Below are 44,470 nucleotides of genomic sequence, written 5' to 3'. Positions count from 1 at the left end.
GTCCCACCTGACCCCATGCCGAACTCAGAAGTGAAACGCCGTAGCGCCGATGGTAGTGTGGGGTCTCCCCATGTGAGAGTAGGGAACTGCCAGGCATCAAACAAGAAAAACCCCGTACCGTAAGGTACGGGGTTTTTTGCTTTGGGCGCGGAAAACATGCCGGATGGCGGCTTCCCCTTATCCGGCCTACAATTGTTAAAACAATTTTAACAATGGTGCCGCTTTGACTCGTCCCTTTGATTATCAACAAGATTTTGCCAATATTAATTTTCGCGAACATCCCGAACGGTATCAGGTGGGCCGGGGTGAGCAGGGCGTATTGATGGTCGAGCCTTATAAAAGCGAAATCCTTCCACACTGGCGTTATAAAAATGCTGAAGTCGCAGCGCGTTCGGCAGAAGAGATCTACGCCCTCTTTGAAGAGTACCGCAGGAATAACGATTTTGTAGGTATGGATATGGCGCGTAAATTCATACAGATGGGATACACCCGTGCCCGGCGATACGCCAATCATAAAGGCGGAAAAAAGTATGATGAGAAGCGCCAGGTCAAACCCCTCGATCACGATCCAGTAAAAGCAGAGGCCGCTGCGGTATTCAAAACGTGGTGGGATAAAATTCGTGCCGATGAAGATTATTTGCAGCGAAAAAAGGCTCACCAGCAAGCGTGGGGATAATTACTACGTCCGCTAATAATTCGATACCTGATCGAGTTCACAAAAACCAATGAACATATTGGAAACATTTTATTTACCTAACGATTCGTTTTAAATCCGGTTTTACTGTTTGTGGGCAATGGCCCGCAATGTGAGACAGGGGATTTTAAAATGACAGAAACCGTAGCCAGTGCAGATACGGATAACACAAGTTTAGCAGGCAAGGATACTCGCCGTCGGGTTTGGGCAATTGTTGGAGCCTCATCGGGGAACCTTGTAGAGTGGTTTGATTTTTACGTCTATTCATTCTGTTCACTCTACTTTGCGCATATCTTTTTCCCATCAGGGAACACCACAACGCAGCTTCTGCAAACCGCAGGCGTTTTTGCCGCCGGGTTCCTGATGCGTCCCATTGGCGGATGGCTGTTCGGCAGGATCGCGGACAGGAAAGGGCGCAAGACATCCATGCTCATCTCTGTGTGCATGATGTGCGTCGGCTCGCTGGTGATTGCCTGCTTGCCCGGATATGACACAATCGGAACATGGGCACCGGCGTTGCTGTTGCTGGCACGTCTGTTCCAGGGGCTGTCAGTGGGTGGCGAATACGGCACCAGCGCGACATACATGAGCGAAGTGGCTGTTGAAGGGCGCAAAGGTTTCTATGCATCATTCCAGTATGTAACCCTCATTGGCGGACAGCTACTGGCGTTACTGGTTGTGGTGATCCTTCAACAAATCCTTAGCGATGAAGATTTACGCGCCTGGGGCTGGCGCATACCGTTTGCCCTGGGGGCCGCCCTGGCGGTTGTGGCGCTGTGGTTACGCCGTCAGCTTGATGAAACCTCCCAGCAGGAGGTCAGGGCGCTGAAAGAAGCCGGTTCGATGAAAGGGTTGTGGCGTAACCGCAAAGCATTTTTGATGGTATTAGGCTTTACCGCCGCAGGCTCGCTAAGCTTCTATACCTTCACCACCTATATGCAAAAATATCTGGTCAACACGACGGGCATGCATGCTAACGTTGCGAGTGTCGTCATGACGGTGGCGTTACTGGTCTTTATGCTCATTCAGCCGATTGTTGGCGCGCTGTCGGACAAAATAGGTCGCCGCACCTCCATGCTGATCTTTGGTGGCATGCTCACCCTGGGGACTGTTCCGCTTTTGACGGCGCTACAGCATACAACCTCTCCGTATGCCGCTTTCGCTTTGATTATGGTGGCACTTATTATTATTAGTTTTTACACGGCAATCAGTGGCATTTTGAAAGCGGAAATGTTTCCCGCACAGGTGAGGGCGCTGGGCGTAGGCCTCTCTTATGCGGTCGCTAACGCCCTGTTTGGCGGATCAGCAGAATATGTCGCGCTATCCCTAAAGTCATGGGGCAGTGAAACGACCTTCTTCTGGTATGTCACCATCATGGGGGCGCTGGCGTTTATTGTCTCCCTGATGCTGCATCGTAAAGGAAAAGGGATCCGCCTTTAATAATGCGCCATCTGCCAGACGGCGTAGCCGGTTGTTGCCCCGGCTACGTCCCAGGCAAAATCTTTCCAGCTCCAGCCGCTTCCCGAGGGGCGGCTATCCCAAAGTTCTTTTGATGCCCCCAGGCTGATGGAGAACATCAGGCCCATTGTGGCACTTCGATCCCGGCTATACCCCTGGTGCAGCGCATACTCATTACCCGCAGCGGACAACATTGCAGACGCCAGAAAGTGTTGAGCTTTATCCTGACCCGACCAGTTATCATTAGCCATATGGCTGCAACCGGTCAGGAAAAGAGGGATTATCAGGAAAGGCGTACGCATTAACAGACTCCATAAAAAAAGCCCCGTCGATGACAGGGCCCGTGTATTACAGAATGCGGCTGATGAGGCGGTCGATACGGATCCGACGTAGACGGCGAATCAGCTTGCGAACTTTCACCGGATAATCAGCGATGCTTTGCAGATCGCGATAATGACGAACCACGGTGGTATGCGTGCGTATAAGCTCCAGCTCACGATCGCGTTTCGCGGCTAACGCATGCTGAGGATCATGAATAAGGATGGCGTTTTCCAGATCCAGACGCCAGGCGCGTGGGTTCAGGTTATTACCGGTCAGCAGCATCCACTCGTCATCCACCCACATCCCTTTGAGGTGATAGCTGTTGTCTTCATCTTTCCAGAGACGCACAACCAGCTGGTCCGTGTTCACATAGTACTGTAAACGGCTCAGGAAGCGGCGCAGGTTAATCTCATAGAGATAAGGCAGTGCGCCGATGATCTTGAAAGGCTGATCCTCCGGAATGAAAAAGTCATTTGCCGTTTTATCCCCGACAATGATTTCCACCTTTTTACCATCACGCAGCAGCTGAATGATATTACGCACCAGAACGGCGGGAAGGTTAAAGTAAGGGGTGCAGATGGTGAGCTTATGTTCAGCGCACGGCATCAAATGAAAGATGGTCTTGTTCAGCAGGCTGGATTTCCCCAGGCCTACCAGGGGCGTAACGGACAGTTCTTCATTACTGGCATCACCCTGAAAACGATAAACCGCATCGCGCAGTTCCTGGCGGAAGGAGCGAACGTCGTTTTTGATTTCCGGGCTTTTCGGACGATGAGGATCGTCAAGACGGTGCACACCCCGACCATGAACCAGGTTTTTATCAACCCAGTTGAACATGATGTCAGCCATCTGCGGATTGCGGATCAGATGGTAGCGATCGTAGCGGTATTTACCGAGCTGATGGAGATACACATCATTCAGGCTGGCGCCGCTATAAAGGACGCTGTCATCAATGATAAATCCTTTAAAATGAAGAACGCCAAGCGCTTCACGGGTATTCACCGGTACGCCATACACCGGGATATCAATACCCGGATTTTCCTGGGCCGTGCGGCAATACCAGTCAGCATTGGTATTCGAGGCAGCCGCACCAATACGGCCACGCTGAGCACGGTGCCAGTCAACCAGCACGCGAACATCCAGTTCCGGACGCTGACGTTTCGCTTCATAGAGCGCGTTCAGGATCGCACGCCCACCTTCATCTTGTTCAAGATAGAGCGCCACAATGCAAATACGTCGCGTAGCGCTGGCAATCTTTTCAAGAAGCGTCTCCCGGAAATGAGCGGGAGCATAAAAGAACTCTACATCATCAACTGACTGAGAAATCTTCGGTAGTTGAGCAAGGTGTTGTTGATGTTTATTACGCTTAAATTTTGACAACATCACAGTGCGTTTCTTCTCTGTTCATTGAAGGGTTGTCTGTACCAGGCAAACAACATAAGCGGACAATGATACCCCAGTGCCGGTAAAAGTGGGTAACATTTCCAGCAGCTTACTCTTGTTTATCCGTCGAAGTCAGGCTGAGGGACAGAGAGACAATGCCTTCATCCAGCTGGATATCAACGTCAAAACCGAGCTTCCGCGCCAGGGTCACCATACCCCGATTGTTTGGCATAGTAATGCCATTCAGGCGTGACAATCCGTGAGCGCGCGTATAACCAATAAGTTTTTCGAGCAGCCGTCTGCCCAAGCCCAAACCCTTAAGATCGGAACGCACCAGTACGGCAAACTCCGCATCCACGTTATCCGGGTCGGAAATAGCGCGCGTCACGCCGAGGATCTCCTCTCCCGCTCCGGAACGGCGGACCGCCACAATCGCCATTTCTCGATCGTAGTCGATCTGGGTCATATTGGCTAAATCGTCGTGGGTAAATTCATTGATTTCGCTGAAATAGCGATAGTACAAATCTTCCTTCGTCACCTGCGATATGAACGCCCGCAGCAGCGGCTCGTCTTCCGGCAGGATAGGGCGAAACAGCGCCCGCTCCCCATTTTTCATCTCCACCCACTCTTCCAGATGAAGAGGATAAGGACGAATGGCGAGACGGCTTTCCGGGTCACCGATATAGGGCGCAATATCCAGCGTCACGTCCAGGGCGGTAAATTCATTTCCGGAGGCAAGAAGGGGGTGAATATCCAGGCGCTGGATCTCCGCACAGTCAACAATGAGGTTGGAGACCTTCACCAGAAACTGGCTTAACCCGGCGATATCAAGCGGCCGCAGAGCGCTTCTCCCGCGGATTTTTTTGCTTTTGATGGCCTGAATAATTAAATAACGCGCCAGGTTCATGTTCAGAGGGGGAAGCGCGACAACCGCCTGTTCTTCTGGCCGCCACTCAACGCCGCCTTCACCCAGCATAATGAGCGGACCAAAAACCGGATCGTGTTCGACAACCACGCGCAGCTCCTGCGCACCTGCACGGTTGGCCATGCTCTGCACCAGCAGGCCGTGGATCCTGGCCTGTGGCCACGTCATTTTTACGCGATCGATAATGGCATCCGCGGCCTGTTGTACTTCTGTCGCGGTGCGCAGATACAGCATGACGCCCTGCACATCCGATTTGTGCGGAATATCGGGAGAGCGCAGCTTCAGCGCGACCGGATAACCAATCTGCTCAGCAATATGTACCGCCTCAGCGCTGTCGCCGGCAATCCAGGTGGGCAGGGTTTGCATTCCATAACTGCCAAGAATGGGTTGTACCTCATGTGTGTCAAGGGAAGTGGCGCCCTCTTCGATGGCCTGCTGCAATAGCCTGTGCACATCCACCGAATTTGCGGTGAGATTGCCCGGCAGGGCAGGCGTTTCACGCAGCTGCTTCTGGTTGCGGCGGTATTCAACCATATGCATAAACGCGGTAATGGTGCCCTCTGGGGTACGGTAGGTTGGCAACCCGGCTTCACTAAACAGACGCCGTGCCTCCTGCGAGGAGAATTCGCCGCACCAGTTGGTCAGCAGGGTAACGTATTTACCGCGGGGATGGTTTCGGACCGCCTCAATCAGCGCACGCGCACTTTCGCTGCCTGGCGCAACCGCGCTGGGCGAATGGATAATCATCAGCGCATCAAAGTCCTGGCTATCCAGCAAAATCGTGATCGCCTTAATGTAACGATCGCTGCTGGCATCATCGCGCAAATCGAGGGGATTATCGGGAACAACGCTTCCCGGTAACGCATCCCGCAGGCGCTGGAGCGTCTCTTCACCCAGCGTGGCCAGCTTGCCGTTGCGTAGCCAGAGCTCGTCCAGCGCCAGGGCGGCGGGAGCTGCACCGTTGCTGACAATCATCAGCTTTTCACCGCGCAGGGGGCGCATGTGGCTTAACGTTTCGACGGCGGAAAAAAGCTCGTGCGTATCCTGTACCCGCATTAAACCGGCGCGCTGGATCGCTGCATCCCATGCGGGATCCATCCCGGAACGGGAATGTAGCAGGCGCTGAGCCGCGGGGCTGCGCCCGCTTTTGATGACCAGAATCGGTTTATTACGTGATGCGCTACGCGACGCCGACACAAAACGACGGGCGTCGCTCAGGTGTTCAAGGTAGAGCAGGATAGCGCTGGTTTTGCTGTCACGCGCCAGGAAATCCAACAGCTCATCGACGTCAATGTCCAGGCTGTCGCCGAGGGCAATGAAATAGGAAAAGCCCATCTCACGCTGCTGCGCCCAGTCGAGGATGGTATTGGATACCGCAGCCGACTGCGAAATAAAGGCCAGTTTGCCTTTACGGATCGGAACCGGGGAAAAACTGGCATTCAGCCCTTGCCAGGGCGCAAGCAGACCGAGGCTATTTGGACCAAGAATGCGCATCTGGTAGCGGCTGGCGCAGGCCAGCAGTTCGGGCTGCTGTTCAGGAGGCGAGGAAAGAATAATGCAGGTTTTACAGCCTTTCTGACCGAGCGACTCAAGCAATTCGAGGTTTCGTTTCGCATGCGTACAGAGCACGGCGAGGTCGGGAACAAACGGTAAACTTTGCACGTCCGGCCACGCCAGCACCCCCTGTACCGCCTTATAAGCGGGCGTAACGGGCATGACCGGGCCGTTAAATCCGCCAGCCAGCAGATTGCGCATCATCAGATACCCTGCGCGGTCCGGTTTCATCGAGGCGCCAATAACGGCAATGGATTTCGGACGGAGTAGCGCTTCTAACCCTCTCTGGCTCATGCAGGCCTCCTGTGAATGCAAGCGACCTGATGATTTTAAACGCTTTCTGCCTCAGTTGCTGTGACACTACCCTTATGAACGGTTTTTCCCGCAAGATAACGTTCGCGGAAGCAGGAGAAGTGACTGCCCAGCGCGCCGGCCGCCTGGGTATCGCCCGCCAGATCCAGTAGCGCTATGGCGACTTCAGCGGTGCAATATTGACCGTCGGCATGCGCTTCACGCAAGCGATAGGCCGAAACACGCGACAGATCGACGGAAATCACCGGCAGCGCATCAAGATAAGGGCTTTTGCGAAACATCTTTCTTGCTTCGGTCCAGGTGCCGTCGAGCATAATAAACAGCGGCGGCTTACCGGATGGTGGCGCCGTAAGTACCTGACGTTGTTCGCCTGCATATGATGCCGGGAAAACGACCATGGGCTGATAGTCCGGGCTTGCCACCAGGTCGAGCAGAGCCTGAGGTGGCTCAGTGCGCGACCACTGAAACGCTGCGGTGTTGGGTAGAATATCGGCGATCAAACGCCCTGTGTTGCTGGGCTTCATCGGTTCGGTATCGAACATGACCAGACAAAAGCGGCTTTTCGCCTCGCTCGGCGCAAGCGTTTCGCACAGACACACTTTCAGCGGTAAAAGGCAGCGCTGGCAGCGGCGAATACGATTGCCTCGGGCCAGAAAAGGGCGGGTGGCGCGCGCAAGGCGCTCGGCGCGTAATTGAAGTACAGCGTTATCAGTCATGGGCGAAAAGGCAGGAAAAACCCCATTTTCGCAGAGGAGAGAACGGGGCACAAGATATGCCCCGCGAATGTTACAGGGATTTGTTTAACCAGCTGTCGAAAGGCGCTTTTGGTACTGCACCATTGAGCATGTCGATCACTTCACCATTTTTGAAAATCATAATGGTTGGAATGCTGCGAATGCGAAAACGGGCGCTGAGTTCACGTTCCGCTTCGGTATTCACTTTGACAAAACGCATTTTCCCGCTGCGCTCTTCAGCCACGTCTTCGAAGATGGGCGCAAAGTTACGGCAGGGGCCGCACCACGGTGCCCAGAAATCGACCACAACAGGCAGATCGTCCTTGAGGAGTTTGTCCAGCGTAGCACCCGTCGCGTTAATGACATCGCCATCAAATAATTCGTGGCCACAACGCCCGCATTTCGCACCGTCATCCATCCGATCGTCCGGAATGCGGTTTAAAGCCTGACAGTTGGCACATACGGTATTCATAACTAACCTCTGATAGAGCCGTGGAACAACGGCAGAACGCCGATAATGTTTCTGATATGTTACATATTATCAGTGAGCCTGTATGAAACGACAACGCGTTTTATTCAATGGGAACAATAGTCACAGGCTTTTGTACGAAATTATGGCTATGAGCTTGCACATCGGGTAATCTGCGCGCTTCGCGCAGCGCTGGTGGAGAAAAGCATGAACGACGAAATGAAAAACAAAAGCGGCAAGGTCAAAGTGATGTATGTCCGCAGTGATGATGACTCTGATAAACGCACCCAAAATCCGCGTACCGGAAAAGGTGGCGGGCGTCCGGCGTCTTCTCGTGCAGACGGTGGCCGTCGCCCCGCCCGCGATGACAGAAATAACCGCGGCGATGACCGCAAACGTGATGACCGTAAGCGTGACGATCGCAAACGCGATGATTTTGTCCGCGACGGTGGATCGCCATGGCGTACCGTTTCTCGCGCGCCCGGTGAAGAGACGACCGAAAAAGCCGATCACGGCGGTATCAGCGGAAAAAGCTTTATCGATCCGGAAGTGCTGCGTCGTCAGCGTGCGGAAGAGACCCGTGTCTACGGTGAGAACGCCTGTCAGGCCCTGTTCCAGAGCCGCCCGGAGTGTATCGTTCGTGCATGGTTTATCCAGAGCGTGACCCCGCGCTTTAAAGAAGCGCTGCGCTGGATGGCGGCGAACCGCAAAGCCTACCACGTGGTTGACGATGCCGAGCTGACAAAAGCGTCCGGTACAGAACACCACGGCGGCGTCTGCTTCCTGATCAAAAAACGTAACGGCACTACCGTGCAGCAGTGGGTTAGCCAGGCGGATGCCGATGACTGCGTGCTGGCGCTGGAAGATGTGGGTAACCCGCATAACCTGGGCGCTATGATGCGTAGCTGCGCGCATTTTGGCGTGAAAGGCGTTCTGTTGCAGGATGCCGCGCTGCTGGAATCCGGTGCGGCGATTCGTACTGCGGAAGGTGGTGCAGAGCACGTTCAGCCGATCACCGGCGACAGCGTGCTGGAAGCCCTTGAACAATTCCGTAACGCGGGCTACACCATTGTCACCACCTCAAGCCGTGCCGCTACGCCGTTGTTTAAAGCGACGTTGCCGCGCAAAATGGTGCTGGTGTTAGGTCAGGAGCGCGATGGTCTGTCTGATGCGGCACTCTCCAGCGCTGACCTGAGCGTCTCTATCGACGGCACTGGCAACGTTGAAAGCCTGAACGTATCCGTTGCGACCGGCGTGCTGCTGGCGGAATGGTGGCGTCAGAACAAGGCATAAGCCTTTTATGTGCCGGGCCTGACCCGGCACATTCAAACCCTACTCGCTCTCTGCCGGTAACACAGGCATCCAGTCAATCGGCTTTTCGCCACGCTTTTCCAGCCACTCATTCGTCAGAACAAAATGATTACTGCCAAAGAAACCACGATGCGCAGACAGCGGCGACGGGTGCGGCGCCTTCAGCACGTGATGACGCTGACGATCGATAATCGCCCCTTTCTTTTGGGCATGCGAACCCCAGAGTAAAAACACGACGCCTTCACGATGCTCATTGATCAGGCTGATAACCTTATCGGTAAAGGTTTCCCATCCCAGACTGGCGTGGGAGTGTGCCTGACCCGCCCGGACCGTTAATACGGTATTCAGCAACAGCACGCCCTGGCGCGCCCAGCTTTCCAGATAACCGTGATTAGGGCGGGTGAAACCCGGAATCGTTCCTTCCAGCTCTTTATACATATTCAGCAGAGAAGGGGGGATGGCCACGCCCGGACGCACGGAAAATGCCAGTCCGTGAGCCTGCCCGGGGCCGTGGTACGGATCCTGCCCCAGGATAACCACCTTTACATCACTCAGTTCGGTGTAGCGGAAGGCGTTAAACACATCTTTCTGCGGCGGATAAATTGTCTGGCCGGCCTGCCGTTCAGCCGCAACGGTACTGAGGGTGTTAATAAAATAGGGCTGCTGCTTCTCTTCAGCCAGCACGTCATGCCAGGTTAAAGGTGTTGTCATCTCGCTCTCCTGCGAATCTCATTCTGTGCTAGCTTACCTGTTAAACCCCAACGAGCAAAATTACCCGCGGAAAAGCAGGCTAAGTGACTCAATTTATGTTGAAAACCAGGCTGGATAAGTTGAATTGGTAAACCTTTAAAATTGATCTAAAACAAAAAATACAGACCACACTCTTTGTGTGGTTGGTGGTTTTGTTGATTTAAATCAATAAATCACCCGGGACTGAATGTTATATATACACACAACAAACAATGGTTTTACCAATTGGCCGCAAAAGGCCAGCATCAGTTAATGTAGCCTAAGGGAGGCAACACATGATTACAGGTATCCAGATTACTAAAGCTGCAAATGACGATCTGCTGAACTCTTTCTGGCTGCTGGACAGCGAGAAAAACGAAGCGCGCTGTGTAGTAGCGAAAGCAGGTTTTGCGGAAGACGAAATCGTTCCGGTGAGCAAACTGGGCGAAATTGAATACCGTGAAATTCCAATGCAAGTGCAGCCAGAAGTACGCGTGGAAGGTGGTCAGCACCTGAACGTTAACGTCCTGCGTCGCGAAACGCTGATGGATGCCGTTGAGCACCCGGAAAAATACCCGCAGCTGACCATCCGTGTGTCTGGCTATGCGGTGCGTTTCAACTCTCTGACCCCGGAACAGCAGCGCGACGTTATCGCGCGTACCTTTACTGAAAGCCTGTAAGGTTTCAGCTTTGGGGGTGGAATAAAAAAGCCGGGAATGTCCCGGCTTTTTTTTACTCTTCCGTTTTTGTCTCTGACGCAGCAGAGCTTGGCTTACGGCGCTTACCAATATTTTTGGTATCGCGGTGGCGCTGTTTAACGCGCGGCTTCTCTTTTTCTTTCTCTTTTCTCTCAGCACGTTTCGCGAGCGCTTTCTTGGACGGTTTACCCGTCATTTTTTCACTCGGCGCACGTGTGGTCGGACGAAGTCCGTCAATCACGCGAGCTTTCAGCGGCTCCTCAACGTAGCGGCCAATTTTCTGTAGCAGCAAATGGTCGTGCGCTTCTACCAGAGAGATAGCAATACCTTTGCGGCCCGCACGGCCGGTACGACCAATACGGTGCAGGTAAGTATCACCGCTGCGCGGCATATCAAAGTTGATCACGTGGCTCACGTCCGGGATGTCGATCCCGCGCGCGGCAACGTCGGTGGCAACCAGCACATTCACGCGGCCATCGGTCAGGCGCTTAATCCCTTCGGTACGCTTAACCTGCGCCATTTCACCTTCGAGATAGCAGTTGTTGATACCGGCATTGCGCAGCATTTCTGCCAGTTCATGCACGCGCTCACGTTTGCGTACGAATACGATGGTACGGGTTGCCTCTTCCTGCTTCAGCAGGTGTTTCAACAACTCAACCTTATGCTCAAGGTTATCTGCGCGGTAGTACCACTGGTGGATCTTCTTACGCTCACGGGTCGATGGCGTAGCGGACACTTCCACCGGATCTTCCAGCAGACGTTCGGCGAAATCTTTAATGGCATCCCCTTCAAGGGTTGCCGAGAACAGCATTGTCTGGTTACGCCAGCGCGTTTCACCCGCGATGTGTTCGATGTCCTGGGCAAAGCCCATGTCCAGCATGCGGTCAGCTTCATCGAGAATCAGCGTTTCCACTGCGCGGCAGTCGAAGTTCTCTTCTTTTATGTATTGCAGCAGACGGCCTGTCGTCGCGACAACGATATCCTGGTTTTCGCTGAACACTTCGGCGTGGTTCATATACGCTACGCCGCCGGTGATGGTCGCGATATCCAGATGGGTGTTCGCCGCCAGCTCACGCGCGTGTTCGGCAACCTGCATCGCCAGTTCACGGGTCGGGGTCAGGATCAAAATGCGCGGCGGGCCTGATTTTTTACGCGGAAAGTCGAGCAAATGCTGCAACACAGGCAGCAAGTAGGCTGCTGTCTTCCCCGTGCCGGTTGGCGCAGAACCGAGCACATCGCGGCCCTCAAGCGCAGGCGGAATGGCCGCGGCCTGAATGGCGGTCGGGCGTGTAAAGCCTTTGCTCTCAAGGGCATTGAGCAGGCTTTCATCGAGTTCAAGTTCGGAAAAAGTCGTTACAGTCATGTTCTACCTCTGTGTGGGGCGCTGATTATAGACGTTACGGCTGTAATCTTCATCTGTTTGTATGGATATCGCTTTTCGACCACTTCGCTTTCCCCTATGCTACTCCAGTTTCACTCAGAAGGTTGCCCCGACATGTCTCAACTCAAAGCGCAGTTGCGCCGCGATGGTTTTACGTTTAAACAGTTTTTTGTGGCGCACGATCGTTGTGCGATGAAAGTCGGTACAGACGGTATTTTACTGGGGGCATGGGCTCCTGTCGCAGGTGTAAAACGCATTCTGGATATTGGTACGGGCAGCGGACTTCAGGCGCTGATGCTGGCGCAGCGAACGGAAGAACACGTCACGATCGATGCCGTTGAGCTTGATCCTCAGGCGGCCCGGCAGGCAAGTGAAAACGCTGCCGACTCTCCGTGGGCAGAACGCATCAGGGTAGAATGCGCCGATGTCCTGACCTGGGCGCCGGAGCAGACCGCGCGTTACGATTTGATTGTCAGCAATCCGCCGTATTTCACGCCAGGCGTGGAATGTGGCACGCCGGAACGCGAGCAGGCACGTTACACCGGCTCGCTCGATCACAAGGCGCTACTGACCAGTGCGGCGGAGCTCATCTCGGAAGAGGGATTTTTCTGCGTGGTCTTGCCTGAAAGCACGGGTAATACCTTCATTGAGATCGCACATGAGATCGGCTGGAATCTGCGTCTTCGTACCGATATTTCGGATACGGAAGGACGCTTACCGCACCGCGTGTTGCTGGCACTCTCGCCGAAAGAGGGCGAGTGCTTTATCGACAGGATGGTCATTCGTGGGCCAGACCAGCGTTATTCCGAAGATTACACAGCTCTGACCCAGGCCTTTTATCTTTTTATGTGAACCTGCGGCGTCAACACCGACGGCCCGGACGTTTCAAGCGGTTCGGGATAGTCCAGCGTATAATGCAGGCCACGGCTCTCTTTGCGCATCATTGCACAGCGCACAATCAGCTCGGCAACCTGCACAAGGTTGCGCAGCTCCAGCAGATTATTAGAAACGCGGAAGTTGGCGTAATATTCATCGATTTCCTGCTGCAACATCATGATGCGGCGTAACGCGCGTTCCAGACGCTTCGTTGTACGTACAATCCCGACATAATCCCACATGAAAAGCCGCAGCTCGTGCCAGTTATGCTGGATTACCACCAGTTCGTCCGGGTTTTCTACCCGACTTTCATCCCATGCCGGCAAGTGTGTTGTCGGACGTGCATAGGGCATGCGTTTGGTAATATCTTCCGCAGCCGACCACCCATACACCAGACACTCCAGCAGCGAGTTTGAGGCCATGCGATTCGCACCATGCAGGCCGGTATAGCTGACCTCGCCGATCGCATACAAACCATCCACGTCGGTACGACCATGATCGTCAACCATCACCCCGCCACAGGTATAGTGGGCGGCAGGTACAATCGGCACCGGATCGCGGGTTAGATCAATACCCAGACTCAGCAGCTTTTCATAAATCATCGGGAAGTGCTGGCGAATAAAGTCTGCCGGTTTATGGCTAATGTCCAGATACATACAGTCCACGCCAAGCCGCTTCATCTCGTGGTCAATGGCGCGGGCCACGATATCCCGCGGTGCCAGTTCACCTCGGGGGTCGAAGTCCGGCATAAACCTGGAACCGTCCGGACGCTTCAGATACGCGCCTTCGCCACGCAACGCTTCAGTTAACAGGAAGTTACGCGCCTGCGGGTGGAACAGGGCGGTAGGATGGAACTGGTTAAACTCCAGATTCGCCACGCGGCAACCTGCGCGCCAGGCCATGGCGATACCGTCTCCGGAGGCGATATCCGGGTTAGTCGTGTACTGGTAAACCTTGGAGGCGCCGCCGGTGGCCAGCACAACGGCTTTTGCCTGGCAGGTTTCCACCTTCTCTTTATTCCGATTCCACACCCATGCGCCGACAACACGGCGCGTGCCGGGCAGGCCAATTTTATCGGAAATAATCAGGTCGACGGCGTTGCTGCGCTCCAGTACCCGAATATTGGGATGGCTGAGGGCTTTGCTGACCAGCGTGGTTTCAACCGCTTTTCCGGTTGCATCAGCAGCGTGCAGAATACGGCGGTGGCTGTGCCCGCCTTCACGGGTCAGGTGATAGCTCTCTTCACCATTAGGCTGAACCTGCGTATCAAACAGCACGCCCTGATCGATAAGCCATTGCACGCAGTGGCGGGCATTGCTGGCGACAAACTCTGCGGCATGCTTATCCACAATCCCGGCGCCGGCAATCAGGGTGTCTTCTACATGCGAGGCAATGCTATCCGTTTCATCAAACACCGCGGCAATACCGCCTTGTGCATAGAAGGTGGAACCTTCGCTCATCGGCCCTTTACTCAGCACGATTACGTTCTGATGTTCCGCCAGGCGCAGTGCGAGGGAGAGGCCAGCAGCACCGCTGCCAATGATCAGTACATCACAATGAAGTTCAGGCGTCGTGTTCATGATGTTTGTTTAATTTACTAAACATGGTGTGGGGAGAATAGCATTGCGATGCGAGATATCGCACGTTTTTTTTGAGGTGTGTTGCAATGACTAAACGGAATCCCGGAGGTTAAATCTGCGCTAAATGGCCGGAAATATTTTGCGAAGCAGATCGTTAGCTTCAGATTTTGTGGTGAAATAAAGCCTGTGTTGCGTTACTCTTCTGACGATAAAGTTAATGATTCTTGTCAGAAAGCGGGTGCGTATCGTGAACAGACTTATAATGAGAGAAAATGAATGGTCTGCGGCGCGATGAACAAAAACAAAGGCGTTACGGAACTTATTGAAGAACAGTCACTCTAATTCGGTGCTTGCTCAAAGTGCAATGTTGTTAGAGTGGCGTTTCGATAACGCGTGGAATTTGGTTTGGGGAGACATTACCTCGGATGAGCGAGCAGTTAACGGACCAGGTCCTGGTTGAACGGGTCCAGAAGGGAGATCAGAAAGCTTTTAACCTACTGGTGGTGCGCTACCAGCATAAGGTAGCGAGTCTGGTTTCCCGCTATGTACCGTCAGGCGATGTTCCTGATGTTGTACAAGAGTCTTTTATTAAGGCCTATCGCGCGCTGGATTCATTCCGGGGGGATAGTGCTTTTTATACCTGGCTGTATCGTATTGCAGTCAATACGGCTAAGAATTATTTGGTTGCTCAGGGCCGGCGTCCGCCTTCAAGTGATGTTGACGCTATCGACGCAGAAAACTTCGAAAGTGGCGGCGCGCTGAAAGAAATTTCGAACCCTGAGAACTTAATGTTGTCAGAAGAACTGAGACAAATCGTTTTTCGCACGATCGAGTCGCTCCCGGAAGATTTACGCATGGCAATTACGTTACGGGAGCTGGATGGCCTAAGCTATGAAGAGATAGCCGCCATCATGGATTGTCCGGTCGGCACGGTTCGTTCACGAATTTTCCGTGCGCGAGAAGCCATTGATAATAAAGTTCAACCGCTTATCAGGCGTTGACGATAGCGGGATACTGGAAAAGGTATTAGGCATGCAGAAAGAAAAACTTTCCGCTTTAATGGATGGTGAAACGCTGGATAATGAGCTGCTCGATGAGTTGTCTCATTCTCCCGAAATGCAACAGACCTGGGAGAGCTATCATCTTATCCGCGACACGCTGCGCGGTGATACCAGTGAGGTTCTCCATTTCGATATCTCAGCACGCGTTATGGCGGCCATTGAGAACGAACCTGTTCATCAGACCACGCCGCTGATTCCTGAAGCGCAGCCTGCACCTCACCAGTGGCAGAAAATGCCGTTCTGGCACAAGGTGCGTCCATGGGCCAGCCAGCTCACCCAGATGGGGGTCGCTGCGTGCGTATCGCTTGCAGTTATCGTTGGGGTCCAGCACTATAACACTCAGTCTGAAGCCAATCAGCAACCTGAAGCGCCAGTGTTTAATACGCTGCCGATGATGGGTAAAGCCAGCCCGGTTAGCCTGGGCGTACCGGCAGATGCCTCCGCAAGCGGCGGACAGCAACAGCAGGTACAGGAGCAGCGCCGTCGCATTAATGCGATGTTGCAGGATTACGAGTTGCAGCGCCGTCTGCACTCCGAGCAGCTTCAGTTTGAGCAGGCCCAAACCCAGCAGGCTGCTGTGCAGGTGCCAGGAAACCAAACTTTAGGAACGCAATCGCAGTAATGAAGCAACTTTGGTTCGCCATGTCTTTGATGGCGGGTAGCCTGTTCTTCTCTGCTAACGCCTCGGCTGATGTTTCATCCGGGGCGTTGTTGCAGCAAATGAATCTGGCCAGCCAGTCACTCAATTACGAGTTGGCATTTATCAGCATCAATAAGCAGGGTGTCGAATCGTTACGCTATCGCCACGCCCGCCTTGATAACCAGCCGCTCGCCCAGCTTTTACAGATGGATGGCCCGCGTCGGGAAGTGGTCCAGCGTGGGAACGAAATCAGCTATTTCGAGCCTGGCCTTGAGCCGTTTACGCTCAATGGTGACTACATCGTTGACTCCCTGCCGTCGCTCATTTACACCGATTTTAAACGTCTCGCCCCCTACTATGATTTTATCTCGGTGGGGCGAACGCGTATTGCCGACAGGCTGTGCGAAGTGATCCGCGTTGTTGCGCGGGATGGGACGCGTTACAGCTATATCGTCTGGATTGACGCAGAGACGAAGCTGCCGATGCGCGTTGATCTGCTCGATCGCGACGGTGAAACGCTGGAGCAGTTCCGTGTGATCTCCTTTGTCGTAAACAGTCAGGTCGGCAACAGCATGCAGAATCTGGCCAAAGCCAGCCTGCCGCCTTTGCTTTCCGTGCCTGCCGGCGATTCTGTCAATTTTAACTGGGTACCATCCTGGATCCCGCAAGGGTTCAGCGAAGTTTCCAGCAGTCGTCGCCAGCTGCCTACTATCGAAACTCCGGTTGAGTCGCGACTCTATTCCGATGGGCTGTTTAGCTTCTCGGTGAATATTAATCGCGCTACGGCGAACAGTTCCGAACAGATGCTCCGTACCGGTCGCCGGACGGTCAGCACGACGGTGCGCGATAATGCGGAAATTACCATTGTCGGTGAATTACCGCCGCCAACGGCAAAACGTATTTCCGACAGCATTAAATTCAGGGCTGCGCAATGATTAAAGAGTGGGCCACGGTCGTATCCTGGCAGGATGGCGTAGCGCTTGTTAGCTGTGACGTTAAAGCATCATGCAGCAGTTGCGCTTCGCGAGCCGGTTGCGGCAGCCGCGTGTTGAATAAGCTGGGGCCGCAAACGTCGCACACTATTGCTGTGCCGAGCGATCAGCCGCTGGTGGCAGGGCAAAAAGTGGAGCTGGGCATCGCTGAAGGTAGCCTGCTAACTTCCGCCATGCTGGTTTACCTTTCTCCGCTGGCAGGTCTGTTCGTGATGGGCGGGGTTTTCCAGATGCTGTTCGGCACAGATTTGGCCGCCATGTGCGGGGCCGCGTTGGGCGGCGTGGGCGGGTTCTGGCTTGCTAAAGGCGTTTCCCCAAGGCTTGCCGCCCGGGAAGCGTGGCAGCCCGTTATCCTCAGCGTTGCACTGGCACCCGACCAACTTCGTGTTGAGACGCTCTCTTCTGAGGCCCGGTGATCTGCCGGGCTTTATTATTATTTACATCGCAATAAAGAAAACGCCGTCTCTTCGCGCTATACCTGGCTCTAAGTGCAGTTCCAGCTGACGAGGATGTAGTGTAGAATGCTGCGTTTTCGCACTGAAAAACGTCAGGCTAAGAACAGCGGCCTCCAGGAATTCGTAAGGCATAATTATTTAACTATATGAAGAACATACGTAACTTTTCGATCATTGCTCACATCGATAATTGATACCCCGCCAGCCTCCGCAAACCTCCGACAAAAACGCCTCAAGATCCCCATCAAATCAGCCTTTCCAAAAATTATACTGTTTGCATGTACAGTCAACCTACGACATCATAAGTCATGGTTTTTGTGTCCACCAGTGCGTCCATATCCTATGATGGACACATAACCCCCCGTTCTGATGGACACACGCAGGGACAAATCATGGCTATTTCAGATAGTTATCTAAAGTCGTGCCTTGGGCGCGAACGAGACAAAGTTGAAGAAAAGGCAGACCGTGATGGTCTGTGGGTACGTATCTCCAAAAAGGGGGCCGTTACTTTTTTCTACCGATTCCGCTTCCTGGGTAAACAGGACAAGATGACGATCGGCAGCTATCCGGAGTTCGGTTTAAAGGCTGCGCGCGATGAAGTGGCTAAGTGGGCCGCTATTCTTGCCCGTGGCGAAAACCCAAGGATCAGGCAAAGCCTCGACAAAGCCAAGATTAATAGCCAGTACACCTTCGAAGAGCTGTTCCGTGAATGGCACTCAATGGTCTGCATTCAGAAAGAATCAGCCGGGCAGGTCCTCCGCTCGTTTGAACTGCACGTTTTCCCCAAGCTCGGGAAATACCCTGCGCATCAGCTCACGTTACACAACTGGCTCACTGTCCTGGACAGATTGGCCCAGGGTTACAGCGAGATCACCCGGCGCGTGATCAGCAACGGCCGACAGTGTTATTCCTGGGCAGTGAAACGGCAGCTGCTGGAAGTTAACCCGCTGTCAGAAATGTCTGGGCGTGATTTCGGCATCCAGAAACAAATGGGTGAGCGAACCCTGGACCGTAAAGAACTGGCGATTGTCTGGCGAGCCATTGAGGATTCCCGACTCATTGAGCGAAACAAGATCCTCTATAAATTGTCACTGATATGGGCGTGCAGGGTCGGCGAACTCCGGCAGGCTGAAGTCGCACACTTTGATTTTGAAGAAGGGATCTGGACTGTTCCATGGGAAAACCACAAGACAGGGCGGAAGACAAAGAAACCGATAATTCGACCTATCATCCCGGAAATGCTCCCGCTGATAAAACGGGCCATTGAGCTGGCGCCTGGACGCTTTGTTTTTTCAAAATATGAAGACAAGCCGATGAGTGAAGGCTTCCATATGAGCATCAGCAGCAACCTGGTTAAGTTCATGCTCAAGGCTTATAACGAGCAGGTCCCACACTTTACTATTCATGACCTACGCCGAACTGCGCGAACGAATTTCTCAGAGCTAACCGAGCCGCATATCGCCGAGATAATGCTCGGGCACAAACTGCCTGGGGTGTGGTCGGTATACGACAAGCACACCTATGTTGAGGAAATGAGAGTGGCATATGGTAAGTGGTGGGCCCGACTTATGAGCATCGTCGAGCCCGACATTCTGGAGTTCACGCCGCGTCAGGTCGGGTGAGGCGGCCTTTATCATCACGCGTGAGGTTTAAGTGGGACATAGGCTTGCGGGTGGTCCTGGACATCTCTCTGATTTGCCAGGCTGTAACTTTGGTTTTTAACCATTTATTGGGGCCGCCCATGTAAGCGCAATCGGGCTCAGGGAAAGGGTTCTCGTTTGGGGCTCTTTTCCTGTAGCGTTCGAGCGTACGTGAGGAAATACACAGCTGCCCGCAGATGTCTTTAGTGCTCATCAGCTCAAATTTATTCGTTGCTTTGCTCATCTTTATTCTCCAAGGGCCCCTACCGGGGCCGTTTGATAATTCTTTATCAGGACACCTGGCCGGGAAGGGCACGCAGGCGGCGCATGCCTGTCATTGCCGTGGCCACATAGCTCGTCTTCCCGGGCCTCTATTGGTAAGCATTTTGGTATCAGCGGTCAGGCTGTCGGGAAGTGGATTTATAAAAATGGAATTCCACAGAAACGCATCATCCCGTTATGCCAGCTCCTGGGCTGGGTGGTTACCCCTCATGAAATTGATCCCGAAGCATATCCAAATCCCACAGACGGGCTGCCAAAACAGGAGTCCTGAACATGCACGCCATTTCATATCAACAAAATACCGGATTAACTCCGGTTGCGATGATAAATCGCAATCAGCCAGGCGCGGCAGATAAGCACGAACAGATCCGCGATGCCGTTCGTGCCTGGGCCGCGTCACTGGATAACCAGGATGTCGTTGCCGGGATCATCGTTGAGGAGTGGGAACGACAGGGCGGCGCCGGGCTGGAATTTCCCGAAGACCTGAGCCGTAAGCGTCAGAAACTCTTCCGCTGGCTCGATGGTGATACGGAGTATGCGCGCAAAAACATCAGCCAGCTGTCGCCCGCGATCATCGCCGTTCTACCGCTTGAGTTCCGTGGCCGCCTGGTACCTCAGGACTGCTTTATGACGCGTTATGCAGCGATGGAGAAGGAGATCGGGGAAGCGAAACGCGCGGTGATTCTGAGGGCGCCGCAGCACCAGCTGGTGAAAGAGGTGAGGGAGGGCATTGAACACCTGCTGGCGCTTCTGCCTGGCGAGGCTGTTGTTCAGGTTCTGAGTGGTCTCGCAGTCATGGGCCCGGGCGTCATGTGAGGTGTGCAGTGAATCATGTCGAATTTATTGAAAAGCACGTTCGCGAAGAACTTATCCGGCAGGGCTTCACCGCAGCTGTCGCGCAGGGGGGGGGCATTCCAGGCCGTCGATATGTACAAGCGAATGTCTCAGGCAAGTCGTAAGGGGAGGATTTTCGATGATGTTTTGCGTCACGCGAAGTTATGGGCTGAAAAACAGACTGTGCCGGCAGACCGGTTTGAGTCGAAGCGCATCAAGCGCGGTAAGCAGCAGGGGCTGTTCTGAAAGAGGTGAAGGCCGGGCCGCGCCAACGGAACCGACCTTCGATGTAATTCAAGGCGAAATTACGAGGGGATTATGACAGAAAAAACAGCTAGTAAAAAAGAAATACGAGATTTTTACATGTGCTCATTCTGCGGAGTTAAAAGCACCGAGTTCAATGGCTCACTTATTGCTGGGCCTGGTGGATGCATCTGTCAGGACTGCGTTTTTTTGTGCGTCGATGTGATCTTTAAGCACTCAGCAAAAACTGACGAACCGACAGCAATTTAAGCATTCAGAGGTTTTTATGCGTGATTACGGCAAGGTGCATACATCTTTTTGGATAAGCGATGGAATGCGGCGAGTTTCTGATGATGCTCGTCTGCTTGCGCTGTACCTGCTCACGGGACAACACACGAACATGATTGGGTGTTTCCGTCTGCCTGATGGATACGTTTCAGAAGACCTTAACTGGAGTTCCGAAAGGGTTTCGAAAGGGTTTGATGAACTATCCAAGAACGGTTTCGCAACGCGTGATATTACCACGAAATGGGTTCTGATCAGGAACTTCATGAGCTGGAACCCTGTTGAGAATCCCAATCAGGGTATAGCGGCCATGCGCTTATTTTCACAGGTGCCGGATAAGTCGTCCGTCAAGCCAGAGCTGGCGCGGATTATGAATGATGCGATAGCTCATTTCGGAGGCGCAAAACTAAAGGGTTCTGAAAGGGTTTTGGAACCGTTCCTTAACCAGGAACAGGAACAGGAACAGGAACAGGAAGAAGAAAACATTTTGGGGCATGGCTCCGCCACACCCCCAGGTAGTGATGACTCCTCCGATGGTGTGACCTCTCAGAAAAAAAATCCCTACCCTGACGACTTCGAACAGGCATGGGCGATTTATCCAAAGCGTTCAGGCGGCAACAGCAAGGCTGACGCCTGCAAAGCCTGGAAGGCCAGGGTTAAAACAGGTGCCACAGTTCAGGAGTTGCTTGACGGCACCCGGCGTTACGCTGAGTTCGTGAGGGCTACAGGGAAGCTGAATACGGAGTACGTGAAGCAGGCGGCAACGTTTTATGGCCCTTCGAAACACTATGAGGAAGCCTGGGAAGTGACGGCGCCATCAGGTATGCGCGATCTGAATGCCATTTCTCGTCCAGATAAATCCATCCCACCAGGGTTCAGGGGGTAGCGATGAAAAATATGATTGGTACTGGAAGCGCACTTGAGCGCCTGAAGAAAATTATCCCGGCCAGCGTTCAGCCAAAATTCACCAGCGTTGAAGAGTGGCAGGCGTGGCAGGAAACCGAAGGTCGTAAGCGGTCCGGAGAAATCGACAAGATGAACCAGCGCGCCCGCTCAGAAAAGATTTTTGGTCGTGCCGGCATCCAGGCACTGCATCGCAGTTGCTCGTTCGCCAATTACGAGGTGAAAGGGCCGGAGCAGCGCCAGGCATACAGCATGGCAAAAAGCTACGCGCAGAACTTCGGCGGCGGCAGCTTCGCAAGCTTTGTATTCAGTGGAGCGCCAGGAACCGGTAAGAACCACCTTGCCGCGGCAATTGGCAATCACCTGCTGGGTGCAGGCCACTCGGTTCTGGTAGTGACCATCCCCGACCTGATGCTCCGTGTTCGCGAGTGCTACGACGACGGGCAGTCCGAATCGTCCCTGCTAAACGACCTGTGTAACGTTGATCTCCTGGTGCTGGATGAGGTCGGTATTCAGCGCGGCTCCAGTGGCGAGAAGGTCATCATCAATCAAGTTATTGACCGTCGACTTTCCTCGATGCGTCCGGTCGGCATCCTGACCAATCTGAACCACGGCGAACTGGTGAACACCCTGGGCGCTCGCGTTATGGATCGTCTTCAGATGGATGGCGGTATCTGGGTGAATTTCGACTGGGAAAGTTATCGAAAAAACGTGTCGCATCTGCGTCCTGTTAAATAATTTCAGAGGAAAAACCATGGAAACCGTAATTCAAGCACTGGAAAAAATGGGCCGGGCGACATACCGCGAAGTTGCTGCACGTCTTGATATCGACCCGGTCGATGCGCTCACCATGTTACGTGAGCAGCGTGATCAGGGGTTATGCGATTTTGGAGACGGCGGCTGGTTCCTCGGTACCGTGAAAGGTCAGTCTCAGCAGTCAACGCCAAAGGCACCTGTTCATCCGGCGCCGCGTCTGAAAGGTGAGGAGCCGGAACCCGTTGATCCTGATGTCGTCCGACAGCAGCTGCGTGAGCAAGGGGCAATGACGACAGTTTCGCTGGCTGCGGCCGTCAATCGCAATGCCCGCGGAATGGTCTCTGTTCTTCGCGCGCTGGAGCGCCAGGGCGTTGTGGTGAAGAACGGGAAGGGCAAAGGCGTTACCTGGTCCCTTGCGGTTGTTACAGAACCCCTTAAGCAAGAACCGGTACCGGAGGCACCTGCCGCGCCGGAAGAAGCAAAACCAGTCGAACAGATCGTGAGTGAAATCCCCTCGTTCACCGAAGGGTGCGACGCAGTCGAAGCGGTACCAGCGGTGCGGGACATTTCTCGCGAAATCCGCCGCACCAGAAACAAGCTGGAGCAACTGACCAAACTGCGTGACGCGGTTCGTGTTATTGGTCGCCACAGAAATCTCGTGCAGCAGCTGACAGGGAGGGAATAACCGATGGCCAGAAAGAAAACCGACAGAGAACGCGCCCTGATCATCAACCGAATTATCGAACTGGTGAAGGAGCAGGGGCGCATCACCACGAATGACGTCGTTGCGATGTTCGGCCTTCACCGGACCACAGCGGATAAATATCTCCGCGTAGCGGTGGAGCAGGGTGGTCTAGTTCGCCACGGGCGCTGCGGTATCTTCCGTGACCTGCGGGCAACAATCGACTTTGACCTGAAACGTTTTTCACACAACAAGGCGGCGGCATGATTACCGAGAAAGACAACGTTTTTTATTGTGACTGCGGATTTTCTTTTGAGAGGGGGCGCAGCGGTGCGCATAGCTGTGAACTTGGTTTGCGTAAGAAACTTGCCGAGTCAGAAGCCAAGCTCGCTGCGCTGGCTGCGGAGAATGCGGGGCTGAAAAAAGTCCCGGCAACTGACAGCGAAACAATGCTGTTGGCTTTGGACGCATTCAACACGCACGGCTCCATGAGGCCTGATGTGGGCTTACAGCAGGCGATAAATGTCGTAATGCAACGTAGAGAAACCCCGGCCACCGATACTTTCCTAGCTGAAGTTCGGGCGCAAGCAGTGGAGATGTTCGCCAAAGAGATGCATGCAGATATCAGCGGTGATGATGCCCGCGAGTTCGCCGCCCAACTTCGCAAAGGAGCAGCATCATGAGCAATACCCTAAAAGAATAGCTCCTGAAGACCATTTCGGAGCTTGAAGAAGAGCGCGATGCAACGCCTGGCATCGTAAACGAAGATGCGGGCGCTTGCTGTGATGAAGTTAGCGCTGGAATCGCTCGAAGCGGGGACTGCCATTCTTTGCTGGCGTCGTGTGACCGTTGAGCCATACGGCCCTTAACCTTGGCATAACGGTAATTTTATCGGCTTCTCAAAACCCGTTGAGGGCATTGAGGACGAGTATTTACTCCGCCCCGCCAGCGCAGGTATCTGTTCCTGGTGAGCTGACACGCGAAGAGTACAAGTGTAGGTTCATGGAAGAGGACAACTTTGATGTCACTTTTCGTTGCGGCTGGAATGCCTGCCGCGCCGCCAATCTTCAGGGTAGCCAACCTGTAAGTAATAGTGATGAGTTGCCGCCGCAACAGCAGGTTGAATGATGGCTAAATCCCCAGCAGAGCACAGAAGTAATTCTCTATGGCCGGAGCGTAAAGGGTTTTATCCAGAAATGGCGGAATCAGTATTTTTCTGATATGGATTATGAGCTATTGTTTTAACAATAGCCCCCTCCTTTAACGTTTTTGTGAGTTAGCAGCACCTCTAACGGCACACATAAAATCACCAATACCAGCGCCGACGCTGTTCCCTTCGGCAACATAATCACCTTTGAAAGCTAACTTCCCATCCATATAGAAGAGTTTTATCTCTCCATATCCACTATCGCAGTCGGCATCTTTAATACTAACTTTGTAATACTCTACTTTTTTATTTTTTGTTTGATACATGAACAAGGCAGATGAATCACCTTTAACATTCCTGTATGTCCCTGCTTTTGCTGAAAAAACGCCATCATCAGCTGTGGTAACCTCAACCCAGTTACTTGTAGTTTCAGCAAAAGCGACACTCGCAACAAACAGAGCAGAAAAGCCCAGCGATGCGGTTTTCTTATCCATAATTAATATTCCATTTTTAATGTTTTGTTTGATTCTATCTTCGTCTCAAAAACCGTTCAACAAAACACCGCTTACCAACTTAAATGGGCACGGAGAGCCATTCAACCCCGTAGCCTTAGCAACGCAACGTGCGCGAGAATGCTTCGCTCGTGATTCGCTGTAAGAGAAGTTTCATTAGTGACGCAAAGCAAACCCGCTTCGGCGGGTTTTTTCTTTCTCATTAATCCGTTGCGGCAATGCTGTGCCTCCGCCATTCGCTGAGGCGCTGGTGAGGGCGAATCTTCCTGATCTTTGTGTGCCAAGAGAGTTGGCGGCCTGATGACAAGCGATATCGTATTGTGGTTAATATTGCTATCCTATCTGAGGAAAATCCTAATTATTAGGCTTCAGCTTTTTCTCGACACTCTGCTGAGGAATAATCTTGTCAGAAATATATCAAAGGACTAATCGTGAAAAAATTCCTTCTTCTGGGCATGGTGCTTCCAGTGTTATCAGGTTGCGTGATTAAAGAACAAACAAGATATGTAGAATCTCCAGTTGCTACCAATCTCAACAATCCGGCTGGTGCTGCCACAAAAAAATGCAGCATCACGAATTATAAAGAAGCAAAACTTGATAGCCAGTCTCCATCAGGGACTGTGATTATTGATTACGGTAATCGTTTCGATATTATGTTTGAAAATTTTGGAAACGGTGAGGTTTTCCATAGTCCTATACTGAATATTGCGAAAGAAAATATGATTATTGGCTATTCAGGGAGCATGATGTATAGCAAGGGAATAGGAAAGATGGCTGGGTTTTACGGAACCTATAATACAGAGTCAAAGTTCAACACCATATTCCAGTGCTATTAAGCAACGTATGTAAAAGCAACAAATAACCTGCCTTATTCGGCAGGTTTTTTTATGTCTAAAAGTTTATGTTTTTAACATTTTGTGCTCTTAACAGGTTGATCATTCTGAGTTTGCGGGTTACTGTGTAAAAACACAGCATGTGCAAAGGAGGCCACCATGAAAGTTGAGTTAACCATTGATCGCACAAAGAAACTTCCTGATGGAGCAATGCCAGCGCTGGAAAAAGAACTGCTAAAACGGCTCCGGAATCAGTTCGAGGATTGCAGTCTGGTTGTTCGTCGTGCTGGTTCGGATGGGTTAAGCGTTTATGGTGGGGCAAAGGAAGCGAAGAAGACGGTTGAAGGTATCCTTCAGGAAACCTGGGAAAGTGCAGACGACTGGTTCTATTAAGGGTGTACTCAGGGGTAGCGCGCATTTTCAGAATACCGCAATTTGCGAATCCCTTTGATGCTGCTGCCGACAATTTCTAATCGCGTCTGTATGTCGCTCAGGGGGATTCCGTGGAGGGTGTAGTTCAGTCAGATCTGCGAGTGACCATAACCGATGGGAAAGGAAGGGAGTTGCTGTCCTTCAAGTTGGGGGCGGAAGAGCGCTATATAATTTCCACCAAAGATAGCTCCATAACTCACAGAAAACTAAGTAGGGATGATCGTTACTGGTCCAAAGAAACCATTATGGAAATTGTAAGGGAAATGGCTTCTAAAAATTGACTTGTCACTACGTACGCAATCATAATTCTTGAGCTGGCCTGAACAACCAGCAACCTGACCGCGATGCGCCACGGAGTGAACACCATGGCGCAGTTACAACTCATTAAGCAGTCCTCAGGGATCCTGATCCCGGCTACGCCGGAGACCAGCGATTTGCTGCAATCAAAAATCAAGCTCGGCGCCGTGCTGGTGGCCGACTTCAAACAGGTACGCAATCCTGCGTTTCATCGCCGCTTCTTCGCTCTGCTGAATCTGGGCTTCGAATACTGGGAGCCTACCGGCGGCGCAATCTCCTCCAACGAGCGCAAGCTGGTTACCGGCTACGCTAAATTCCTGGCTTCCTATGGCGGAAACGAAAGCGCACTGCTCGATGCCGCTGAGCACTATCTTGTGCAGGTTGCGAGCCGCCGCGTAACAAACGGGATCAGCCTCTGTAAATCTTTCGATGCATACCGCGCCTGGGTGACTATTCAGGCCGGGCATTACGACGCTATCAAACTTCCGGATGGCACACTTCAGAAGCACCCACGCAGTATTTCATTCGCCAACATGGACGAAATTGAGTTCCAGCAGCTGTACAAGGCCGCGCTCGATGTCCTCTGGCGTTGGATATTGTCAAAAGCGTTCAGAGACCAGGGCGAGGCGGAGAACGCCGCTGCGCAGCTCATGAGCTTCGCGGGGTGATGGGGATGAAGCATACCTGGTTTCATCATACCGATTGCACAACCCAGCAAGCCGAAGAACTCATGGCGGAATACCGGCGCCGCGGCGTAAAGGTAGAGCGCAGCCTGAACTCCGATTACATCACCTGGACCGTCAGCGCCCGGCTGCCTGAAGGCAATAAACCACCGCGTATAAATCGCCGGTGGCAAAACCGGATATGGGGGTGAGCATGGCTATTTATCGCAGCAAAAAATGGCTTGCCGCCGTTGGGCAGATCGAGCGTTGTGTTCTTTGTGGAGCATGGGGAACGCAGGTGGCACACCGGAACGAAGGGAAAGGCATGGGATTAAAAACCGATGACTGTGCGACAGCTGCGCTCTGCGTTTGCTGTCATGACAGCATTGATAACGGAAATAAGCTGAACAGGGAAGAGCGCCGGCAGCTTATGGACCGCGCGATTGTTCTGACAGTGATTGAAGTTGCCCGCCGCGGGCTGGTGGTGCCCGCATGAAAATTTACGAAATTACGCCGATTGGCAAACCACGAATGACCCAGCGAGACCGATGGCATAAACGCCCGGCAACGGCTGCTTACTGGGCATACAAAGAGCAGGTCCGGCTGCTGGGCATTAAATTGCCTGAAGCCGGATATCACGTCACTTTCGTTATCCCCATGCCAAAGAGCTGGAGCAAGGCAAAGCGGGAGCAATATGTCGGCCAGCCTCATCAACAAAAGCCGGACAAAGACAACTTGGAAAAAGCTTTGCTGGATGCAGTGTTTGACGAGGATAGCCATGTCTGGGACGGGCGGGTTACCAAAATCTGGGGAGAAACCGGGCAAATTATCATCGGGGAGGCCACATGAAGCCAGAAACGCTTGAGGTACTACGCGCGCGCTGGCAGCGCCTTCGCATTTACCGCTACCGGGGATCGGTGCTGGTGGATTACCGCATCTTCCGTAATTACATCAGAATTGAATCAAAGCAGAGGGGCACATGAAACTGGAAGCAGCACTTAAACATTTTAGTCCTCAGGGAATGCATATCAGCGAAGATGTAAAGGGAACCTCTCCGGATCGTCTCACCGGCACTGATGTTATGGCGGCCATTGGCACCACCAGCAGCCGTGCGCGCTTCGGCCTGGCTGCTTTCTTCGGCAAAGCCGGCATTAGCAAAACAGATGAACAACTCGCAGTTCAGGCGCTGGCGCAGTTTGCCATTAAAAACGCCCCTAAAAATGTCCGCAAAGCCGCTGGCGATAAGCTCGGAGCCTGCATGTTGACGCTGGCGCAGTTTGCTTTCGCGGAGTATTCCTGTTCGGCGGCTACCAGCGTGATGTGTCACAGCTGTTGTGGTACCGGCCGGACCACTAAAGAGCAGGTCACCCGCAAGGTTTCGTACCCTTGGGGTAAAGCGCCATACTGGGCCAGCCGCTCCCGTGCCGTTCGTCCGTCTGACTGGGAGCTGTGGACAGAGGTAACAGAGGTTGTACCGGCGGTCTGTGATGTTTGCGAAGGCAAGGGAACGATAAGCGCCCGTTGTCGTTGCGGCGGCATAGGTGAAGTGGTGGACCGTAAAGCAACGAAGGAACGTGGCGTACCAGTTTTCAAAACGTGTGAACGTTGCTCTGGTATTGGCTTCTCTGCTATCTCCTCGGCGACGGTATATCGCGTCATTCTGAAGCGACTCCCTGACCTTCATCAGTCATCATGGTCGCGTAACTGGAAACCACTCTTTGAAATGCTTGTGGACACGCTGCGCAAGTGGGAATGTCAAGCGGCTGTCGAATTCGAGAAGGCAACAACTTAATAATATGATCGAAGCAAATGACGACGCATTTTTGCATGTTAGGGTTGACTTTGCATAAAAATGTCCTGTATGATTTCCACAGTTGATTATTGCGACCAAATGAAATTAAACCCGCTTTAGTGCGGGTTTTTGTAGCTAATTCATTAATTTCCACAGACAAGATCAGCTATGTAAGCGGCTGCACTTGAGCCACCTTTAACATAATCATATTTTCCAGCAACTTTTCCGCTCATTTCATACATTGTTATTTCACCAAACTCATTTTTGCATGCTTTAGAAGGAATGGTGAAATGAGAGTAGAGAATTTTCGCACTGGAGTTCTTGGAAATTGGAACTTCTTGTATGATTATTGACCGAATACCTTTGTTTTCAGTCAATGAACGTTCCTTACCATAGAAGTTGAAATTGTTTGTATTTGTCAGAAAGATCCAGCCGTCAATTTTGTCAGCTGTGTATGCAGGAAGAGAAGAAATAGCTAATAAAAATGCTCCTGCTAACTTCAATTTTTTATGCATTAATGGTTTTCCTCGTTATCCATTTTTGACTGGTACGCTTAAAGATGACACATCATCATTTGGTGATCAGGTTATCGGCACCATTCGCAAGCTATTTAATTAAAATTTCTGGTCATGATCCGGCGTGCCTTTGCCATATCCGCGTCATGAGTTACACGATGGGTCACAGAACCTTCCGAGTGTGAGCCATAGGAATATGGCAAAGCGATTTTTTACCGCGATGCTATAGTTAAAGTGGCATTCGATAATGCTCTCGATACTGAAAATACTGGGTGGGGAGACACCCGCTTCGCAGAGACAACTGCATGACCCATGACCAGCAACCCAATGCTGGTCTTTTTTTTCCACTGGTCAGTGCACGGAGCTTCTACCTCTGTGGTTCAAGGTTCGAATCCTCGATGGTGGACCATTAAGCACTACAACATTCGTTTACTGAAGGCTACCATCCGTCGGCCTTTTATATGCTCTTGACTATGCAAGCATGTTTTACAGAAAGGTGCTTGCATATGTCAGGCGACAAGAAAGATCCAAAGGGTAAAGCTAAGGGCGGGGTTGCCAGGGCGAAGTCTCTTACTAAAGAGCAGCGTTCTGACATTGCCAAAAAGGCTGCTGCTGCAAGGTGGAGGGATAAAATTCACAAAGCCACCCATATGGGTAATTTCAAAGATGAATTTGGAATAGATGCTGAGTGTTATGTCTTAAGTGATGAATCGAAAACCGCAGTAGTTACTAAGGCTGGACTTGCTCGACTTTTAGGTATCGGCAACTTCGCAAGGGATGTCGATAAACTACTAAGCGCTGGTTACATGAAGGAGTTTGGTGGTCCAAGTTTAAAAGCGAAAATTGAAAATCCTATTAATTTTCAATATAGTGGGCAGTCCAAAAACATCAATAACGCTCATGGGTTTGATATTGATGTGATCGTTGATATCGGAAAGGCGCTGATAGATGCAAAAAGTGCCGATGCTCTGCCACCGTCTAGAATCCCTGCTGCCGATACAGCTCAAAAACTAATAAATGCTTCCGCTAAATCAGGTATAAAAGGCGTAGCCTATGCATTGGCCGGTTATCGACCTGAAGTTCAAGAGGTAATCGATGCTTTTAAGGCATTTGTACGAGAGGAAGCCCGCCAATATGAGAAAGAGTTTCCCGACGAGTTGTATGAGGAATGGTATCGGTTATATGGACTTAATCGTCCGGAAAAAGGCAGGCCGATCCGCTTTGGACAGTTGACTAATATGCAAATTTACGTCCCACTGGCTAAGAGTAAGGGGAAGATATTAGAGCAAATTCGCGCCAGTAGGGATGAGAATGGAAAGCAATCAGATAAGTTACACCTCTTCCTTTCTGAAATTGGCGTCAAGGCCTTACGACAACACATCGGCAAACTTCTTGGCGTTGCAGCAATGAGCGACAACAAAGAGGAGTATGAGGCCGGCATTGAAAAAGTTTTTGGCCGTATCAAGCCAGAATTATAAACTTTCTGCCCGGCCACCGCGCCGGGTTTTTATTGTCTAAAGTCTTTCCCAATACTGCCGATAATCTTCGTTCTGAAATTGAAAAAAATAAATATCTGCATTCGTTGCCCGCTCCCGTGCGGGCTTTTTTTATTCCCCTCATTACTGAGAGGATACACAGCTATATGAGGGGAGACCTATGTCCGATCCATTTTCCGGCACAGGGCTGGCCGGTTTAGCTTTGACTGGAGCCAGTGTTTACGGTCTATTGACCGGAACTGATTACGGTGTTGTTTTTGGAGCATTTGCAGGCGCAGTATTCTACATAGCGACAGCGGCTGACCTGAGTGTGTTACGTCGCCTGGCATACTTCTTCGTGTCGTATATCGTCGGCATTCTTTGTTCGGGGTTGTTGGGGGCAAAACTCACATCCTGGACGGGGTACACCGAGAAGCCTCTGGATGCTATTGGTGCCGTAATAGCTTCTGCGTTAGCCGTTCAAATCCTTACGTTCCTGAACAAGCAGGACATCGGCTCGCTGGTGGCGCTGATAACGCGCCGGGGAGGTTCAGGTGGTACTAAATGACCCAACAGCAACTATCAACGCGCTGCTCTGCGCCGGAGTTGTAATTACTCTGATGTTTTACCGCCGTGGTGATTCGCGGCATCGGCCATGGATTTCGCGTTTAGCCTGGCTGATTACCGTCACTTACAGCGCTGTACCGCTGGCGTACCTGTGTGGGATCTACCCGCATTCATCATGGGCCACCATTGCGGCCAATATCATATTCCTTTCCGTGCTGGTGGCCGTCAAAGGCAACGTTGCACGTCTGGTTGATCATCTGAGGCACTAATGAACCAATCACAATTTCAGAAGGCGGCTGGTATCAGCGCCGGATTAGCTGCGCGCTGGTTTCCGCATATCGACGCCGCCATGAAGGAATACGGCATCACCGCACCGCTTGATCAGGCCATGTTTATTGCCCAGATGGGGCATGAAAGCACCAGATTTACCCGACTGGTGGAGAACCTGAATTACGCGGTTGAAAACCTGGTACCGACGTTCGGCAGCCACCGCATCACTCAACAGCAATCCGCCGCACTTGGCAGAACGGCAACGCAACCGGCAAACCAGAAAGCGATCGCCAATCTGGTATACGGTGGTGAGTGGGGAAAAGAACACCTTGGCAATCAGGTCGCTGGTGATGGCTGGAAATATCGCGGTCGTGGGCTGAAACAGATTACCGGCCTGAGCAACTATCGCAGTTGTGGCCAGGCGTTGAAACTGGACCTTGTTACTCATCCGGAGCTGCTTGAAAAGGATGAATACGCCGCGCGCTCTGCCGCATGGTTCTATGCCTCCCGCGGTTGCCTTCTTCATTCCGGCGACATTGAGCGCGTGACACTGTTAATCAATGGCGGCCGCAACGGGCTGGATAAACGCCGTGCGCTGTTTAATCTGGCGAAATCAGTTTTGGTGTGAGGTGAGAGTGGGTATCGAAACGATAATCGGGCTGGCCGCACTGGTGATTTCCGCCATTGCAGGCGCTTTTGGCCTGGGCCATATTCGCGGCACCAGCAAAGCTGAAGCGAAAGCCGACCAGCAGCGCACCAAAGATAACGCAGCGGCAACGGTCGCAGCAGCCGAACGCCGGGTAGAAGCAACGAAAGAGGCCAGCAATGTACAGCAGACTGTTAACCATATGTCTGACGACGATGTTGATCGCGAGCTGCGGGACAACTGGACCCGTAAGGGTTGAGGTAGCCGATACGTCTTGCGACTGGGTTAAACCCATCTACTGCACAGCGCACGACTGGGATGTACTGGACAGGCAGACGAAGCGCGACATCCTGGCGCATAACAAAGCGTGGCAGGCGAACTGCAAGTAGGCCTTAATTGAAAGATAACTAAATAAATTTTCCAAATGGTCGTTATATAGAGAGTGTGTTTAATTAAGGGGGCAAACAATGCCTTTTCTCATGGTGTTCTTTGTTGTCATTATGGTGTTACTCCTCTGGAAGGCAGGAATACCCCAGGCTATCATTATGTTAATCATACCCATCATGTTTAGTACTTTGGGAGGTATGGTTGCCGCCGTGGGAGTAAGCGCGTTCGCTACACCTATTGTTGGAGTGCCTGTTGGAATCGTTGTATTTTTAATGTTGATGGGTAAGTTTTTATCCAGAAGGTAACCTAAATCCAATACTGAGGACAGGCATGTCACATGAATAGCTATGGCTTTCTTATGCGCATTCTTCATCTATTACAAAGCTCATCTGCTGGTTGCTAATGATGATAAAATGCAGAGTCCCATGGATTTTGGGGTAGGAAAAGCCTGGATATAATGCTAGAAATCATAACATTAAAAAGACCGTGAGATGCAGTATGAAAATCTTAGGATTGGATGAGTACAGAACCCTTCGTGAGGGAGGGACAATGAAGTATTTTGAACTGGAACGCATGCCTAACAGCACTTGGGTTGCCATTTTCGAAAGTTTGTTTGCCGAAAAGGATGAAAAGGCGTGGGTAGAGGGTTACTGCATTGTGACGAACTGCTCAAACAGTGAAGTATCCACCCGGTTCATATACTTGAAAGAAAAGTGCGAAGAAGCGAACTCTATATACAGGGTTAAGCATTCTGCACTATAACTAATTAAATAAACTTAAACTCCTGGTGATTTGTTTGCTGCCATTTTCACTTCTTTCAGAATTGAATTCAGGTGTATGAGTTAAAAAAGACTTTTGGGATATTAAAGGTAACGTAAATCACAGGCAAAAGATTCGTCAATGTGATTGAGTGTTCATGGGACTAACAATCTTCTCTTGTAAGGAATTATGTGTAGAAGGAGATTTTATGGCACAGCTATTGATTTTTGCTGATGATGAGCCTGCTAAGTTGCTGAAAATTCGAAGTTATCGGAGCAAGATTCTTTATCTGTATGCTAATGATGAGGTGAGGTGTTTGGATGTGGTGATTTTTTTTTCAACTTTTCTGAAAGGCGAAAGTGGAGCCATATTGGTGGCAGCCGACAGATACGTGAGCAGGAAAGAAATTATCGAGGCTTATGATGCTCTGATTGGTTGAAAGCAGCGAGACTGGCGCGTAGCAGTAGGATGGGTCATGCTTGGTTCTATACGTCAGTAGAGTGATACAGGAGTTCATATCGGCCAGACGAAGCGTGATGCTACTTTAATCCAGCGGGTGAGCGCTTAATATTGTTTGTCCCAACGGTTCGAACCCATTTCTGATTACCACATTCAAGTCACTGGCACTCGCTGGTGGCTTTTTTTATTGGAGTGAATAATGGCAAAACCGGACTGGGGAGAGCTTCAGCAACGGTTCCTGTCCGAACATGCCGCAACCGGCGTATCACCAAAGGAATGGTGTGAAGCGCAGGGACTGAACTACGCTACCGCCCGTCGATATATCAAAAAAACTTCTGCGCAAAAACCTGCGCAGAAAAAAGTGCGCATTGCGCAGAAAGAACAAAGCGCAAATGAGCTGATGGATGATGATGGACTTACTGCTCAGCAACGCTTATTTGTTGCGGAATACCTAAAGGATGGTAACGCCACACAAGCAGCTATCAGGGCGGGTTACAGCAAAAAATCCGCTGAACAAATTGGTTATCAACTCCTTCAGAAAACTTCAGTTGCCCAGGCTATTGCACAACAACAGAAAGCCTCCATTGCGCGCACGCTTGGCGGTGCCGATGAAGTCCTCGCGCAGATGTGGCAGCTTGCCACCTTCGATGCAAACCAGCTATCGCAGTATCGCCGCGGCGCGTGTCGTTACTGCTGGGGATTCGGTCACCAGTACCAGTGGCGCGATATGGTGGAGTTCGAAGAGAAACGACTCGAAGCGCTTGAGCGGAAAAGTCGCGAGCCCGCTGATGTTGGTGGCTATGGCTATGACCATAATCGTGAGCCTAACCCTGCCTGCCCACGCTGTAACGGCGATGGTATCGGCCAGCCTTACTTCGCTGATACGCGTAAACTCTCGCCAGTCTCGCGACTCGCTTACTCCGGCGTAAAGGTCGGAAAGAACGGCGTCGAGATAACCGCTATCAGCCGTGAGCGTATGTTCGAAGCCGTAATGAAACGGCTTGGCCTGGCGGATAGCGAGTTCGCTCAGCGTCTCCAGCAGATCGAAATCGACCGCCGGCAGCTGGAGGTTGAGAAACTCCGCAAAGAGCTGGCCGGTGATGGTGATGGTGACGAACCGACCCCAGTTCAGATCAATATCAACGTAGTGGACGCGAGGGCGGAAGATGGGGATCAGCCCGACACTTAACATTCCTCAGGCGCGTTTCCTCGCGATGCAGCACAAATTCAAAGCCTACGTTGCCGGGTTCGGTTCCGGTAAGACGTGGGTGGGTTGTGGCGGCATCTGTAAGGGGATGTGGGAGCACCCTAAAATCAACCAGGGTTATTTCGCGCCGACGTACCCGCAGATCCGTGACATCTTCTACCCGACGATTGAGGAAGTGGCCTTTGACTGGGGGCTGAGCGTCATAATCAATGAGGGGAACAAAGAGGTTCACTTCTACGAGGGGCGACGATACCGCGGAACCACAATCTGCCGCTCAATGGAGAAGCCAGGCTCGATAGTTGGTTTCAAAATCGGTAATGCGATGGTGGATGAACTGGACGTCATGGCGGCTGCCAAAGCGCAGCAGGCCTGGCGAAAAATCATCGCCCGTATGCGTTACAAAGTCGACGGGTTGCGTAACGGCATCGATGTAACGACTACGCCGGAGGGCTTCAAGTTCGTCTACCAGCAGTTCGTGAAGGCGGTCCGCGAAAAGCCTGAGCTTTCTGCTCTGTATGGGCTGATTCAGGCCAGCACGTTCGACAACGCGAAGAACCTGCCCCCGGATTACATTTCCTCGCTGCTGAGCTCTTACCCTGACGAACTGATTCAGGCATACCTGCGCGGGAAGTTCACCAACCTCAACAGTGGGACCATTTACCACACCTTTAACCGTAAACTGAACAACTGTTCTGACGAGATTCAGGATGGGGATCCGTTGTTTATCGGTATGGACTTCAACGTAGGGAAAATGGCCGCGATTGTTCACGTAAAGCGTAACGGGCTACCGCGCGCGGTTCGCGAACTGGTGAAAGTCTACGACACGCCGGCGATGATTAAGCGTATCCAGGAAGAGTTCTGGCGATATGAGGATGGGCGTTATGTGAAGAGCCGGGAGATTTACATCTACCCGGATGCGTCAGGCGACTCCCGCAAATCGCAGAACGCCAGCAAGACGGATATTGCCCAGCTTAACGATGCCGGCTTCAGTGTCATCGTTGATGATGCCAACCCGCCGGTTAAAGACCGCATTAACTCAATGAACGCCATGTTCTGCAACGCCAACGGTGAGCGCCGCTACCGCCGGGGTGGATGCCAGCTCAGGATATAACATCAATACAACTCTGGCGGGGAAGTGGGCCTGTATGCCTGCCATGCTGGGGCTAATTACCGGGGTTATATCGGCTGGCGGTCAGCCGCAGCCATACATGGCGATATATAAAAGCATGGCAAAACTTGAGGGAAGCAATACGCGGATATTTGCCAGACCGCAGACAACCCCCGGCGGCAACCTTCAAAACGTCGCGTATTCGAATCTGAGAAATGTGATTATGGCCATCAACTGCGCCAACTATGATTGATCGTTTTGAACGATCAATTTCGAATAATTGATCTACCAAATCAATTATATCCCGTTGATTCATATTGTTATTGTGTAGCTTCATGAATGCCCTGGGATATAAACGCTATGAAAAATATGATTCTTTGCCTGGCGGTAGCGGTATTGCTCTCCGGTTGCGCTGGCGTTATTGAGAAGCAGCAACCCGTATGCACCGGAACAGCCCTGGTCGGCGGACAGGAAAGCAGCGTCCAGATCTACGGAGTCCGTAAACAAAACAATCAGACACACTACCGCGCCGGTTATCCTTTTAACTGGACCTGGGTGAGCGCCAGCACGTTCACCAGCACCACCTGCCAATAACTCATTCTGTCTCAAAACAAACCCCGCTCCGGCGGGGTTTTTTATTACCTGGAGAAAATATGCTTTATAACACTGGAACCATCGCCATCAACGGAAATACCGCCACCGGTACCGGCACGAACTGGACGGCGCCAGCCAGCCAGATTCGGGTTGGCCAGACGTTGTTTGTTCTTTCTAACCCGGTACAGATGTTTCAGATCACGGCCATTAACAGTGCGACGTCACTGACAGTTACGCCTGCCGCGTCGCCATCCATAAAACCTTCCCGTGCGTTCCTCGCAAATATCGGTGCTGACGGGTATTCCCGGTGGAATGTTTTCACGAGCACTGACCCGTCGGCATTTACCTCATAGTCAAGCCAGATTAGGGCCTGCCCATTACGATCTTTAGGGATATCGAACCCGCCATCAATACCACCCCACGCCGCATCTGAGTTCATCCCCATGCAGCCCTCGATCAGATACTCTCCGGCTTTCATGCGAGTTACGGTACAGCCTTCTGATTCGCCATTAGTTTCAAACGAACCGTCTGCAAACAGCTTAACTACTGGGGAGGCTGCTTTTAAGGTGCCGTCGCTAGCTCTGGTGGTGTTACCAGTGTCATAAACTCGTAACCATGGAAGGAATGAGGCGCTTTCCCTTGCCCTCCACCACATACCCTGGTTTCCTCGCCCCCCAAGCTGAAAGCAGTAGGATGAATCGGAACTATGAGCGCAGTTTATCCCCATAAACACAGCAGTAGCTGAGGGGCCGTCATAAGGGCTACTTAAAAATCGGCCATCGACAGCTATATCCCAGCCAGCACTACTATTACCCGGCCCGCCCAAGCCAAAATCTCCCCGGGATAACATCTGTCCTGTCGAGCTGTAAGCATCCCGTGTAGCACTGCTTCCCAAACCGAGGAATAATAGACGGCCCACGGTGACCAGTTATTAAGATATCTTCGACGTGATGCCATTCGATTATCAACTGTTAGCTGTATTTGCGATACATAACCTGTGCCATCACCTCCCCCCGCACGTACGCCAGTTATCATGGTGGAATAGGGGTCATAATAATTAGAACCGCTGGCACCAGGGCCAGAACTAAAACACGAGAAAGTTACGTCATTTGCATTTAAAGTGGCGTCAGACGCATTCAGATTTGTTCTGCCTAATCCAAAGTCACCAACTTTCAGAACCCGACCTAGAGTCATATCAGTTGATGATGTGGTTAGTGCGGCTGTTGCGGCACTTCCCAAACCGAGGTTTGTGCGCGCGTCAGCGGCATTCGTTGCTCCGGTCCCACCGTCCGAAACTCCAACCGCCCCATTACTTCCTTTCTGGACCAGTTTACCGATCGCCGGAATGGTTACACGAGTGCCGTTGATGGTAACGGTGATGTTCTGATTTGCTGAGGTGGTGGCAAATGTCTCCCAGGCGCCGATGTTCTCGTCATACTCGTTGATGAGCTGGGACATGCTCTGCGCCAGGCCGTCGACCGAGAGACTATCAGTAACAAGAATGCCGTACTTCTGGCCGCTCAACGCCGGAGAACCGGCCGATATTCCGGCCGATCAGTTTGTCAGTGTACGTGTAGAGATGCCGCAAAACAGTATCTGGAATCAGCGTGTGGCTATGGCTGAAGTTCCTGATTCATCCGCTGATTAAAGGCAGAATCATCAGGCATATCCAGGCGAACATCGATCCAGCTGTTCACCGGCACGTCCATCGGTTCCCCTTTTGTTTTGACGATCTCCCCTTCATCGCTCAGCATGTATTTTCGCTTAAACAGGCGGATAGTCAGCCCACCGCTTTCTGCCTGCTCTGCTTCAACAATCCCAAGCTCTCCCATGCCGCCTGGGTCCATTGGCGGCAGTAACTGCCAGCCTTCTGATGCCAGGCCATCCGAACCGGTAAGAATATATACCCCAACATCCAGCCGAGAGATTTTGATCCCTTCAGCCTCGGCGTTCGCCGTACCGCAGCCGCACCAGGTGAAGCCTACTTCGTCAACATCGGTACGCTGGTTCTCGTTCTGAGATTTCACGATTCTGGCCACCGGCGAAGCTGCCTTAAGCGTGCCATCTGATGCCGTAGTGGTGTTCGCCGACGTTTTATAGATTGCCCTGCGGCATCCATGCCGATAACTTCACCTGATTTTTTGCAGAAAATATTGGGTGAAAAACATGCTAATTGGCTACGTAAGGGTGTCAACAAATGACCAAAACACAGATCTTCAGCGACAAGCTCTCGAACGCGCAGGATGTGAACAGGTTTTTGAGGAAAAAATGAGCGGGACGGTAGCGAACCGGCCAGCGCTTAAAAAGCTTCTTCGAACGCTGAGTGAGGGCGATACGCTGGTAGTGTGGAAGCTGGATCGCCTCGGGCGAAGCATGCGAAATCTGGTACTGCTGGTCGACGAACTCCGGCAGCGCGGCATCCACTTCAAAAGCCTTACGGACAGCATCGACACTTCCAGCCCAATGGGGCGTTTCATATTCCACATCATGTCAGCCCTGGCCGAGATGGAGAGGGAGTTAATCGTGGAACGCACCCGGGCAGGACTGGCGGCAGCCCGGGAGAAAGGGCGCATAGGCGGCAGAAGGCCGAAGTTAACCCCTGAGCAATGGGCGCAGGCTGGCAGGCTGATCGCAAACGGAATGGACAGAAAGCAGGTGGCGATTATTTACGACGTTGCGGTGTGCACCTTGTATAAAAAATTTCCGGCGCGGTAGGGGTAGAGGAAAAAAATATTGAACATTTAATCCAATTTTCGTAATAAAGTATTGAAATGATGTAATAAAGTTGTTGAAATTTTGGTAAGCGGTTGGGTTGAGCATTGGGGGTATTCATGGCAAAAACAGATTCTATTACACCTGAAGAGTTTAGGGCTATTCACTTTGAATTGTCTAAAATCTCATCAACTTGGGCAGACTTATGGCTAACATTGTTTTCTCTCCGTGCTGAAGGCAGCAGGGTGATTACTATTAGATATTCCGATATCGAAGATGACATGCTGCACTTGGCTGGAACTCCAAAATTTGAGCCACGAACAATTAGATTAAATTTATTGCTTTCTAAGTTAATTGCGTACAGAAAGGATTGCAATCCTTCTGATATTTATGTTTTCCAGAGTAGATCAAATCGAGTTAAAGGGTTAGCTAGGCCTGTGACTGTAATAGCAATGAATAATGCCTTAAAACAAGCATCCAAATATGTAACAAGGAAAAACATCACCATGAAAAGTGCTTTAAGGGTAATCGGAAGGAACTAGTTGGACGAGGGTTCATACACTAAATACCCACCTGTTTATGGAAAGTTAGGACGATGGTCAATGATCACGTCCTTTATCAAGTCATTATTCTCCCTGATGATTTTCGATTTACTACTCGATTGGATGTAAGATATGTACATGCATGAATCTTAGGAGGGATTTCGAGTAAGTAAAATGAGATCCTGATCAGAATAAATCAAACCTGGCATTGAGTAGAGTAAATAATAAAGCTGCGCATGCAAGATTTAATAGTATAACAAAACGGGCAGAAACATTCACTGAACAAATCTCCTGATCATGTATTAGACAGAGAATGACTGTAATGTAAAACCATCTTACATACACCTACTAAAAAAGACAGATAAAACAAGGTGCCATCCGATGAGATAGCTAAGCATTTGCGCCTTGGATAGGTCTTACCATCGGAACATCGGGTTATGCTCGCTTGTTGAGTGCTGAGAAATGAAGAGATTAGAGGTTTATAAGAGGTAGCCAGTTTGTCAAACGAGATAGTTTATTTATGATGCTCAACATATTGAATTGTTTAGCTTTATCATGGTGGTTTAGGGGGCGTTAAAACGAACTTATCACATTGTATTAAAAGTAAACAACTATCTTTCGTTTGATGCCTGAAAGCAGATGGGGATGGTTTTTCACTTTTTCTTCTAAAGGTCCAGAGTACGTTGCCGATAGTGAACATAGCGGCGCAGGAGCCAAATGGTGGAAGCCGTAAACTTAATTTAAGTTCAGTCAAATAGGAATTACTATCATGGCACAAGTCATCAATACCAACAGCCTCTCGTTGCTCACTCAGAACAACATCAACAAAAACCAGTCTTCAATGTCTACTGCCATTGAGCGTCTGTCTTCCGGTCTGCGTATCAACAGCGCAAAAGATGATGCTGCTGGCCAGGCGATTGCCAACCGCTTCACCTCTAACATCAAAGGTCTGACTCAGGCTGCGCGTAACGCCAACGACGGTATCTCCGTTGCACAGACCACTGAAGGCGCATTGTCTGAAATCAACAACAACTTACAGCGTATCCGTGAGCTGACTGTTCAGTCTTCTACTGGTACTAACTCTGAATCCGATCTGAACTCAATCCAGGACGAAATCAAATCCCGTCTGGACGAAATTGACCGCGTATCCGGCCAGACCCAGTTCAACGGCGTGAACGTGCTGGCAAAAGACGGTTCCATGAAAATTCAGGTTGGTGCGAACGATGGTGAAACCATCACAATTGACCTGAAAAAAATTGATTCCTCTACTTTAAACCTGACTGGATTTAACGTTAACGGTAAAGGTGAAGTAGCGAATACCAAAGCAACAGCTGACGATCTGAAATTAGCTGGTTTTACTAAAGGCACTACAGATGCGAATGGTGTGACTGATTATAAGAACACCATTGCTAACAGTAAGGCATCAGCTTCTGATTTATTAGCAAATATCTCAGATAAATCCGTTATCACTGGCGGCGGCGCAAATGCGTTCGGTGTGGCTGCAACCGCAGGTTACAAATATGACGCGGCAAGCAAATCATACAGCTTCGATGCGACAGGCGCAGATTCAGCAAAGACACTAAGCATTATTAACCCAAATACAGGGGATTCTTCTCAGGCAACGGTTACGATCGGTGAAAAAGATCAGAAAGTTAACATCTCCCAGGATGGTAAAATCACTGCGGCAGATGATAACGCGACGCTGTATTTAGATAAGCAAGGTAACCTGACGAAAACCAATGCGGGTGGCGTTGCTGTTGCAACTTGGGACGGATTAATTTCAAACAGCGACTCGACTGGCGCAGTTCCTGTTGGTGTTAAGACTAAAATCACTCTTACGTCCGGTGCTGCTTCCGGGATGTCTGTGAGTTCAGAAGGTGCCGGCATTCAGACTTCAACAAATGCCCAGATTCTGGCGGATGGCGCATTTGCTGCCAAAGTGAGCATCGACGGTGGCGCGGCAACCGATATTATGGTTGCTAATAATGGTAATATCACTGCGGCTGACGGTAGTGCGCTTTATCTTGATTCATCAACTGGTGGCTTCACTGCTACTGCAGCGGGGAATACAGCTGCAACATTAGACGCATTAATTGCTAATGGTAAAACAGCGACTATGACCGTCGCATCAGGTACCAGTCAGAACACTGTTTATAGCACTACTGGCAGCGCTGACTTCACCAGCCTGGCTAAAGTTGACACTGTTAATATCACCAATGCACATGTAAGTGCTGAAGGCATGGCCAACCTGACTAAAGGTGCAAACTTCACCCTTGATCTGGGTGGTACAGGTACAGCCACTCACACCGTTACCGCAGCAGGTGTTGTTAAAGATGCTGCCAATGACGATGTTTATGTTGACGACGGTGCGCTTTCCAGCGAGCCGACAAAAGATGTGACCTACTTTGAACAGAAGAACGGTGCTATCACCAACAGCACTGGCGGTACCATTTATGAAACTGCTGATGGTAAGTTGACCACCGAAGCTACCACCGCTTCCACCTCTACTGCCGATCCACTGAAAGCGCTGGACGATGCAATCAGCCAGATCGACAAATTCCGTTCTTCCCTGGGTGCTGTACAAAACCGTCTGGTTTCTGCAGTAACCAACCTGAACAACACCACTACCAACCTGTCTGAAGCGCAGTCCCGTATTCAGGATGCGGACTATGCGACCGAAGTGTCCAACATGTCCAAAGCGCAGATCATCCAGCAGGCTGGTAACTCCGTGCTGTCCAAAGCTAACCAGGTTCCTCAGCAGGTTCTGTCTCTGCTGCAAGGCTAATTTCAAATTAAGTGTCAAAGCCCCATATATGTGGGGCTTTTTATTGGTTGAATAAGGTCGTTAAAAGTAGTCAAATCCTTTAATCAACGCTCGCACGATGATTTAGCATTTAACCAGTTTCGCTCCGTTTACACAGGTCCAGTTGTGATTAAAAAACAGGCATTCAAATTTTTGCTTGAACCTAACAAAGGTCAGTTATCAGACTTTTTGGCCTTTGCTGGCTCCTGTCGTTTTGTTTACAACAAAGGCCTTGCTCTTCTTAACGAGAATTACCGTTCTGGTAAAAAATTCATAGGCTACATTCAGCTGGCTTCTGAATTGGTTGAATGGAAGAATGAAGAGAGCCTTTCTTGGTTGAAAGAAGCCCCTTCTCAGTGTTTACAGCAATCGTTAAGAGATTTAGACAGAGCATTCAGAAACTTTTTTACCGGCAAATCACAATATCCAAAGTTTAAAAAGAAAGGTCGGCATGATTCTTTCCGTATACCATGCCAAAGGGTTAGAGTAGATCAAGAAAAAAAATTGGTATCTCTTCCTAAAGTCGGCTGGGTAAAGTATCGCAAGAGTCGTGAAATCATTGGTGATTTAAAAAACGCAACTATTTCCCTGAATCAGGGGAAGTGGTATATCAGTTTTAATACAGAGCAAACAGTCCCTGATCCAATACACCCCTCTGATATCAAATCTACAATTGTACTTAATAATGTGGATAGCGTTCATCTGTCATCTGGGGGCGGCGGTGATAACACTTACCAAGCGGAAGAAAAGAAAAAATTAATCCGTCTTAATAAAACACTGACCAGAAGAAAGAAACACAGCCAAAATTGGCTAAAAACCAAAGGTAAAATTGACAGAGTAAAATCAAAGGCAGCAAGGATAAGACTCGATAATATCCATAAAGCAACCACGGCAATTTGTAAAAATCACGCAGTTGTTGAGGTTGTGAACTTGATGGATTCTGTATCTGACAAGAACGATAACACTCTGAGTATGAGATACGAATTTGTCAGGCAGTTGATATACAAACAAGAATGGCTGGGTGGTGAAGTTATTCGCCGGGAGAGTAAACCCTTGTAAGGGGGTTCAGTGATAATGTAGTATATGATGAATTTTAAGCGGCAGGGCATGTCGTTTCTGCTTGTGGAGGAAGGTTAATTCAACTTCCGTTGAAGCAAGAATCTCTTGATTGTTATTGAGAATGTCAACGTCTGGTCCAATACTTTACAAGTAGAAGTATATAAGTATGTTGAAATGGATTTGCGAGTTTTCAGTTGTGAAAGTTAAAAGCTAACTCAAAACGTAATTTATAAACCACTCGGTATCTCAACTAGTACCGCCCCTCAATGATTCTTGAAAATAGGCTTAAAACTTACTGGGTCTGCGACAGACTCAGGTTACCAAGCTTGTTTACAAAATAGGATTACTTGACTGCTCTATTGGCTGTCTACGGAACAATGAGTGGAAATGACCTGCTCCCCGTTGATTAGTACACCCCGATGTTAGTAATGTCTTCATAAGCCACATGAGGACATCCCCATGAAGAAGCGTTTTTCCGACGAACAGATCATCAG

The 44,470-nt window shown here is 51.0% G+C and carries 52 protein-coding genes, 1 rRNA gene and 4 pseudogenes; 42 read left to right on the top strand and 15 right to left on the bottom strand.

The window, feature by feature from the left end:
* From rrf to ACOTX1_RS21800, 3 genes are all read left to right on the top strand, one after another.
* A 5S ribosomal RNA gene (rrf, locus tag ACOTX1_RS21810) occupies positions 1 to 95 on the top strand; the annotation flags it as partial.
* Between the two features lie 128 nt (positions 96 to 223).
* Positions 224 to 676, top strand: coding sequence for a DUF4385 domain-containing protein (locus tag ACOTX1_RS21805; protein WP_006811623.1), 453 nt, complete (start codon positions 224 to 226; stop codon positions 674 to 676).
* A gap of 150 nt (positions 677 to 826) precedes the next feature.
* Complete coding sequence (locus ACOTX1_RS21800) at positions 827 to 2,134, top strand: MFS family transporter (RefSeq protein WP_003860741.1); 1,308 nt, start codon at positions 827 to 829, stop codon at positions 2,132 to 2,134.
* Here ACOTX1_RS21800 and ACOTX1_RS21795 read toward each other — a convergent pair.
* The 5 genes from ACOTX1_RS21795 to trxC form a co-directional block, all read right to left on the bottom strand.
* Complete coding sequence (locus ACOTX1_RS21795) at positions 2,131 to 2,454, bottom strand: YfiM family lipoprotein (RefSeq protein ID WP_003860739.1); 324 nt, start codon at positions 2,452 to 2,454, stop codon at positions 2,131 to 2,133. The genes ACOTX1_RS21800 and ACOTX1_RS21795 overlap by 4 nt on opposite strands.
* A gap of 46 nt (positions 2,455 to 2,500) precedes the next feature.
* Positions 2,501 to 3,856 carry a CDP-diacylglycerol--serine O-phosphatidyltransferase gene (pssA, locus tag ACOTX1_RS21790; protein WP_023314682.1) on the bottom strand — a complete coding sequence of 452 codons (1,356 nt, stop codon included), beginning with the start codon at positions 3,854 to 3,856 and terminating at the stop codon, positions 2,501 to 2,503.
* A 109-nt stretch (positions 3,857 to 3,965) separates the two neighbouring features.
* A complete protein-coding gene (locus ACOTX1_RS21785) occupies positions 3,966 to 6,629 on the bottom strand; it encodes a bifunctional acetate--CoA ligase family protein/GNAT family N-acetyltransferase (RefSeq protein WP_252055875.1) in 2,664 nt (887 codons plus the stop codon).
* Positions 6,630 to 6,664: 35 nt separating this feature from the next.
* Positions 6,665 to 7,363, bottom strand: a complete 699-nt coding sequence (gene tapT, locus ACOTX1_RS21780) for a tRNA-uridine aminocarboxypropyltransferase (RefSeq protein WP_003860734.1) — start codon at positions 7,361 to 7,363, stop codon at positions 6,665 to 6,667.
* A gap of 70 nt (positions 7,364 to 7,433) precedes the next feature.
* Complete coding sequence (gene trxC, locus ACOTX1_RS21775) at positions 7,434 to 7,853, bottom strand: thioredoxin TrxC (protein ID WP_023314681.1); 420 nt, start codon at positions 7,851 to 7,853, stop codon at positions 7,434 to 7,436.
* A 204-nt stretch (positions 7,854 to 8,057) separates the two neighbouring features.
* Between trxC and ACOTX1_RS21770 the strand changes: the two genes are divergently transcribed.
* Positions 8,058 to 9,143 carry a tRNA/rRNA methyltransferase gene (locus tag ACOTX1_RS21770; RefSeq protein WP_023314680.1) on the top strand — a complete coding sequence of 362 codons (1,086 nt, stop codon included), beginning with the start codon at positions 8,058 to 8,060 and terminating at the stop codon, positions 9,141 to 9,143.
* Positions 9,144 to 9,182: 39 nt separating this feature from the next.
* Here ACOTX1_RS21770 and ung read toward each other — a convergent pair whose 3' ends face one another.
* Positions 9,183 to 9,872 carry a uracil-DNA glycosylase gene (gene ung / locus ACOTX1_RS21765; protein WP_003860729.1) on the bottom strand — a complete coding sequence of 230 codons (690 nt, stop codon included), beginning with the start codon at positions 9,870 to 9,872 and terminating at the stop codon, positions 9,183 to 9,185.
* 314 nt (positions 9,873 to 10,186) lie between these two features.
* On the opposite strand from ung, the gene grcA reads away from it, so the two are divergent.
* On the top strand, positions 10,187 to 10,570 hold the full coding sequence (gene grcA, locus ACOTX1_RS21760; RefSeq protein ID WP_003860727.1) for an autonomous glycyl radical cofactor GrcA: 384 nt from the start codon (positions 10,187 to 10,189) through the stop codon (positions 10,568 to 10,570).
* Positions 10,571 to 10,622: 52 nt separating this feature from the next.
* Here grcA and srmB read toward each other — a convergent pair whose 3' ends face one another.
* Positions 10,623 to 11,951: an ATP-dependent RNA helicase SrmB gene (gene srmB, locus ACOTX1_RS21755; protein ID WP_003860725.1), complete on the bottom strand. Its 1,329-nt coding sequence runs from the start codon at positions 11,949 to 11,951 to the stop codon at positions 10,623 to 10,625.
* A gap of 132 nt (positions 11,952 to 12,083) precedes the next feature.
* On the opposite strand from srmB, the gene trmN reads away from it, so the two are divergent.
* Positions 12,084 to 12,821, top strand: a complete 738-nt coding sequence (gene trmN / locus ACOTX1_RS21750) for a tRNA(1)(Val) (adenine(37)-N(6))-methyltransferase TrmN (RefSeq protein ID WP_003860724.1) — start codon at positions 12,084 to 12,086, stop codon at positions 12,819 to 12,821.
* On the opposite strand, the gene nadB is transcribed toward trmN, so the two are convergent.
* Positions 12,806 to 14,425: an L-aspartate oxidase gene (gene nadB, locus ACOTX1_RS21745; RefSeq protein ID WP_023314679.1), complete on the bottom strand. Its 1,620-nt coding sequence runs from the start codon at positions 14,423 to 14,425 to the stop codon at positions 12,806 to 12,808. The genes trmN and nadB overlap by 16 nt on opposite strands.
* Positions 14,426 to 14,850: 425 nt before the next feature.
* Here nadB and rpoE point away from each other — a divergent pair, with 425 nt between their 5' ends.
* From rpoE to ACOTX1_RS21720, 5 genes are all read left to right on the top strand, one after another.
* Entirely contained in the window at positions 14,851 to 15,426 is a 576-nt protein-coding gene (gene rpoE, locus ACOTX1_RS21740; RefSeq protein ID WP_006176728.1) for an RNA polymerase sigma factor RpoE, read from the top strand.
* 31 nt (positions 15,427 to 15,457) lie between these two features.
* Positions 15,458 to 16,108, top strand: coding sequence for an anti-sigma-E factor RseA (rseA, locus tag ACOTX1_RS21735; RefSeq protein ID WP_003860719.1), 651 nt, complete (start codon positions 15,458 to 15,460; stop codon positions 16,106 to 16,108).
* Entirely contained in the window at positions 16,108 to 17,061 is a 954-nt protein-coding gene (rseB, locus tag ACOTX1_RS21730; protein ID WP_032667255.1) for a sigma-E factor regulatory protein RseB, read from the top strand. Before rseA ends, rseB begins: the two co-directional genes overlap by 1 nt.
* Positions 17,058 to 17,534, top strand: coding sequence for a SoxR-reducing system protein RseC (gene rseC, locus ACOTX1_RS21725; protein ID WP_006811609.1), 477 nt, complete (start codon positions 17,058 to 17,060; stop codon positions 17,532 to 17,534). The genes rseB and rseC overlap by 4 nt, the downstream gene beginning before the upstream one ends.
* A gap of 431 nt (positions 17,535 to 17,965) precedes the next feature.
* Positions 17,966 to 19,195 (top strand): tyrosine-type recombinase/integrase, encoded by a 1,230-nt coding sequence (locus ACOTX1_RS21720; RefSeq protein WP_006811608.1) that lies wholly within the window; start codon positions 17,966 to 17,968, stop codon positions 19,193 to 19,195.
* Here the strand turns inward: ACOTX1_RS21720 and xis are convergent.
* Together xis and ACOTX1_RS21710 are read right to left on the bottom strand one after the other, a co-directional pair.
* A complete protein-coding gene (gene xis / locus ACOTX1_RS21715; RefSeq protein ID WP_023314677.1) occupies positions 19,173 to 19,457 on the bottom strand; it encodes an excisionase Xis in 285 nt (94 codons plus the stop codon). The genes ACOTX1_RS21720 and xis overlap by 23 nt on opposite strands.
* A 46-nt stretch (positions 19,458 to 19,503) precedes the next feature.
* Positions 19,504 to 19,575: pseudogene (locus ACOTX1_RS21710) on the bottom strand (DUF4060 family protein); the annotation flags it as partial.
* Here ACOTX1_RS21710 and ACOTX1_RS21705 point away from each other — a divergent pair.
* The 10 genes from ACOTX1_RS21705 (at position 19,545) to ACOTX1_RS21660 (ending at position 24,326) form a co-directional block, all read left to right on the top strand.
* Entirely contained in the window at positions 19,545 to 19,766 is a 222-nt protein-coding gene (locus tag ACOTX1_RS21705; RefSeq protein ID WP_045326139.1) for a hypothetical protein, read from the top strand. The pseudogene ACOTX1_RS21710 and the gene ACOTX1_RS21705 sit on opposite strands and share 31 nt — an antisense overlap.
* Positions 19,767 to 19,768: 2 nt before the next feature.
* Positions 19,769 to 20,311, top strand: a complete 543-nt coding sequence (locus ACOTX1_RS21700; RefSeq protein ID WP_006811599.1) for a toxin YdaT domain-containing protein — start codon at positions 19,769 to 19,771, stop codon at positions 20,309 to 20,311.
* Between the two features lie 15 nt (positions 20,312 to 20,326).
* Entirely contained in the window at positions 20,327 to 20,575 is a 249-nt protein-coding gene (locus tag ACOTX1_RS21695; RefSeq protein ID WP_006811598.1) for a hypothetical protein, read from the top strand.
* A gap of 72 nt (positions 20,576 to 20,647) precedes the next feature.
* The gene (locus ACOTX1_RS21690) at positions 20,648 to 20,842 is read left to right on the top strand and encodes a ClpX C4-type zinc finger protein (RefSeq protein WP_072255972.1); all 195 of its coding nucleotides are present in this window, start codon (positions 20,648 to 20,650) and stop codon (positions 20,840 to 20,842) included.
* A gap of 16 nt (positions 20,843 to 20,858) precedes the next feature.
* Entirely contained in the window at positions 20,859 to 21,743 is an 885-nt protein-coding gene (locus ACOTX1_RS21685; RefSeq protein ID WP_023314676.1) for a hypothetical protein, read from the top strand.
* 2 nt (positions 21,744 to 21,745) lie between these two features.
* The gene (locus ACOTX1_RS21680; protein ID WP_006811596.1) at positions 21,746 to 22,498 is read left to right on the top strand and encodes an ATP-binding protein; all 753 of its coding nucleotides are present in this window, start codon (positions 21,746 to 21,748) and stop codon (positions 22,496 to 22,498) included.
* A gap of 16 nt (positions 22,499 to 22,514) precedes the next feature.
* Positions 22,515 to 23,201 carry a DUF1627 domain-containing protein gene (locus ACOTX1_RS21675; RefSeq protein WP_006811595.1) on the top strand — a complete coding sequence of 229 codons (687 nt, stop codon included), beginning with the start codon at positions 22,515 to 22,517 and terminating at the stop codon, positions 23,199 to 23,201.
* 3 nt (positions 23,202 to 23,204) lie between these two features.
* Positions 23,205 to 23,465 (top strand): DUF977 family protein, encoded by a 261-nt coding sequence (locus ACOTX1_RS21670; RefSeq protein ID WP_006811594.1) that lies wholly within the window; start codon positions 23,205 to 23,207, stop codon positions 23,463 to 23,465.
* Positions 23,462 to 23,881 (top strand): hypothetical protein, encoded by a 420-nt coding sequence (locus tag ACOTX1_RS21665; RefSeq protein WP_023304246.1) that lies wholly within the window; start codon positions 23,462 to 23,464, stop codon positions 23,879 to 23,881. The genes ACOTX1_RS21670 and ACOTX1_RS21665 overlap by 4 nt, the downstream gene beginning before the upstream one ends.
* 319 nt (positions 23,882 to 24,200) lie before the next feature.
* Positions 24,201 to 24,326, top strand: coding sequence for a hypothetical protein (locus ACOTX1_RS21660; RefSeq protein WP_006811591.1), 126 nt, complete (start codon positions 24,201 to 24,203; stop codon positions 24,324 to 24,326).
* A 132-nt stretch (positions 24,327 to 24,458) separates the two neighbouring features.
* Here the strand turns inward: ACOTX1_RS21660 and ACOTX1_RS21655 are convergent, their stop codons facing one another.
* Positions 24,459 to 24,839, bottom strand: coding sequence for a hypothetical protein (locus tag ACOTX1_RS21655; RefSeq protein ID WP_006811590.1), 381 nt, complete (start codon positions 24,837 to 24,839; stop codon positions 24,459 to 24,461).
* Between the two features lie 449 nt (positions 24,840 to 25,288).
* On the opposite strand from ACOTX1_RS21655, the gene ACOTX1_RS21650 reads away from it, so the two are divergent.
* From ACOTX1_RS21650 to ACOTX1_RS21615, 8 genes are all read left to right on the top strand, one after another.
* Positions 25,289 to 25,693 carry a hypothetical protein gene (locus tag ACOTX1_RS21650; protein ID WP_006811589.1) on the top strand — a complete coding sequence of 135 codons (405 nt, stop codon included), beginning with the start codon at positions 25,289 to 25,291 and terminating at the stop codon, positions 25,691 to 25,693.
* Positions 25,694 to 25,849: 156 nt separating this feature from the next.
* Complete coding sequence (locus tag ACOTX1_RS21645; RefSeq protein ID WP_006811588.1) at positions 25,850 to 26,083, top strand: DinI family protein; 234 nt, start codon at positions 25,850 to 25,852, stop codon at positions 26,081 to 26,083.
* 404 nt (positions 26,084 to 26,487) lie between these two features.
* Positions 26,488 to 27,087, top strand: a complete 600-nt coding sequence (locus ACOTX1_RS21640; RefSeq protein WP_023314675.1) for a DUF1367 family protein — start codon at positions 26,488 to 26,490, stop codon at positions 27,085 to 27,087.
* Positions 27,087 to 27,293: a hypothetical protein gene (locus ACOTX1_RS21635; protein ID WP_023314674.1), complete on the top strand. Its 207-nt coding sequence runs from the start codon at positions 27,087 to 27,089 to the stop codon at positions 27,291 to 27,293. Before ACOTX1_RS21640 ends, ACOTX1_RS21635 begins: the two co-directional genes overlap by 1 nt.
* A gap of 2 nt (positions 27,294 to 27,295) precedes the next feature.
* Positions 27,296 to 27,577 carry a DUF1364 family protein gene (locus ACOTX1_RS21630; RefSeq protein WP_022651648.1) on the top strand — a complete coding sequence of 94 codons (282 nt, stop codon included), beginning with the start codon at positions 27,296 to 27,298 and terminating at the stop codon, positions 27,575 to 27,577.
* Positions 27,574 to 27,930, top strand: a complete 357-nt coding sequence (locus ACOTX1_RS21625; protein ID WP_006811583.1) for a RusA family crossover junction endodeoxyribonuclease — start codon at positions 27,574 to 27,576, stop codon at positions 27,928 to 27,930. Before ACOTX1_RS21630 ends, ACOTX1_RS21625 begins: the two co-directional genes overlap by 4 nt.
* Positions 27,927 to 28,064 (top strand): YlcG family protein, encoded by a 138-nt coding sequence (locus ACOTX1_RS21620; RefSeq protein ID WP_006811582.1) that lies wholly within the window; start codon positions 27,927 to 27,929, stop codon positions 28,062 to 28,064. Before ACOTX1_RS21625 ends, ACOTX1_RS21620 begins: the two co-directional genes overlap by 4 nt.
* A complete protein-coding gene (locus ACOTX1_RS21615) occupies positions 28,061 to 28,873 on the top strand; it encodes an antitermination protein (protein ID WP_006811581.1) in 813 nt (270 codons plus the stop codon). Before ACOTX1_RS21620 ends, ACOTX1_RS21615 begins: the two co-directional genes overlap by 4 nt.
* A 143-nt stretch (positions 28,874 to 29,016) precedes the next feature.
* Here the strand turns inward: ACOTX1_RS21615 and ACOTX1_RS21610 are convergent, their stop codons facing one another.
* On the bottom strand, positions 29,017 to 29,388 hold the full coding sequence (locus ACOTX1_RS21610) for a hypothetical protein (protein WP_006811580.1): 372 nt from the start codon (positions 29,386 to 29,388) through the stop codon (positions 29,017 to 29,019).
* 506 nt (positions 29,389 to 29,894) lie between these two features.
* Here ACOTX1_RS21610 and ACOTX1_RS21605 point away from each other — a divergent pair.
* The 9 genes and pseudogenes from ACOTX1_RS21605 (at position 29,895) to cor (ending at position 36,860) form a co-directional block, all read left to right on the top strand.
* On the top strand, positions 29,895 to 30,866 hold the full coding sequence (locus ACOTX1_RS21605) for a P63C domain-containing protein (protein WP_006811579.1): 972 nt from the start codon (positions 29,895 to 29,897) through the stop codon (positions 30,864 to 30,866).
* A gap of 178 nt (positions 30,867 to 31,044) precedes the next feature.
* Positions 31,045 to 31,431, top strand: coding sequence for a phage holin family protein (locus ACOTX1_RS21600; RefSeq protein WP_006811578.1), 387 nt, complete (start codon positions 31,045 to 31,047; stop codon positions 31,429 to 31,431).
* Positions 31,418 to 31,699: a phage holin family protein gene (locus ACOTX1_RS21595; RefSeq protein ID WP_022651286.1), complete on the top strand. Its 282-nt coding sequence runs from the start codon at positions 31,418 to 31,420 to the stop codon at positions 31,697 to 31,699. The genes ACOTX1_RS21600 and ACOTX1_RS21595 overlap by 14 nt, the downstream gene beginning before the upstream one ends.
* Positions 31,699 to 32,328, top strand: a complete 630-nt coding sequence (locus ACOTX1_RS21590; protein ID WP_023304238.1) for a glycoside hydrolase family 19 protein — start codon at positions 31,699 to 31,701, stop codon at positions 32,326 to 32,328. The genes ACOTX1_RS21595 and ACOTX1_RS21590 overlap by 1 nt, the downstream gene beginning before the upstream one ends.
* A gap of 7 nt (positions 32,329 to 32,335) precedes the next feature.
* A complete protein-coding gene (locus ACOTX1_RS21585) occupies positions 32,336 to 32,605 on the top strand; it encodes a hypothetical protein (RefSeq protein ID WP_023314673.1) in 270 nt (89 codons plus the stop codon).
* A 1,095-nt stretch (positions 32,606 to 33,700) separates the two neighbouring features.
* A complete protein-coding gene (locus ACOTX1_RS21580) occupies positions 33,701 to 33,931 on the top strand; it encodes a hypothetical protein (RefSeq protein WP_003859853.1) in 231 nt (76 codons plus the stop codon).
* Positions 33,932 to 34,150: 219 nt separating this feature from the next.
* Positions 34,151 to 35,140, top strand: a complete 990-nt coding sequence (locus ACOTX1_RS21575; protein WP_023314672.1) for a terminase small subunit — start codon at positions 34,151 to 34,153, stop codon at positions 35,138 to 35,140.
* Positions 35,118 to 36,242, top strand: a pseudogene (locus tag ACOTX1_RS21570) (terminase large subunit domain-containing protein); the annotation flags it as partial. The gene ACOTX1_RS21575 and the pseudogene ACOTX1_RS21570, both read left to right, overlap by 23 nt.
* A 384-nt stretch (positions 36,243 to 36,626) precedes the next feature.
* On the top strand, positions 36,627 to 36,860 hold the full coding sequence (gene cor, locus ACOTX1_RS21565; RefSeq protein WP_023314669.1) for a phage exclusion lipoprotein Cor: 234 nt from the start codon (positions 36,627 to 36,629) through the stop codon (positions 36,858 to 36,860).
* Positions 36,861 to 37,107: 247 nt separating this feature from the next.
* Here cor and ACOTX1_RS21560 read toward each other — a convergent pair.
* From ACOTX1_RS21560 to ACOTX1_RS21550, 3 genes and pseudogenes are all read right to left on the bottom strand, one after another.
* Positions 37,108 to 37,452, bottom strand: a pseudogene (locus ACOTX1_RS21560) (phage tail protein); the annotation flags it as partial.
* Positions 37,453 to 38,080: 628 nt separating this feature from the next.
* Positions 38,081 to 38,399, bottom strand: a pseudogene (locus tag ACOTX1_RS21555) (phage tail protein); the annotation flags it as partial.
* A gap of 74 nt (positions 38,400 to 38,473) precedes the next feature.
* Positions 38,474 to 38,887, bottom strand: a complete 414-nt coding sequence (locus tag ACOTX1_RS21550) for a hypothetical protein (protein ID WP_228463884.1) — start codon at positions 38,885 to 38,887, stop codon at positions 38,474 to 38,476.
* 139 nt (positions 38,888 to 39,026) lie between these two features.
* Here ACOTX1_RS21550 and ACOTX1_RS21545 point away from each other — a divergent pair, with 139 nt between their 5' ends.
* From ACOTX1_RS21545 to ACOTX1_RS21530, 4 genes are all read left to right on the top strand, one after another.
* Entirely contained in the window at positions 39,027 to 39,575 is a 549-nt protein-coding gene (locus ACOTX1_RS21545) for a recombinase family protein (RefSeq protein ID WP_006811570.1), read from the top strand.
* A 116-nt stretch (positions 39,576 to 39,691) separates the two neighbouring features.
* Positions 39,692 to 40,114, top strand: a complete 423-nt coding sequence (locus ACOTX1_RS21540; RefSeq protein ID WP_006811569.1) for a hypothetical protein — start codon at positions 39,692 to 39,694, stop codon at positions 40,112 to 40,114.
* Positions 40,115 to 40,883: 769 nt separating this feature from the next.
* On the top strand, positions 40,884 to 42,899 hold the full coding sequence (locus ACOTX1_RS21535) for a flagellin (RefSeq protein ID WP_006811568.1): 2,016 nt from the start codon (positions 40,884 to 40,886) through the stop codon (positions 42,897 to 42,899).
* Between the two features lie 144 nt (positions 42,900 to 43,043).
* A complete protein-coding gene (locus ACOTX1_RS21530) occupies positions 43,044 to 43,976 on the top strand; it encodes an RNA-guided endonuclease InsQ/TnpB family protein (RefSeq protein ID WP_006811567.1) in 933 nt (310 codons plus the stop codon).
* Positions 43,977 to 44,470: the final 494 nt, after the last annotated feature.

Origin of the sequence: Enterobacter cloacae complex sp. IR5401, assembly GCF_049238425.1 — a bacterium.
Classification (GTDB): Bacteria; Pseudomonadota; Gammaproteobacteria; order Enterobacterales; family Enterobacteriaceae; genus Enterobacter; species Enterobacter hormaechei_C.
The sequence above is the reverse complement of the archived record's forward strand: the minus strand, read 5'-3'. Positions and strand labels throughout refer to the sequence as shown.

Coding starts and splice junctions, on each gene's coding strand:
- tapT (WP_003860734.1), bottom strand. CDS start 7,363: ATGACTGATAACGCTGTACTTCAATTACGCGCCGAGCGCCTTGCGCGC.
- ACOTX1_RS21670 (WP_006811594.1), top strand. CDS start 23,205: ATGGCCAGAAAGAAAACCGACAGAGAACGCGCCCTGATCATCAACCGA.
- trmN (WP_003860724.1), top strand. CDS start 12,084: ATGTCTCAACTCAAAGCGCAGTTGCGCCGCGATGGTTTTACGTTTAAA.
- ACOTX1_RS21600 (WP_006811578.1), top strand. CDS start 31,045: ATGTCCGATCCATTTTCCGGCACAGGGCTGGCCGGTTTAGCTTTGACT.
- ACOTX1_RS21535 (WP_006811568.1), top strand. CDS start 40,884: ATGGCACAAGTCATCAATACCAACAGCCTCTCGTTGCTCACTCAGAAC.
- ACOTX1_RS21545 (WP_006811570.1), top strand. CDS start 39,027: ATGCTAATTGGCTACGTAAGGGTGTCAACAAATGACCAAAACACAGAT.
- ACOTX1_RS21695 (WP_006811598.1), top strand. CDS start 20,327: ATGTCGAATTTATTGAAAAGCACGTTCGCGAAGAACTTATCCGGCAGG.
- ACOTX1_RS21660 (WP_006811591.1), top strand. CDS start 24,201: ATGGAAGAGGACAACTTTGATGTCACTTTTCGTTGCGGCTGGAATGCC.
- ung (WP_003860729.1), bottom strand. CDS start 9,872: ATGACAACACCTTTAACCTGGCATGACGTGCTGGCTGAAGAGAAGCAG.
- ACOTX1_RS21700 (WP_006811599.1), top strand. CDS start 19,769: ATGCACGCCATTTCATATCAACAAAATACCGGATTAACTCCGGTTGCG.
- rseC (WP_006811609.1), top strand. CDS start 17,058: ATGATTAAAGAGTGGGCCACGGTCGTATCCTGGCAGGATGGCGTAGCG.
- rseB (WP_032667255.1), top strand. CDS start 16,108: ATGAAGCAACTTTGGTTCGCCATGTCTTTGATGGCGGGTAGCCTGTTC.
- ACOTX1_RS21615 (WP_006811581.1), top strand. CDS start 28,061: ATGAAACTGGAAGCAGCACTTAAACATTTTAGTCCTCAGGGAATGCAT.
- pssA (WP_023314682.1), bottom strand. CDS start 3,856: ATGTTGTCAAAATTTAAGCGTAATAAACATCAACAACACCTTGCTCAA.
- nadB (WP_023314679.1), bottom strand. CDS start 14,425: ATGAACACGACGCCTGAACTTCATTGTGATGTACTGATCATTGGCAGC.
- ACOTX1_RS21690 (WP_072255972.1), top strand. CDS start 20,648: ATGACAGAAAAAACAGCTAGTAAAAAAGAAATACGAGATTTTTACATG.
- ACOTX1_RS21675 (WP_006811595.1), top strand. CDS start 22,515: ATGGAAACCGTAATTCAAGCACTGGAAAAAATGGGCCGGGCGACATAC.
- ACOTX1_RS21665 (WP_023304246.1), top strand. CDS start 23,462: ATGATTACCGAGAAAGACAACGTTTTTTATTGTGACTGCGGATTTTCT.
- ACOTX1_RS21630 (WP_022651648.1), top strand. CDS start 27,296: ATGGCTATTTATCGCAGCAAAAAATGGCTTGCCGCCGTTGGGCAGATC.
- ACOTX1_RS21795 (WP_003860739.1), bottom strand. CDS start 2,454: ATGCGTACGCCTTTCCTGATAATCCCTCTTTTCCTGACCGGTTGCAGC.
- xis (WP_023314677.1), bottom strand. CDS start 19,457: ATGAGCAAAGCAACGAATAAATTTGAGCTGATGAGCACTAAAGACATC.
- ACOTX1_RS21655 (WP_006811590.1), bottom strand. CDS start 24,839: ATGGATAAGAAAACCGCATCGCTGGGCTTTTCTGCTCTGTTTGTTGCG.
- ACOTX1_RS21620 (WP_006811582.1), top strand. CDS start 27,927: ATGAAGCCAGAAACGCTTGAGGTACTACGCGCGCGCTGGCAGCGCCTT.
- ACOTX1_RS21685 (WP_023314676.1), top strand. CDS start 20,859: ATGCGTGATTACGGCAAGGTGCATACATCTTTTTGGATAAGCGATGGA.
- ACOTX1_RS21785 (WP_252055875.1), bottom strand. CDS start 6,629: ATGAGCCAGAGAGGGTTAGAAGCGCTACTCCGTCCGAAATCCATTGCC.
- ACOTX1_RS21720 (WP_006811608.1), top strand. CDS start 17,966: ATGGCTATTTCAGATAGTTATCTAAAGTCGTGCCTTGGGCGCGAACGA.
- ACOTX1_RS21605 (WP_006811579.1), top strand. CDS start 29,895: ATGTCAGGCGACAAGAAAGATCCAAAGGGTAAAGCTAAGGGCGGGGTT.
- ACOTX1_RS21770 (WP_023314680.1), top strand. CDS start 8,058: ATGAACGACGAAATGAAAAACAAAAGCGGCAAGGTCAAAGTGATGTAT.
- ACOTX1_RS21800 (WP_003860741.1), top strand. CDS start 827: ATGACAGAAACCGTAGCCAGTGCAGATACGGATAACACAAGTTTAGCA.
- cor (WP_023314669.1), top strand. CDS start 36,627: ATGAAAAATATGATTCTTTGCCTGGCGGTAGCGGTATTGCTCTCCGGT.
- grcA (WP_003860727.1), top strand. CDS start 10,187: ATGATTACAGGTATCCAGATTACTAAAGCTGCAAATGACGATCTGCTG.
- ACOTX1_RS21625 (WP_006811583.1), top strand. CDS start 27,574: ATGAAAATTTACGAAATTACGCCGATTGGCAAACCACGAATGACCCAG.
- ACOTX1_RS21580 (WP_003859853.1), top strand. CDS start 33,701: ATGGCACAGCTATTGATTTTTGCTGATGATGAGCCTGCTAAGTTGCTG.
- rseA (WP_003860719.1), top strand. CDS start 15,458: ATGCAGAAAGAAAAACTTTCCGCTTTAATGGATGGTGAAACGCTGGAT.
- ACOTX1_RS21610 (WP_006811580.1), bottom strand. CDS start 29,388: ATGCATAAAAAATTGAAGTTAGCAGGAGCATTTTTATTAGCTATTTCT.
- rpoE (WP_006176728.1), top strand. CDS start 14,851: ATGAGCGAGCAGTTAACGGACCAGGTCCTGGTTGAACGGGTCCAGAAG.
- ACOTX1_RS21680 (WP_006811596.1), top strand. CDS start 21,746: ATGAAAAATATGATTGGTACTGGAAGCGCACTTGAGCGCCTGAAGAAA.
- srmB (WP_003860725.1), bottom strand. CDS start 11,951: ATGACTGTAACGACTTTTTCCGAACTTGAACTCGATGAAAGCCTGCTC.
- trxC (WP_023314681.1), bottom strand. CDS start 7,853: ATGAATACCGTATGTGCCAACTGTCAGGCTTTAAACCGCATTCCGGAC.
- ACOTX1_RS21645 (WP_006811588.1), top strand. CDS start 25,850: ATGAAAGTTGAGTTAACCATTGATCGCACAAAGAAACTTCCTGATGGA.
- ACOTX1_RS21635 (WP_023314674.1), top strand. CDS start 27,087: ATGGGGATGAAGCATACCTGGTTTCATCATACCGATTGCACAACCCAG.
- ACOTX1_RS21590 (WP_023304238.1), top strand. CDS start 31,699: ATGAACCAATCACAATTTCAGAAGGCGGCTGGTATCAGCGCCGGATTA.
- ACOTX1_RS21640 (WP_023314675.1), top strand. CDS start 26,488: ATGGCGCAGTTACAACTCATTAAGCAGTCCTCAGGGATCCTGATCCCG.
- ACOTX1_RS21540 (WP_006811569.1), top strand. CDS start 39,692: ATGGCAAAAACAGATTCTATTACACCTGAAGAGTTTAGGGCTATTCAC.
- ACOTX1_RS21575 (WP_023314672.1), top strand. CDS start 34,151: ATGGCAAAACCGGACTGGGGAGAGCTTCAGCAACGGTTCCTGTCCGAA.